This window comes from Ruegeria sp. HKCCD8929 (assembly GCF_013031405.1).
GTDB lineage: Bacteria > Pseudomonadota > Alphaproteobacteria > Rhodobacterales > Rhodobacteraceae > Ruegeria.
Window position 1 is genome coordinate 1 of record NZ_WPZY01000019.1, and the last position, 54,981, is coordinate 54,981.

The 54,981-nt window shown below is 63.3% G+C and carries 56 protein-coding genes and 1 tRNA gene (1 of these 57 only partly in view); 29 read left to right on the forward strand and 28 right to left on the reverse strand.

The window, feature by feature from the left end; all coding sequences use genetic code 11:
• Nucleotides 1-165 precede the first annotated feature (165 nt).
• On the forward strand, nucleotides 166-1,095 hold the full coding sequence (locus tag GOX53_RS21225) for an ABC transporter transmembrane domain-containing protein (RefSeq protein ID WP_171179938.1): 930 nt from the start codon (nucleotides 166-168) through the stop codon (nucleotides 1,093-1,095).
• Nucleotides 1,096-1,181: 86 nt separating this feature from the next.
• On the opposite strand, the gene efp is transcribed toward GOX53_RS21225, so the two are convergent.
• On the reverse strand, nucleotides 1,182-1,745 hold the full coding sequence (gene efp, locus GOX53_RS21230) for an elongation factor P (protein WP_171179940.1): 564 nt from the start codon (nucleotides 1,743-1,745) through the stop codon (nucleotides 1,182-1,184).
• Nucleotides 1,746-1,964: 219 nt separating this feature from the next.
• Between efp and GOX53_RS21235 the strand changes: the two genes are divergently transcribed.
• Complete coding sequence (locus GOX53_RS21235; RefSeq protein WP_037310273.1) at nucleotides 1,965-2,285, forward strand: DUF6280 family protein; 321 nt, start codon at nucleotides 1,965-1,967, stop codon at nucleotides 2,283-2,285.
• Nucleotides 2,286-2,347: 62 nt separating this feature from the next.
• Here the strand turns inward: GOX53_RS21235 and GOX53_RS21240 are convergent, their stop codons facing one another.
• Complete coding sequence (locus GOX53_RS21240; RefSeq protein ID WP_171179941.1) at nucleotides 2,348-2,917, reverse strand: cobalamin biosynthesis protein CobQ; 570 nt, start codon at nucleotides 2,915-2,917, stop codon at nucleotides 2,348-2,350.
• A 58-nt stretch (nucleotides 2,918-2,975) separates the two neighbouring features.
• Between GOX53_RS21240 and GOX53_RS21245 the strand changes: the two genes are divergently transcribed.
• A complete protein-coding gene (locus tag GOX53_RS21245; protein WP_171179943.1) occupies nucleotides 2,976-4,442 on the forward strand; it encodes a cobyric acid synthase in 1,467 nt (488 codons plus the stop codon).
• Between the two features lie 52 nt (nucleotides 4,443-4,494).
• On the opposite strand, the gene GOX53_RS21250 is transcribed toward GOX53_RS21245, so the two are convergent.
• The 3 genes from GOX53_RS21250 to GOX53_RS21260 all read right to left on the reverse strand — a co-directional run bounded on the left by GOX53_RS21250 (nucleotide 4,495) and on the right by GOX53_RS21260 (nucleotide 7,681).
• A complete protein-coding gene (locus GOX53_RS21250; protein WP_171179945.1) occupies nucleotides 4,495-5,442 on the reverse strand; it encodes a hypothetical protein in 948 nt (315 codons plus the stop codon).
• 75 nt (nucleotides 5,443-5,517) lie between these two features.
• Nucleotides 5,518-6,936, reverse strand: a complete 1,419-nt coding sequence (locus GOX53_RS21255) for a TolC family outer membrane protein (protein ID WP_171179947.1) — start codon at nucleotides 6,934-6,936, stop codon at nucleotides 5,518-5,520.
• A 91-nt stretch (nucleotides 6,937-7,027) separates the two neighbouring features.
• Nucleotides 7,028-7,681, reverse strand: coding sequence for a protein-L-isoaspartate O-methyltransferase (locus GOX53_RS21260; protein WP_171179950.1), 654 nt, complete (start codon nucleotides 7,679-7,681; stop codon nucleotides 7,028-7,030).
• Between the two features lie 213 nt (nucleotides 7,682-7,894).
• Here GOX53_RS21260 and GOX53_RS21265 point away from each other — a divergent pair.
• Nucleotides 7,895-7,968 (forward strand) — tRNA-Cys (locus tag GOX53_RS21265).
• A 106-nt stretch (nucleotides 7,969-8,074) separates the two neighbouring features.
• On the opposite strand, the gene GOX53_RS21270 is transcribed toward GOX53_RS21265, so the two are convergent.
• Nucleotides 8,075-8,269 carry a SlyX family protein gene (locus tag GOX53_RS21270; protein ID WP_171179952.1) on the reverse strand — a complete coding sequence of 65 codons (195 nt, stop codon included), beginning with the start codon at nucleotides 8,267-8,269 and terminating at the stop codon, nucleotides 8,075-8,077.
• Nucleotides 8,270-8,370: 101 nt separating this feature from the next.
• Here GOX53_RS21270 and GOX53_RS21275 point away from each other — a divergent pair, with 101 nt between their 5' ends.
• The 5 genes from GOX53_RS21275 to GOX53_RS21295 all read left to right on the forward strand — a co-directional run bounded on the left by GOX53_RS21275 (nucleotide 8,371) and on the right by GOX53_RS21295 (nucleotide 13,328).
• On the forward strand, nucleotides 8,371-9,174 hold the full coding sequence (locus GOX53_RS21275) for a crotonase/enoyl-CoA hydratase family protein (protein WP_171179954.1): 804 nt from the start codon (nucleotides 8,371-8,373) through the stop codon (nucleotides 9,172-9,174).
• Between the two features lie 198 nt (nucleotides 9,175-9,372).
• The gene (gene hisS, locus GOX53_RS21280) at nucleotides 9,373-10,869 is read left to right on the forward strand and encodes a histidine--tRNA ligase (RefSeq protein ID WP_171179955.1); all 1,497 of its coding nucleotides are present in this window, start codon (nucleotides 9,373-9,375) and stop codon (nucleotides 10,867-10,869) included.
• Complete coding sequence (locus GOX53_RS21285; RefSeq protein WP_171179957.1) at nucleotides 10,869-11,957, forward strand: ATP phosphoribosyltransferase regulatory subunit; 1,089 nt, start codon at nucleotides 10,869-10,871, stop codon at nucleotides 11,955-11,957. The genes hisS and GOX53_RS21285 overlap by 1 nt, the downstream gene beginning before the upstream one ends.
• A complete protein-coding gene (hisG, locus tag GOX53_RS21290) occupies nucleotides 11,954-12,652 on the forward strand; it encodes an ATP phosphoribosyltransferase (protein WP_171179959.1) in 699 nt (232 codons plus the stop codon). The genes GOX53_RS21285 and hisG overlap by 4 nt, the downstream gene beginning before the upstream one ends.
• A gap of 82 nt (nucleotides 12,653-12,734) precedes the next feature.
• Nucleotides 12,735-13,328, forward strand: a complete 594-nt coding sequence (locus GOX53_RS21295; RefSeq protein WP_171179961.1) for a hypothetical protein — start codon at nucleotides 12,735-12,737, stop codon at nucleotides 13,326-13,328.
• Nucleotides 13,329-13,350: 22 nt separating this feature from the next.
• Here GOX53_RS21295 and GOX53_RS21300 read toward each other — a convergent pair whose 3' ends face one another.
• The gene (locus tag GOX53_RS21300; RefSeq protein WP_171179963.1) at nucleotides 13,351-13,782 is read right to left on the reverse strand and encodes a DUF1489 domain-containing protein; all 432 of its coding nucleotides are present in this window, start codon (nucleotides 13,780-13,782) and stop codon (nucleotides 13,351-13,353) included.
• Nucleotides 13,783-13,912: 130 nt separating this feature from the next.
• On the opposite strand from GOX53_RS21300, the gene GOX53_RS21305 reads away from it, so the two are divergent.
• Nucleotides 13,913-16,195 carry an adenosylcobalamin-dependent ribonucleoside-diphosphate reductase gene (locus tag GOX53_RS21305; protein ID WP_171179965.1) on the forward strand — a complete coding sequence of 761 codons (2,283 nt, stop codon included), beginning with the start codon at nucleotides 13,913-13,915 and terminating at the stop codon, nucleotides 16,193-16,195.
• 7 nt (nucleotides 16,196-16,202) lie between these two features.
• Here GOX53_RS21305 and GOX53_RS21310 read toward each other — a convergent pair whose 3' ends face one another.
• The 6 genes from GOX53_RS21310 to GOX53_RS21330 form a co-directional block, all read right to left on the reverse strand.
• The gene (locus tag GOX53_RS21310) at nucleotides 16,203-17,768 is read right to left on the reverse strand and encodes a carbamoyltransferase C-terminal domain-containing protein (RefSeq protein WP_171179967.1); all 1,566 of its coding nucleotides are present in this window, start codon (nucleotides 17,766-17,768) and stop codon (nucleotides 16,203-16,205) included.
• Nucleotides 17,769-17,840: 72 nt separating this feature from the next.
• The gene (locus GOX53_RS21315) at nucleotides 17,841-19,163 is read right to left on the reverse strand and encodes a GDSL-type esterase/lipase family protein (protein ID WP_171179969.1); all 1,323 of its coding nucleotides are present in this window, start codon (nucleotides 19,161-19,163) and stop codon (nucleotides 17,841-17,843) included.
• Between the two features lie 102 nt (nucleotides 19,164-19,265).
• Nucleotides 19,266-21,101: a carbamoyltransferase gene (locus tag GOX53_RS21320; protein WP_171179971.1), complete on the reverse strand. Its 1,836-nt coding sequence runs from the start codon at nucleotides 21,099-21,101 to the stop codon at nucleotides 19,266-19,268.
• 4 nt (nucleotides 21,102-21,105) lie between these two features.
• Nucleotides 21,106-21,258, reverse strand: a complete 153-nt coding sequence (locus tag GOX53_RS29865) for a DUF5989 family protein (protein ID WP_256415894.1) — start codon at nucleotides 21,256-21,258, stop codon at nucleotides 21,106-21,108.
• An 18-nt stretch (nucleotides 21,259-21,276) separates the two neighbouring features.
• Nucleotides 21,277-21,684: an SxtJ family membrane protein gene (locus GOX53_RS21325; RefSeq protein WP_171179973.1), complete on the reverse strand. Its 408-nt coding sequence runs from the start codon at nucleotides 21,682-21,684 to the stop codon at nucleotides 21,277-21,279.
• A gap of 413 nt (nucleotides 21,685-22,097) precedes the next feature.
• Complete coding sequence (locus tag GOX53_RS21330) at nucleotides 22,098-22,661, reverse strand: TetR/AcrR family transcriptional regulator (RefSeq protein ID WP_171179975.1); 564 nt, start codon at nucleotides 22,659-22,661, stop codon at nucleotides 22,098-22,100.
• Between the two features lie 79 nt (nucleotides 22,662-22,740).
• Between GOX53_RS21330 and GOX53_RS21335 the strand changes: the two genes are divergently transcribed.
• From GOX53_RS21335 to GOX53_RS21350, 4 genes are read left to right on the forward strand one after another with little or no spacing between them, the layout of a single operon-like run.
• The gene (locus tag GOX53_RS21335) at nucleotides 22,741-23,622 is read left to right on the forward strand and encodes an oxidoreductase (RefSeq protein ID WP_171179978.1); all 882 of its coding nucleotides are present in this window, start codon (nucleotides 22,741-22,743) and stop codon (nucleotides 23,620-23,622) included.
• 53 nt (nucleotides 23,623-23,675) lie between these two features.
• Complete coding sequence (locus GOX53_RS21340; RefSeq protein ID WP_171179980.1) at nucleotides 23,676-24,131, forward strand: hypothetical protein; 456 nt, start codon at nucleotides 23,676-23,678, stop codon at nucleotides 24,129-24,131.
• 23 nt (nucleotides 24,132-24,154) lie between these two features.
• Nucleotides 24,155-24,634, forward strand: coding sequence for an SRPBCC domain-containing protein (locus tag GOX53_RS21345; protein WP_171179981.1), 480 nt, complete (start codon nucleotides 24,155-24,157; stop codon nucleotides 24,632-24,634).
• The gene (locus GOX53_RS21350; RefSeq protein WP_171179983.1) at nucleotides 24,624-25,298 is read left to right on the forward strand and encodes an NAD-dependent epimerase/dehydratase family protein; all 675 of its coding nucleotides are present in this window, start codon (nucleotides 24,624-24,626) and stop codon (nucleotides 25,296-25,298) included. Before GOX53_RS21345 ends, GOX53_RS21350 begins: the two co-directional genes overlap by 11 nt.
• A gap of 135 nt (nucleotides 25,299-25,433) precedes the next feature.
• On the opposite strand, the gene GOX53_RS21355 is transcribed toward GOX53_RS21350, so the two are convergent.
• On the reverse strand, nucleotides 25,434-27,317 hold the full coding sequence (locus GOX53_RS21355) for an SLC13 family permease (RefSeq protein ID WP_171179985.1): 1,884 nt from the start codon (nucleotides 27,315-27,317) through the stop codon (nucleotides 25,434-25,436).
• A 254-nt stretch (nucleotides 27,318-27,571) separates the two neighbouring features.
• Nucleotides 27,572-27,958 carry an OB-fold nucleic acid binding domain-containing protein gene (locus tag GOX53_RS21360; protein WP_171179987.1) on the reverse strand — a complete coding sequence of 129 codons (387 nt, stop codon included), beginning with the start codon at nucleotides 27,956-27,958 and terminating at the stop codon, nucleotides 27,572-27,574.
• A gap of 127 nt (nucleotides 27,959-28,085) precedes the next feature.
• Between GOX53_RS21360 and GOX53_RS21365 the strand changes: the two genes are divergently transcribed.
• Together GOX53_RS21365 and GOX53_RS21370 are read left to right on the forward strand one after the other, a co-directional pair.
• Entirely contained in the window at nucleotides 28,086-28,409 is a 324-nt protein-coding gene (locus tag GOX53_RS21365; protein ID WP_171179989.1) for a 2Fe-2S iron-sulfur cluster-binding protein, read from the forward strand.
• Complete coding sequence (locus GOX53_RS21370) at nucleotides 28,409-29,275, forward strand: VCBS repeat-containing protein (RefSeq protein WP_171179991.1); 867 nt, start codon at nucleotides 28,409-28,411, stop codon at nucleotides 29,273-29,275. Before GOX53_RS21365 ends, GOX53_RS21370 begins: the two co-directional genes overlap by 1 nt.
• Nucleotides 29,276-29,439: 164 nt before the next feature.
• Here GOX53_RS21370 and purD read toward each other — a convergent pair whose 3' ends face one another.
• A complete protein-coding gene (gene purD / locus GOX53_RS21375) occupies nucleotides 29,440-30,702 on the reverse strand; it encodes a phosphoribosylamine--glycine ligase (protein WP_171179993.1) in 1,263 nt (420 codons plus the stop codon).
• A 74-nt stretch (nucleotides 30,703-30,776) separates the two neighbouring features.
• On the opposite strand from purD, the gene xseA reads away from it, so the two are divergent.
• Both xseA and GOX53_RS21385 read left to right on the forward strand, forming a co-directional pair.
• Nucleotides 30,777-32,264, forward strand: a complete 1,488-nt coding sequence (gene xseA / locus GOX53_RS21380) for an exodeoxyribonuclease VII large subunit (RefSeq protein ID WP_171179994.1) — start codon at nucleotides 30,777-30,779, stop codon at nucleotides 32,262-32,264.
• A gap of 4 nt (nucleotides 32,265-32,268) precedes the next feature.
• Nucleotides 32,269-32,910, forward strand: coding sequence for a glutathione S-transferase family protein (locus GOX53_RS21385; RefSeq protein ID WP_171179996.1), 642 nt, complete (start codon nucleotides 32,269-32,271; stop codon nucleotides 32,908-32,910).
• Between the two features lie 61 nt (nucleotides 32,911-32,971).
• On the opposite strand, the gene GOX53_RS21390 is transcribed toward GOX53_RS21385, so the two are convergent.
• Together GOX53_RS21390 and GOX53_RS21395 are read right to left on the reverse strand one after the other, a co-directional pair.
• Complete coding sequence (locus GOX53_RS21390) at nucleotides 32,972-33,367, reverse strand: hypothetical protein (RefSeq protein ID WP_171179998.1); 396 nt, start codon at nucleotides 33,365-33,367, stop codon at nucleotides 32,972-32,974.
• Nucleotides 33,294-34,391, reverse strand: coding sequence for an alkane 1-monooxygenase (locus tag GOX53_RS21395; RefSeq protein ID WP_171180000.1), 1,098 nt, complete (start codon nucleotides 34,389-34,391; stop codon nucleotides 33,294-33,296). The genes GOX53_RS21390 and GOX53_RS21395 overlap by 74 nt, the downstream gene beginning before the upstream one ends.
• 129 nt (nucleotides 34,392-34,520) lie before the next feature.
• Here GOX53_RS21395 and GOX53_RS21400 point away from each other — a divergent pair, with 129 nt between their 5' ends.
• The 5 genes from GOX53_RS21400 (at nucleotide 34,521) to GOX53_RS21420 (ending at nucleotide 38,882) form a co-directional block, all read left to right on the forward strand.
• A complete protein-coding gene (locus GOX53_RS21400) occupies nucleotides 34,521-35,159 on the forward strand; it encodes a lysoplasmalogenase (RefSeq protein WP_171180002.1) in 639 nt (212 codons plus the stop codon).
• A gap of 59 nt (nucleotides 35,160-35,218) precedes the next feature.
• Entirely contained in the window at nucleotides 35,219-36,373 is a 1,155-nt protein-coding gene (gene ftsY / locus GOX53_RS21405) for a signal recognition particle-docking protein FtsY (protein ID WP_171180004.1), read from the forward strand.
• A gap of 87 nt (nucleotides 36,374-36,460) precedes the next feature.
• The gene (locus GOX53_RS21410) at nucleotides 36,461-37,363 is read left to right on the forward strand and encodes an EamA family transporter (protein WP_171180006.1); all 903 of its coding nucleotides are present in this window, start codon (nucleotides 36,461-36,463) and stop codon (nucleotides 37,361-37,363) included.
• 17 nt (nucleotides 37,364-37,380) lie between these two features.
• Nucleotides 37,381-37,986, forward strand: coding sequence for an inner membrane-spanning protein YciB (locus GOX53_RS21415; protein ID WP_171180008.1), 606 nt, complete (start codon nucleotides 37,381-37,383; stop codon nucleotides 37,984-37,986).
• Nucleotides 37,987-38,213: 227 nt separating this feature from the next.
• Nucleotides 38,214-38,882 carry a Crp/Fnr family transcriptional regulator gene (locus tag GOX53_RS21420; protein ID WP_171180009.1) on the forward strand — a complete coding sequence of 223 codons (669 nt, stop codon included), beginning with the start codon at nucleotides 38,214-38,216 and terminating at the stop codon, nucleotides 38,880-38,882.
• A gap of 325 nt (nucleotides 38,883-39,207) precedes the next feature.
• On the opposite strand, the gene GOX53_RS21425 is transcribed toward GOX53_RS21420, so the two are convergent.
• From GOX53_RS21425 to GOX53_RS21460, 8 genes are all read right to left on the reverse strand, one after another.
• Nucleotides 39,208-40,656 carry a DegQ family serine endoprotease gene (locus GOX53_RS21425; RefSeq protein ID WP_171180011.1) on the reverse strand — a complete coding sequence of 483 codons (1,449 nt, stop codon included), beginning with the start codon at nucleotides 40,654-40,656 and terminating at the stop codon, nucleotides 39,208-39,210.
• Between the two features lie 175 nt (nucleotides 40,657-40,831).
• On the reverse strand, nucleotides 40,832-41,593 hold the full coding sequence (locus GOX53_RS21430; protein ID WP_171180013.1) for a hypothetical protein: 762 nt from the start codon (nucleotides 41,591-41,593) through the stop codon (nucleotides 40,832-40,834).
• A gap of 149 nt (nucleotides 41,594-41,742) precedes the next feature.
• On the reverse strand, nucleotides 41,743-41,937 hold the full coding sequence (locus tag GOX53_RS21435) for a DUF2065 domain-containing protein (protein ID WP_171180015.1): 195 nt from the start codon (nucleotides 41,935-41,937) through the stop codon (nucleotides 41,743-41,745).
• Nucleotides 41,937-42,824 carry a protease modulator HflC gene (gene hflC / locus GOX53_RS21440; RefSeq protein WP_171180017.1) on the reverse strand — a complete coding sequence of 296 codons (888 nt, stop codon included), beginning with the start codon at nucleotides 42,822-42,824 and terminating at the stop codon, nucleotides 41,937-41,939. Before hflC ends, GOX53_RS21435 begins: the two co-directional genes overlap by 1 nt.
• A complete protein-coding gene (gene hflK, locus GOX53_RS21445) occupies nucleotides 42,824-43,972 on the reverse strand; it encodes an FtsH protease activity modulator HflK (RefSeq protein ID WP_171180019.1) in 1,149 nt (382 codons plus the stop codon). The genes hflC and hflK overlap by 1 nt, the downstream gene beginning before the upstream one ends.
• Before the next feature lie 73 nt (nucleotides 43,973-44,045).
• Nucleotides 44,046-45,404, reverse strand: coding sequence for a glutathione-disulfide reductase (gene gor / locus GOX53_RS21450; RefSeq protein WP_171180021.1), 1,359 nt, complete (start codon nucleotides 45,402-45,404; stop codon nucleotides 44,046-44,048).
• Between the two features lie 10 nt (nucleotides 45,405-45,414).
• Nucleotides 45,415-46,203 carry a ribose-5-phosphate isomerase RpiA gene (gene rpiA, locus GOX53_RS21455; RefSeq protein WP_171180023.1) on the reverse strand — a complete coding sequence of 263 codons (789 nt, stop codon included), beginning with the start codon at nucleotides 46,201-46,203 and terminating at the stop codon, nucleotides 45,415-45,417.
• Between the two features lie 170 nt (nucleotides 46,204-46,373).
• Nucleotides 46,374-46,805 carry a MarR family winged helix-turn-helix transcriptional regulator gene (locus GOX53_RS21460; protein ID WP_171180025.1) on the reverse strand — a complete coding sequence of 144 codons (432 nt, stop codon included), beginning with the start codon at nucleotides 46,803-46,805 and terminating at the stop codon, nucleotides 46,374-46,376.
• 79 nt (nucleotides 46,806-46,884) lie between these two features.
• Here GOX53_RS21460 and GOX53_RS21465 point away from each other — a divergent pair, with 79 nt between their 5' ends.
• The 4 genes from GOX53_RS21465 (at nucleotide 46,885) to GOX53_RS21480 (ending at nucleotide 50,863) form a co-directional block, all read left to right on the forward strand.
• Nucleotides 46,885-47,352 carry a hypothetical protein gene (locus GOX53_RS21465; RefSeq protein ID WP_171180026.1) on the forward strand — a complete coding sequence of 156 codons (468 nt, stop codon included), beginning with the start codon at nucleotides 46,885-46,887 and terminating at the stop codon, nucleotides 47,350-47,352.
• Between the two features lie 110 nt (nucleotides 47,353-47,462).
• Nucleotides 47,463-48,164, forward strand: a complete 702-nt coding sequence (locus tag GOX53_RS21470; protein WP_171180028.1) for a glutathione S-transferase family protein — start codon at nucleotides 47,463-47,465, stop codon at nucleotides 48,162-48,164.
• Between the two features lies 1 nt (nucleotide 48,165).
• Entirely contained in the window at nucleotides 48,166-49,539 is a 1,374-nt protein-coding gene (locus GOX53_RS21475; RefSeq protein WP_171180030.1) for an L-serine ammonia-lyase, read from the forward strand.
• A gap of 409 nt (nucleotides 49,540-49,948) precedes the next feature.
• Nucleotides 49,949-50,863, forward strand: coding sequence for a DMT family transporter (locus GOX53_RS21480; protein ID WP_171180032.1), 915 nt, complete (start codon nucleotides 49,949-49,951; stop codon nucleotides 50,861-50,863).
• On the opposite strand, the gene GOX53_RS21485 is transcribed toward GOX53_RS21480, so the two are convergent.
• Nucleotides 50,808-51,536 carry a thiamine diphosphokinase gene (locus GOX53_RS21485; RefSeq protein WP_171180034.1) on the reverse strand — a complete coding sequence of 243 codons (729 nt, stop codon included), beginning with the start codon at nucleotides 51,534-51,536 and terminating at the stop codon, nucleotides 50,808-50,810. The genes GOX53_RS21480 and GOX53_RS21485 overlap by 56 nt on opposite strands.
• A gap of 102 nt (nucleotides 51,537-51,638) precedes the next feature.
• Between GOX53_RS21485 and GOX53_RS21490 the strand changes: the two genes are divergently transcribed.
• A complete protein-coding gene (locus tag GOX53_RS21490) occupies nucleotides 51,639-53,447 on the forward strand; it encodes a hypothetical protein (RefSeq protein ID WP_171180036.1) in 1,809 nt (602 codons plus the stop codon).
• A gap of 290 nt (nucleotides 53,448-53,737) precedes the next feature.
• Complete coding sequence (locus GOX53_RS21495; protein ID WP_171180038.1) at nucleotides 53,738-54,538, forward strand: endonuclease/exonuclease/phosphatase family protein; 801 nt, start codon at nucleotides 53,738-53,740, stop codon at nucleotides 54,536-54,538.
• An 88-nt stretch (nucleotides 54,539-54,626) separates the two neighbouring features.
• Here GOX53_RS21495 and GOX53_RS21500 read toward each other — a convergent pair whose 3' ends face one another.
• Nucleotides 54,627-54,981, reverse strand: partial view of an ATP-dependent Clp protease proteolytic subunit gene (locus tag GOX53_RS21500; RefSeq protein WP_171180040.1) — the 3' portion only. 305 nt of this gene lie beyond the right edge of the window; only the last 355 of its 660 coding nucleotides appear in the window; the start codon falls outside the window, past its right edge; it ends in the stop codon at nucleotides 54,627-54,629.

Below are 54,981 nucleotides of genomic sequence, written 5' to 3' on the forward strand. Positions count from 1 at the left end.
CACACTGACAACCATTTGGGAATCCCCCGATTCAAGTTTTCGGCGGGATGCTTTAAACGGGCTGTGGCCATTGGGGCACGACGCGGCCCCGGCGCGGCCTGCACGGTTTGAACTCCGGGCGCCGCCGCCCCAGACTTGCGCCATCCACTGGACCGGGATGCGCTCATGTTTCAACTCTATGCCGCAATCTGGCGTGTCAGCGCCGGGCGTCAGGTCGTCCTGATTGTGCTCTCCATCGCCATCGCCGCGCTGGCCGCTGCCCCGCTGGAGTTTCAGCGCAATATCATCAACCTGCTGACCAAAGGCGGTCTGGACACCGCGCAGCTCTATCTGCTGGGCGCGGGCATGATGGCGGTGATCGGGCTGAGCCTGTTTCTGAAATGGCTGCTGGGCTTTCGCAGCGGCACGCTGGGCGAGGATGTGATCCGCCTGATCCGGCAGCGGCTGCTGACCCGCGCGGTGGATGCGGATGAAAGCGGAGAAGACGTGCGCCGGGGCACGCTGACCACCGCCATTTCCGCCGAGGCCGAAGAGCTTGGCAAATTCTCCGGTGCCGCCTTTTCCGAGCCGGTGGTGCAGATCGGTACGCTGATCAGCGTGATCGGCTATATCTCATCGACCCAGCCGGGGCTGGGCCTGATCGCGCTGTCGATGATCCTGCCGCAGATCGCCATCGTCCTGATCTCGCAGCGCAAGGTGAACGTTTTCGTGGCCGAGCGGGTGCGGGTTCTGAGAGCCGCCACCGACCGGCTGACGGCAGAACAGATCGAGGCGGTGACGCAGGAGGTGACCGACCGGTTCGACGCCATATTCGAGACGCGGCGGCAGATGTTTCTGTGGAAACTGTCGGCCAAATTCCTGCTCAGCATGATTAACGGCGCGGGCACGGTGGCGGTGCTGATGCTGGGCGGCTGGCTGGTTCTGAACGGGCGGACGGATGTGGGCACCGTGGTGGCCGCGACCAGCGGTCTGGCGCGTATTCAGGGGCCAACGGCGTTCCTGATCGCGTTCTACCGGCAGGTCAGCGCCAACCGGATCAAATATGAATTGCTGCTTGAGATTTTCGGGCCTGCCGACACCAGGCAGCGGGCATAGTTTCTACCCCGGTTTTCATGAAAAATGCCGCCCCGGTCGGAGCGGCCTCAGATCTCGGATCAAGCGCCCTGTTCCGGAACGCAACGTCACGCGCGCTCGGAATATTCCATGGTTTCGGTGTTCACCACGATCATCTCGTCCTGCCCGATGAAGGGCGGCACCATGACCTTGACGCCGTTGTCGAGGATCGCGGGCTTGAACGAGTTGGCCGCGGTCTGGCCTTTGACCACCGGTTCGGTCTCGACGATCTTGCAGGTGACTTTCTGGGGCAGCGTGGCGTTCAGCGCCTCGGCCTCGTAGAACTCGACCACGATGGTCATGCCGTCCTGCAGAAACGGGCGGCGATCACCCAAGAGATCGGCAGGCAGTTCGATCTGTTCGTAGGTCTCGGTGTCCATGAAGACCAGCATCCCGTCATTTTCATAGAGGAACTGCTGATCCTTCTGTTCCAGCCGCACCCGCTCGACCTTGTCCGCCGAGCGGAAACGTTCGTTCAGCTTGGACCCGTTGCGCAGGTTGCGCAGCTCGACCTGGGCAAAAGCGCCACCCTTTCCGGGTTTTACGTGGTCAACCTTAACTGCGGCCCACAGGCCATCGTTATGCTCCAGAACATTGCCTGGGCGAATCTCGTTCCCGTTGATCTTGGGCATGACATTATTCCTTCACACATGGTTGATGCACCATTCGTTGCCCCTATATCTGGCGTGACCGATGCTGGCAAGACAACGACACCTAGTGCTGCACTTGCAGCAAGCTATGCAAAATTTGCAACACAATTATGCATTTCTACTGTATCCGAATCGAGCCGGATCGGTCATAAGGATCGCCACGCCGAAAATTGCAAGAGCAAGAACAACAAGGAAGACGAGATGAGAGATTTCGTTGACGGCACCGCCTTTAACAACGAGCAGGGCAACCGCGCTCGCAAGCTGTTTGCGGCTGTTGTGCTGGCCGCATTGGATGATGCCATTGCGGACGACAAGAAATACGGCAACGGGCCCGAGCAGATCGCCCGTTGGGCACGTTCGCGTGATGGGCGCGAAGTGCTGAGCTGTGCCGGTATCGACCCCAATGAGCGGGTCGTGAGCGGCCTGATGGAATTCGTGGGCCGCGGGGTGCGGACCTCGGTCGCGCTGTCGCGCGAGGAAAGCGAACGGCGCAACGCCGCGCAACAGGCCGAAGCCGCCTGAACCAGCCCGCCCTAGATTGGAAAAAACGCGCTCCCAGAACGGGAGCGTGTTTTTTTGAGCCCTCAGAAATACAGGATCCACTGACGGGCCACCCATAGCTCGGCCGCCAGCAGCGCACCAAAGCCCAGCCTGCCCCAGAGGCCGATCCCCTTGCGCCAGAGAACAGTGTAGGCCGCCAGACAGGCCAGCGCCGCCACCGGCGCGATCCACAAGGCGTAATGCGTTCGGTCCCAATAACTGAGCGGGCTGTCAAATACCCAGTCCGACAGCGGCCAGAAATGCGGCCTGCCATCGCCCGCGTGCAGCACGAAATCCGTGGCCAGATGCAAGAGCCCCGCGCTTGCAAACGCCATCATCGGCGCCCAGCCCAGCCGGATCGCCACCAGCAGAACCGCCCCCCACAGCAGGAACGAGTTGTCGATGGCAAAGACGGTCTGCCAGGCGGATGAAAAGTACAACCTGTCGAACACCACGTGCTCGGGGATGTTCAGGACATACAGCGACGTGCCCGCCATCAGATAGAGCGACAGGTCCGGCAGCAGCGCCCCGGCCAGCGCGGCTGCCATGGTACGCCGCTCGCCGGGCGTGCCAAAGGCGGCGGCGCCGATCAAAAGATGCGCGGGCGTGTTCACGGGCCTTTTCCTTTGTCCCCAAATCGGGTCATCTGCGCCTCAGCATAGGAGGCAGGCCATGGTTCGGTCCATCATGATTCAGGGCACCGGCAGCAATGTCGGCAAGTCGGTTCTGGTCGCCGGTCTGGCGCGGGCCTACACCCGGCGCGGGTTGCGGGTGGCGCCGTTCAAGCCGCAGAACATGTCCAACAACGCCGCCGTGACCGAAAACGGCGGCGAGATCGGGCGGGCGCAGGCGCTTCAGGCGCGCGCCGCCATGCGGCCCACCCACACGGATATGAACCCGATCCTGCTCAAGCCCGAGACCGATACCGGCGCGCAGATCATCGTGCAGGGCCAGCGGGCGGGCACGATGAAGGCGGGCGACTACCGCAAGGACAAGTCCAAGCTTCTGGGGGCGGCGCTGGAAAGCTTTGACCGGCTGTGCGCCGATGCCGATCTGGTGCTGATCGAGGGCGCGGGCAGCCCGGCCGAGACCAATCTGCGCCAGGGCGACATCGCCAATATGGGCTTTGCCTGCGCGGCAGGTGTGCCGGTGGTGCTGGTGGGTGACATTCACCGGGGCGGCGTGATCGCACAGCTGGTGGGCACGCAGGCGGTGCTGGACCCGGATGACCTGGCGACGATCCGGGGCTTTGCGGTGAACCGGTTCAAGGGCGACGTGGCGCTGTTCGACGAGGGCCGCGACGATATCGCCGCGCGCACCGGCTGGCGCTGTCTGGGCGTGGTGCCGTGGTTCAACGATGCCTGGCGCCTGCCGGCCGAGGACATGATGGACATCCGCTCGCATACGGGCGGCGCCTGCAAGGTTGCAGTACCGCAGTTGGAGCGGATGGCGAATTTCGACGATCTCGACCCGCTGGCCGCCGAGCCCGGCCTGACGGTCGAGGTCATCCCCGCCGGCCGCCCCCTGCCCGGCGATGCCGATCTGGTGCTGCTGCCCGGCAGCAAATCCACCATCGGCGATCTGGCCTATTTCCGGGCGCAGGGCTGGGACATTGACCTTTATGCCCATGTGCGGCGTGGCGGGCATGTTCTGGGTCTCTGTGGCGGTTATCAGATGCTGGGCCGGACCATCGCGGACCCCGACGGGGTGGATGGCCGCCCCGGCACGGTCAACGGTCTGGGCCTGCTCGAGGTCGAGACAGTTATGGCGGGGCAAAAGCAGGTCACGCTGCGCGCGGCCAAGGCCCTGCCCGGTGGCGAGCCTGTTACGGGCTATGAGATCCATATGGGCCGGACCGAGGGGCCGGATTGCGCGCGGGCCTGGCTCGAGGTCGAGGGGCGGCCCGAAGGTGCGGCCAGCGCCGATGGCCGTATCAGGGGCAGCTACCTGCACGGGCTCTTCACCTCGGACGCCTTCCGCGCCAGTTATCTGGCCGGGTTGGGCGTCAGGTCATCGGTAGCCTATGAGGACGGTGTGGACCAGACACTGGACGCGCTGGCGGATCATCTTGAGCAGCATATGGATCTGGATCTGCTGCTGTCGCTGGCTGAAAAACCCAAAAGCGGCACCCGGATGTGACTCCGGCGTGCCGCTGTGATTTCTGAACTGCGCCTGGGGCGCGGCTAGTGTGCTATTCTAGTTCCTTCGCCGTCAGCGCGCGGTGAACCTCACGCCGGACCAGTTTGCGCACATTGCGGGTGATGCGCTCGCCTAGCGCCCCCTGCAATTCCTGACGGACGATATCGGCCACCATCAGGCGCAGAGTTTCCTCGTCCAGCACTGCCTCCTCTGCCGGTGTATGGCTGGCTGCAGGCTCGCTGGTGTCCTCAGCTTCCGCAGATTCAACAACGGGGTCGGCCTGCGCCTCGATCACCTCGGGCTCATCGCTCTGAACCTGCTCGGGCTCATCCGTCAGCTCGGGCATCAGGTCGGCCACCGGTTCTGCCATACTGGCCTCAAGCTCGGCGCGGATTTCAGCCTCAAGCTTGGCGGCCATGTCGCCGTCCTGCCAATTCAGGCTGCGGGTCCAGGTTCCGGAATAGTCATCGTCGCTTTCGCCATCTGGTTCCCACTGATCCTCGGTCTGGGCAATTGCCGCCTCAAGCGCCTCGATCTTGGCGCTGAGGCTGTCGGCCAGATGCTTCTGGCTGAGTTCGATCGCGGGTTCAGGTTGCCAGCCTGCGTCTTCGGCGGTCTCTTCCGCCTCCGCCGCGGGCTTGATTTCCAGCGGAGAATTGGCGGGCGTGACGTCCCGCCCTTCGATCCAGACCGCATCCACCGGGCGCAACAGCATCGGCTTGGACAGGTCCATGTCAAACGCCCGGCCCGTATCCTTGTCCTCGGCGTTTGCGACTGCCTTCCCCGGCACATCGCGGTCCGCTAGATTGGCGGCGCAATGCGGGTTGGCATCGGCTGGCGTAGCAATACGCAGTGCCGGGGTCAGGATCAGACGATCCGGCTTTTGCTGTGAGGTCCGGGGCGTGGGGCGCGGTTCCTTGCGGCCCTCTTCGCTGACCAGACGGCGAATCGAGGACAACACATCCTCGATCTCAACTTGTGCGACAGGTTCTGATATCATTTTTTTCTACCACTCTTGCCCTCGGGTTTGAGTGTAGCGAATGTCAGGCCACCTCACAACAGATAGTATGGCAATTCACTGTTTCCCCAATGCCTTGAGGACACGATCCAGATCGCGGCTCTGTTTGCTGACCTGCGCCGGGGCGCCCTTGACCAGGTTGTAATAGAGCGTGGGATCATAGATTTGCACCGCCAGACCCAGCCGTTCGGCGGTCAGCAGACCCTGTGCCTGCAGCACCTGATAGGCGGCAAGAGACCGCTCGGTCCGGGCGGAAACCTGCGCGAGCTGCGCATCCAGCAGGTCCTGCTCAGCCGTCAGAACATCCAGCGTTGTGCGTGCGCCCAGCGTCGCCTCTTCGCGGATGCCGTCAAAGGCCACCTGCGCCGCCCGGACACGCTCGTTCGAGGCGGTCAGGCTGGCGTTGGCGGTCTGGAACCGTACATAGGCGTCGTTGACGCCTTGCCGGATGTCCTTTTGCACATTCAGCAGGTTGGAGCGCGAGGCATCGCGGGTGGCCATCGCCCGGCGCACAACGGCGGCCAGACGGCCACCGGCATAGATCGGCTGGCTGTAGATCAGCGCCCCGCTGGCCGTGTTGCTATTGTCGTCGTTGCGGAAGTTTTCCGTGATACCGACGTCAGCCTGGAACCGGACGGTAGGGCCCAGTCCGGCGCGCTGTTGCTCGACAGTCAGATCCAGCGCCCGCACCTGATGCTGCGCGGATAGGATCGACGGGTGGTTGCGGTTGGCCAGGTTCACGGCGTCCCCCAGCGAGCGGGGCTGCTGCGGCAGGCGCGGCTGACCGGCGGTGCGGCCCGGCTGACGGCCCACTGCGTTGACGTATTCGGCCTGCGCGGTGCTCAGCGCGCCCTGCGCATCGGCCAGGTTGGCCCGCGCATTGGCGAGACGCGACTCCGACAGTGCCACGTCGGTACGGGTGACCTCACCCACCTCGAACCGATCCTGTGAGGCGCGCAGTTCCTCGCCCAGAAGGCGCACGTTGTTCTGACGGATGGCGACGGTTTCTTCCTGCAGCAGAACGCCGAGATAGGCCGTCACCGCCCGGAACAGCACCTGCTGTTCGATCTGTATCAGCGTCTGCCGGGTGGCCAGAACCGTCTCTTGCGCCGATTGCTTGCCCAGGAGCGAGGCGCCGCCATCGTAGATCAACTGCTGCAGGGTCAGCCCGGTGAAAAAGGTCGCAGGCTCGTTGTCGGTGACCAGAGCGCCGGTGCGGGTCCGGTTGTAGTCCTGCTGAATGCGCGCGGTCCAATCGATGATCGGGCGCAGCGCCGACAGCGCAATCGCCACATCCTCGTCCGCGGCGCGCAGCAGCGCCCGGTTTTGCTCCAGCAGCCCGCTGGTGTTATACGCCCCGATCAGGGCATCCGTCAGATTGTCCGCCCAGCCCTGGCGTGGCGCCAGCACGGCCAGCGAAACCCCGGCGGTGAGAACCAGCATTCTGGTCAGTTTTCCACGAACCACTCTGCGCATCGCGTGCCTCATAAAATTTTTTAATTGCTCTGCGCACAGTTTGCGCGTTTGCGCAGGTCATGGCAAGGCAACGGAAAGTTCTGGCTATGAACTATAGCGCAAATGCACGGGCACCGGTGAATCCGGGCAACACCGGGGCGCCTGCATTGAACGCATAGCGCCAGGTTACGCGCCCTGCGGCCTTATGGCCGATGCGCACGGTACCCAGGTCGCCTTCCATGAACACGCAGGCAATCCGGCCGTGATCCTTGAGCTGATCCAGCAGCGCCTGCGGCACCTCTTCGACCCCGCCCTGCACCATGATCACGTCATAGGGCCCGTGCTCAGCGGCGCCCTCGGCCAGCGGGCCGGTATGCACAACCGCATTGTCCGCACCCGCATCCATCAGCAGCGTCTGCGCCTCTTCGGCCAGTTGCTCATCCTCTTCCACGGCAACGACGAGCTGCGCCATACGCGCGGTCACGGCGGTCGAATAGCCCAGTGCCGGGGCCACATCCAGCACCATCTCATCCTTGGAAATGTTCAGCGCGTCCAGTATCTTGGCCAGCGTACGTGGCTCGAGCAGACAGCGCCCCTCGCCCAGATTCATCAGATCGCCGGCATAGGCCGCTTCGCGCTGCGCGTCGGGCACGAACTGTTCCCGCGCAACCGTCAGCATCGCGTCGATGATGGGAAACTTGGTCACGTCGGAAGGCCGGATCTGGGTGTCGACCATCATGCGGCGCCGGGCTGCGAAATCTGTCATCTCATCGCTCTTCATTTCCGTGTGTCACCCGGCTTTTGCCACATCCCCGTGACACCGGCAACGTCCCATCGCGCGAAAAGGCGTCGCGGGTCCGGACCGGACCAGCAATTCGCGCAATTCGCATGAATTTCGAGAGGTCCCCTCTGGACGCCACTCCGGAAAGTTGGTAGAACCCGATGCACACCACGGCAAGTGCTTGATTTCACTTGATAAGGCGAGTTGGCGGAGTGGTGACGCAGCGGATTGCAAATCCGTGTACACCGGTTCGATTCCGGTACTCGCCTCCATTTACAACCAAGTCAAAGACTTAGCGTGCAGGGCATGCAGGTGCGGCACAAAGCCCGTGGTGCTTTCGAATTACACAGGCCACTCCAGCACTTGGACTGCCGGTGCTCAGTAGTGCGGCGGGCGCTCGTCTCCGAGCACCACTCCGCCGGTACCTTCCTGTTCCCGAGCCGCCTCGCGCTGCATCAGCATCTCGACCTTCCGGGTGAGCCGGTCGATTTCGTCCTGCTGCCGTGCCGTTTCCGCGCTCAACTCGTCCACCGTTTTGGTCAGATGGGCGATCTGTTCCTCAAGATGCTGCATGGGCGCGACTCCTGATCTATGCGTGCCAGCGTCATACATGCGCAACGTCACGCTTGCCAGCCCTGCCTGCAGCGCCGAGGCTGGGCGCATGGGAGGAGACCATGACCGTCATCACCGAGAGCCAAGACGGCATCACCACCGTCACCATCAACCGCCCCGAAACCCGCAATGCGGTGGACCCGGCCACGGCGCGGGCGCTTTACGGGGCCTTTGTGGCCTTTGAGATGGATGAAACCCAGCGTGTTGCCATCCTGACCGGCGCGGACGGCTATTTCTGCGCGGGCTTCGACCTGAAGGCGGCGGGCTCGGGCGCGTCGGACAGCTGGCTGGCGGGGCTCAGCATCCCTGAGGGCTGGTCAGATCCGATCGCCGATCCGCGCCCCGGGCCGATGGGACCGACGCGTCTGATGCTGTCCAAGCCGGTGATCGCCGCAATTGAGGGGCCTGCGGTGGCGGGTGGGATGGAACTGGCGGCGTGGTGCGATCTGCGGGTGATGGCCGAGGGGGCGGTCACCGGCGTCTTCTGCCGCCGCTGGGGCGTGCCGCTGATCGATGGCGGCACCGGGCGGCTGCCGGGCATTCTGGGACGGGGCCGGGCCAATGATCTGATCCTCACCGGGCGCCCAGTCGAAACGGACGAGGCGTTGTCCCTGGGCTTTGCCAATCGCGTTTGTCCCAAGGGGGCGGCGCTGGCCACCGCAACCGCTCTGGCGCGCGATTTGACGCGGTTTCCGCAGGCATGCATGCTTGCCGATCACCTGTCGGCCCGCATGCCACCCGAGGCGCTGGCGGCCGCGCTGCGCCGCGAATGGCAATCGGCCGCCGCCTTTGTCGCCGAGGGCCGTGAAGGTGCGGCGCGGTTTGCGGCCGGGAAAGGACGCGGCGGGGATTTCTCGGATATCTGAGGCATCTCCGGGCCGCCCTGTCCGGCCATGCGTATTTTTGGCAAGAAGAAGCGAGGGGGTGCGCGTTCTTCTTCCCGTTCACAAATTTGGCGGCCGGAAGTGCGTGTATCTCAGGCGGTTGCGACCCTCGCAGCCTTGCCCCTACGCGGGCCTTCGGCTAGACCCCGCCCCGACTGCAATCCCCTGAGGACGCCCATCATGGCCAAGCCCAAGAAACAGCCCCGCCCCAAGGCGATCACGCCGAAAGGGTTCCGCGACTATTTCGGCTCGGAAGTCACGCAGCGCACCGAGATGCTGCGGACCATCGCTGGCGTCTATCATCGCTACGGCTTCGATGCGCTAGAGAGCAGCGCGGTCGAGACGGTCGAGGCGCTGGGGAAGTTCCTGCCGGATGTGGACCGCCCGAATGAGGGGGTCTTTGCCTGGCAGGAGTTCGACGAGGGCGGAAACGGCGACTGGATGGCGCTGCGCTATGACCTGACTGCGCCTCTGGCCCGGGTCTATGCGCAGCATCGGAATGACCTGCCCACGCCCTATCGCCGCTATGCGATGGGGCCGGTCTGGCGCAACGAAAAGCCGGGACCGGGGCGATATCGTCAGTTCTATCAGTGCGACGCGGATACGGTCGGCACGGCCTCGATGGCGGCTGATGCCGAGATTTGCGCAATGCTCAGCGACACGTTGGAGACCGTGGGTATCCCGCGCGGCGACTATCTGGTGCGCGTCAATAACCGCAAAGTGCTGAACGGTGTGCTTGAGGCGATGGGGCTGGGTGAGGACGCGAGCGCTCGCGACAACGTGCTGCGCACCATCGACAAATTCGACAAGGTGGGCGAGCAGGGCGTGCGTGAGCTGCTGACCAAGGGCCGTCTGGATGCCTCGGGCGCGTTTATCGACGGTGTAGGATTGAGCGACAATCAGGCCGAGCCGGTCATCGCTTTCCTGACCTCCAAGGCTGCCGATACTGCCGGAACGCTAGCCAATTTGCGCGCCGCTGCGGGCGACAACAAGACCGGTGCTGACGGCATTGCCGAGCTGGAACAGATCGGAGAACTGCTCGACGCAGGCGGCTACGGTGCGGATCGGATCGAGATCGACCCCTCGGTCGTGCGCGGTCTCGGGTACTACACCGGTCCGGTCTACGAGGCTGAACTGACCTTTGAAATCTTCGACGAAAAGGGGCGCAAGCGCCAGTTTGGCTCGGTTGCGGGCGGTGGACGCTATGACGATCTGGTCAAGCGCTTCACCGGACAGGAGGTGCCCGCGACCGGTATCTCCATCGGTGTCGACCGCCTGCTCGCCGCGCTGCGCGAGAAGGGCCGCGTTCAGGCCGTTGAACATGGCCCCGTCGTTGTCACCGTCATGGATCGCGACCGTATGGCCGATTATCAGGCGATGGTGGCCGAGCTGCGCAACGCGGGCATTCGGGCCGAGGTTTATCTGGGAAATCCCAAGAACTTCGGCAACCAGCTCAAATATGCCGACCGTCGCAACTCTCCGGTCGCGATCATCGAGGGCGGGGACGAAAAGGCCAAGGGGATCGTGCAGATCAAGGACCTGATCCTCGGTGCCAAGATTGCCGAAAGCGCCACGCTGGAAGAGTGGAAGGAACGCCCCAGCCAGTTCGAAGTGCCGCGCGACAATCTGGTGGCCAAGGTGCGGGAAATCCTCGCCTCGCAAAGCGGACAAGGCTGATGCCCAGCCGCGCCCAGACGCTGGAGCGGGCCGCGCGCCTGCGGAGCTATTTCGAGGCCGCCGGGGCCGAGCCGGTGGAAACGCCGGTCCTGCAACCGGCGGAAACCTTGCTGGACCTTTACGGCGAGGATATCCGGGGCCGCGCCTATGTGACCTCGGACGCGCTGAGGGGCGAGCAGATGCTGCGCCCGGACTACACGGTGCCGGTGGTGCAGAAACATATGGAGCACGGCGCCGAGCCCGCGCGCTATACCTATGCCGGTGAGGTGTTCCGGCGGCAGGAGCACGACCCGGACCGGGCCAACGAGTATATCCAGGTGGGGTATGAGGTCTTTGACCGCGAAAACCCCGCCGCCGCCGATGCCGAGGTGTTTGCGCTGATTGCCGAGGCACTGAACGGGCTGCATCTGCGCGCCGCGACCGGGGATATCGGCATTCTGATGGATGCGGTGCGGGGGCTGAAAACCACCGACCGCCGCAAGACTGCGCTGATGCGCCATATCTGGCGCCCGCGCCGGTTCCGGGCGTTACTCGACCGGTTTGCGGGGCGTGCGCCGGTGCCACCGACCCGGGCCGCGCTGCTTGAGGCCGCCGAGCCTTTGGCGGGCGATACGCCGAAGATCGGCAAGCGCACAGGTGCCGAGATTGCCGACCGCATCGACGCCCTGCGGGCCGATGCCCAGGCCGCGCCGATTTCCGACAACGAGTTGGTGGGGCTGGAGACATTGCTGGCCGTGCGCGAGACCATGCCTTTTGCGCTGGAGCAGCTTCGCGACGTGGCCGTGGATCTGCCGCAGATCACCCCGGCACTCGACCGGCTCGAGGCGCGGATCGAGGCACTGAAGGCGCGCGGGGTGGATGTTGCGGGGCTCGATTTTGAGGCCTCGTATGGCCGCACCTCGATGGAGTATTATGACGGCTTCGTCTTTGGGTTTTATGCCGAAACCCGTCCGGACCTGCCCCCCATCGCCACCGGCGGGCGTTATGACGCGCTGACCCGGCAGTTGGGCAATGGCGCCGAGATCCCGGCCATCGGCGGTGTGCTGCGCCCCGGCCTGATGCTCGAGCTTGAGGAGGGCGCGCAATGAGCCTGAAGCTGGGCGTGCCCTCGAAAGGGCGGCTGATGGAAAAGACCTTTGCCTGGTTCGAAAAGCGGGGCATCACGCTCAGCCGGACCGGGTCGGATCGGGAATATGCGGGCCGGGTGGACGGCATCGACGGCATGTCTCTGGTGCTGTTGTCGGCGGGAGAGATCCCGCGCGAGCTGGCCGCTGGGCGTATCCACCTGGGCGTGACCGGCACCGATCTGGTGCATGAGAAACTGCCGCGCTGGGAACAGCAGGCGGAACAGGTGGCGCCGCTGGGCTTCGGTCAGGCCGATCTGATCATCGCGGTGCCGGCCTGCTGGGTCGATGTTGACACGCTCGACGATCTGGACGCGGCCTCGGCAGCGTTCCGGGCGCGGCATGGCCACCGGCTGCGCATCGCGACCAAGTATCACCGGCTGGTGCGCGAGTTTCTGACCGACAGCGGGGTTGCCGATTATGCGCTGGTCGACAGCCAGGGCGCGACCGAAGGCACGGTCAAGAACGAAACCGCCGAGGCGATTGCCGACATCACTTCGACCGGGGAAACGCTCAGGGCCAATCACCTCAAGATACTCGAAGACGGGCTGATCCTGCGCTCGCAGGCGACGCTGTGGCGCAGCCGCGTGGCGCGCTGCGCGGACGCGGACAAAGCTGTTTTGGACGACCTGCTGGATCGGCTGCACCGGGTCGCCTGAGCCCCCTCATTTGTCATGATCGGGGCGCATCTGATAAGATGCGCCTTTGTTTACGTGTATTTCATGACGAATGGAGAGTGCTGTGGCCGACAAGACAAAGATCAGTATCGATGTGTCCTTTGACAAGAAGGTCAAACTGAGCCACGTGGCGAGCGGTAAGCTGCAGAAAGAGAAAGACGGTCTGAAAACCACCAAGACCCTCGGGGTGACCAAGCCATCGGCAGCCGTCGAATCCCCGGTGCTGCATTGGGATGAGGTCACGGACCCTATCAACAAAACCAAGACGCTGGCGATCAAGGAGGTCAGCGCCAAGGTCGTCTACAGCACGCGGGTCTGGATCGACAAGGCAATCGGCAAGAAACACGACTGCTACAAGCACGTGTTCGAACACGAGAAACGCCATGTCAAAGTGTGGCAGGCGGGCGTCAAGAAATACGCCAAGGACATCATCAAGGCGGTTGACGCGGTGACGACGCCCAAACTGGGCAAACCGGTCGAGGTCAAGGACAAGGCCGCTGCCAAGGTGCGGGAGGAAGCCTTCAAGCGGATCGACAAGGCGCTGGCGGATGCGGTGCAGAAATACGGCAAGAAGATCGGTGACGAGTCCAAGAAAAAGATCGACACCTCGTCGGAGCGCAAGAAAACCAACGCGATCTGCGCCGATTACCTGAAATAGGCTGATTGTTCGTTAGCTGCGACTAGAGAACGCCGATCTCGGCCAGCGCCCGGTTCAGATCGTCCGGCAGTGCGTCGTCCTGTACCCGGGTTTTGGGCAGATCGGGCGGGGTGTCCTCAGGTTTCAGATAGCGCCAGCCCTGGAAAGGCCGCTTTTGTGCGCTCTGAGTGCGGTGCAGTTCGGGGTCGAGCACGATGGCGCAGCGGCGGATGCCGTCCTGTCCGATCACCTCGTCCAGCCGCAGGATGCGCTGGCGGCATTGCACCAGCCCCTTGATCACCCAGTAGATCGAACCGCCACTCAGAATCTCGGCCTCGCGCTTGGGCCACATCCGGGTGACGTGGCGCGGCAGCCCGTCCTCGGCCTGGGCGGCACGGGTGCGCTGCCAGTCGGCCAGCGTATCGACGCTTTCCGAGCCGACCGAAAGTTTTATGAGGTTCACATACTTATCCACAACTCCCCCACAGAGTCGTCCAGAGGCCTGACTTGATATTGTAGCTCACAGACAGCTTTCATCAACCTATTGTGGCGAACATCACAATTGGTTTAATCTGGGCGCCTCTTTCTGGACAGGGAATCAACCGATGAGCCGCTTTGCCGCCCCCATTGCCGAGCAGATCTGGGACATGAAGTACCGCTTCAAACAGGCGGACGGCACACCCATCGACCAGACTGTCGAGGACACCTGGCGGCGCATTGCCCGCGATCTGGCGAAGGTTGAGGATGATCCGGCGCATTGGGAACAGAAATTCTACGAAGCACTTGAGGATTTCAGATACCTCCCCGCCGGGCGCATCACCGCAGGCGCGGGCACCGCGCGGCAGGTGACCCTGTTCAACTGTTTCGTCATGGGCACGATCCCCGACAGCATGGCCGGCATCTTCGACATGTTGAAAGAGGCGGCGCTGACCATGCAGCAGGGCGGCGGCATCGGCTATGATTTCTCGACCATCCGCCCGCGCGGCGCGGATGTGCATGGGGTGGCGGCGGATGCCTCGGGGCCGCTCAGCTTCATGGATGTGTGGGACGCGATGTGCCGCACGATCATGTCCGCAGGCTCGCGCCGGGGGGCGATGATGGCCACCATGCGCTGCGATCACCCGGATATCGAACAGTTCATCACCGCCAAATCCGACCCGGCCCGCCTGCGCATGTTCAACATGTCGGTGCTGGTGACGGATGCCTTCATGGAGGCGGTCAAGGCCGACGGCCCGTGGGAGTTGCAATTCGACGGCAAGGTCTATCATACGGTGCAGGCCCGCGATCTGTGGAACAAGATCATGCAGGCCACTTATGACTATGCCGAACCGGGTGTGATCTTCATCGACCGGATCAACGCGGCCAACAATCTGAGCTACGTGGAGACCATCGCAGCCACCAACCCCTGCGGCGAACAACCCCTGCCGCCTTATGGCGCCTGCCTGCTGGGTTCGGTCAATCTGGCGCGGCTGGTGTCGGAGCCGTTCGAAGAGGCAGCCCATCTCGATGAAGACGCGCTGCAGGAGCTTGTCGCCACCGCCATCCGGATGATGGATAACGTAGTCGACGCCTCGAAGTTCCCGCTGCCGGAACAGGCGGCAGAGGCGCAGAACAAACGCCGGATCGGCCTCGGCGTCACCGGTCTGGCCGATGCGCTGCTGATGCTGGGCCTGCGCTATGGCTCGGACGAGGCGGCGCGCCAAACCGAGCGCTGGTTGCACGCCATCGCCCGCGCCGCATATCTGGCGTCGGTGCAATTGGCGAAGGAGAAAGGGGCGTTCCCCCTGTTCGACGCCGACGCCTATCTGTCCAGCGGCACGATGCAGGCGATGGACGAGGATGTGCGCGATGCAATCCGCGAACATGGCATCCGAAATGCCTTGCTGACCTCGATCGCGCCAACCGGGACGATCTCGCTTTATGCTGGCAATGTCTCATCCGGGATCGAGCCGGTCTTTGCCTACGCCTACACCCGCAAGGTATTGCAAAAGGATGGCTCGCGTACCGAGGAGGAAGTGGTGGATTACGCCGTGCAGCTCTGGCGCGACAAATTCGGGGACACCGAGCTGCCAGAGTTTTTCGTCAACGCCCAGACGCTGACGCCACTGGATCACGTCAAGATGCAGGCGGCAGCACAGAAATGGATCGACAGCTCGATCTCGAAGACGATCAACTGCCCCGAAGATATCTCGTTCGACGAGTTCAAGGATGTCTACATGCAGGCTTGGGATCAGGGCTGCAAGGGCTGCACGACCTACCGCCCGAACGATGTCACGGGGTCGGTGCTGACGGTCTCGGAAAGCTCAGACAAGGTGCCGGGCGAAAGCGCCGATGCACCGCAGGAGGTCGAAGGCGGCGACGTGATCTACATGTCCGAACCGCTGGACCGCCCGCAGGCGCTCGAGGGCTCGACCTACAAGCTGAAATGGCCCGACAGCGAGCATGCGATCTATCTGACCATCAACGATATCGTCATCGCCGGCCGCCGCCGCCCATTCGAGGTGTTCATAAACTCCAAGAACATGGAGCACTACGCCTGGACGCTGGCACTGACCCGCATGATCTCGGCCGTGTTCCGGCGGGGGGGAGACGTGTCCTTTGTGGTCGAAGAGCTGAAAGCCGTGTTCGACCCACGCGGCGGCGCCTGGGTCAAGGGCAAGTACATCCCATCTATTCTGGCTGCCATCGGCGGCGTGATCGAGCACCACATGATCGCCATCGGGTTTCTGGAAGGCGAGGGAATGGGCCTCAAATCCGACCCGCAGGCGCAAGTGGTCAACACCGACGCCCCGCGCGGCAAGGCCTGTCCGTCCTGTGGCCAATACGACATGGTGATGATCGAGGGCTGCATGACCTGCCGCAGCTGCGGGCATTCGAAATGCGGGTGAGGGTCACTCAGACAAACCGGTAAAACGAGTTTCCGGCCACGAACCCATCCAGCCCTGCCGACCGCGCATAGTGGCAGAGGTCGCTGGTTTTGTTGATAAAGCCTGCCCCCCGGAAGTTCAGGGAGGTGTTGCACAGAACCCCGCTTCCGGAAATTGCCCGAAACTCGATCAGCAAGTCGTAGAACATCGGGTTCTGATTGCGCGCGACCGTCTGCACCCGCGCCGATCCGTCAACATGGGTGATCGCTTCGAGCGCTGGATCGGTGACCTTCTGAAAATACAGCATGTGCGGCGACGGGCGGGTGGAATCGAAATGCCGACCCACATCTTCCTCAAGGCAGGACGGCGCAACCGGGCTGATGTCAGCGCGGTTCTTGGCCCGGTTCAAACGCACCCGCGCCTCGGCTGAGAACGGGGAGGCCAGGATGGACCGGTTGCCCAAGGCGCGCGGTCCGATTTCGCAGTTACCGCGTGCCCACCCGATGATCTGACCCTCCATCAGCGCCTGAGCCACGTCGCGCGGATTCTGCTCGGACATGGTCAGCCCCTCATGGTCGATCCTGTCGTCGCAAAAGGACTGACCGGCATAAACGCTCCAGGTCAGTTTGGCTTGCCCGGTATAGTGGCGCATCGCGTCCACCGCGGTGCCTATCGCACAGCCCGAGTCGCTGGTGCAGGGCGGTACGAAGACATCGCTGAACAGACCGCTGCGCATCCACTTAGTGTTCCAGTCGCAATTCAGCCCGCACCCACCGGTGATGATCAGCGGATATCCCTTGGTCAGCTTTTGCTCTGCCGCGGCGTGAAACCGGTCGAAAATGGCATCCGACAGTTTGACCGCAACGTTGCACAGGCGCGGATCGTCGACCCCGATATTGTAGAAGGGCGATCCGGTCAGCTTGTCCTTGCACAAGAGCTCTGCCGTCGGTTCGGGCGACAGCAGATAGTCGATCAGCGACTGCTCATTCGGGTTGGTTGTTCCGTTTTCCCCGAACGCACAGGCCGCCATCAGGCGGCCGGGATCCTCGCGGCGCATCCTCCGGGCGGTATCGGGAAACTTTGGATCGGCCAGCGCGTAGAGAAACGAATAGCGTTGGCCCGGGGCCTCCATCACCCGCCCCAGATGATGCAGGTTCAGGTGCGCGTCGATCTCGTAAAAGTCGCCCAGAACGCCTTCCCAAACCAGAACATAGCACGGCTCACCCTGTTTGAATGGAGACATCGCGTAGGCGCCCCAGATATGCGCCCGTTCATGGGTGGACGAAAAATAGTCGACAACCTTGCCAAAGAACGTGCGTTTGCCGACATTCTGCGATCCGTCACCGATCCCGAAATACCCCGCCCCGGAGGTGGTGACATGCTGTGCCCCCGCGGTGGACCAACCGCTGAGCGCCAGCACATCCGGCAGGTCCCGGAACCAGAGGCCTGAATCGATGAACGTGTCCGGTGTCACCGAGGTATAGCGGGGAAAGCTGTCTTTTTCGGATTCATAGGAAAACAGCAGCTCACCCTTTGCCGCATCGACCCCTGCAACGCTGCCGTCATGTCCCGATTTGAATGACAGAATCTTCATGTCGCTATCCCCCGCCCGACACCCTGCAGCACCATCCGCAAGACCACAACGCTGCGAATGCGATACGGCAACTCAGTTCATCAGACCCTGGTTACGCAATCCCTTTGCAATGGTCGAAGCTGCCAGCTTTGCCCCCTCTTCATTGAAATGAGAATCCGCGGCAAACAGAGATTTGGGATCATCGGTCGCCTCAAACGCATCCGTCAGGTCAATCAGCCTCAGCCCCGCCTGATCCGCCGCCTCTTTCACCATGACCCGCAACGGATCATGAATGAAATCCTGCGACACGAGGCCCTGGAACCGGCGGGCAGGCGGTATGAAAACGACCACCAGTTCGCCGTCCCATTGTGTGACGATATCGGCCGCGCGCTCCAGTACCTGCGCATAGACCGGCGTCGGCTTGGTTGCCCGCGCATAGTGTATTCCGATGATCTCCGAGGTTTTTTGCAGCGCAAAGAAGTTGCGAATGATCCGCTGCTTGCGAAGGAAGTCCTTGTAGGACAACGTGGTGGTCTTCCACCAGTCCTGCACCACCTGCGACGCGATCTCGACCTGTTCGGGTGAGTGTTTGGCGGGACCGAATTTGGTTCCCGGGTCAAGCACGGGTGTCAGCCACGATATCTCTTTTTCCCGGTACAGGTTCCGCCAGTCGTTTCCCGCAAAAAACGCAAACACCGTCACGTCGGGTTTGAGCTCCGGGCCATAACGCCCCAACGTTGCCAGTTCCAGCATGGGCCCTGCCCCGCGATGTCCGGTGTTGACAAGCTGGGGAATTTCCGTGCGCAGATGGCTGGCCATGTCCCGGCCGTCATCCAGGCAAAACCCCTCGACAAAGGAATCGCCCAGCAACATGACCTCGATGTCGTCGTTGTAGACCGAATCCGGGTTTCTGAACCCGTAGCGGTCTGGCCGATACGTCACCGGATCGCCGTAGACCGAACACATCAACATCTCGCGCCCGGGGATCGGTGCAAGGATCGCATCCTCCAGATCGGTGATTTCCATGACGTTGTTCAGATGCTTGATGGTGAAGGCCGGCGGCAGGTTCTGCTGATATTGCGCGACGCTCACATCCTCGCCCACGACCCCGACCAGTCCCAGACGCCCGGGCAGCACCTTGATCGTGACATAGGCCTCGAACGCAAACAGCCCGATCCAAAGGGCGGTTGCGTATATGCCGACCATCAGCCGCGTTTCCCGCGAAAGGAAGAAGGCGGCGCACAGAAAAAACAGGCCGATCAGCGCCGGGGCCACGACATACCGGATCACCAACGGGGTGCCGTGCGCGTATTCGGCCGATTTGACAAGTGCGTAAACGACGGTGACGAAACAGTACAACGCCGGCAGCAAACACAGGATCAGGCCAATCCGATTGGCGCGCTTTGCTGTGGTCATCTCGTTGCTCCCTTTCAATTCGGTCGGTCTGCCGCCTGCCACCATCTTTCGGCAGCACCGGCTCACAATCAACAATACACTTTGGCCCCGACGATGGGGCGACTAGTCCAGCTCAAATTTGCTTTCGTAATTAATTCTAAGTTCGGGGTTCTGATCCTCTTTCCGCAGCAGGCAATTGCCGACGACCAGAACTTCGATCTCGGTGCCCATGAAACAACGAAACGCGTCCGTGGGGGTACACACAATCGGTTCTCCCCTGACGTTGAACGAGGTGTTCACTACGATCGGGCAGCCGGTCAGCTCTTTGAAGCGTGAGATCAGGGCGTGGTATTTCGGGTTGGTTTCCTTGTGAACCGTCTGCACCCGCGCCGAGTAATCCACATGGGTGACGGCCGGAATGTCCGAGCGCTTGATGTTCAGCTTGTCGATACCGAACAGCGCTTCTTCGTCTTCCGTCATCTGACGGCGCTTCTCGGGCTGCACATCCGCCACGATCAGCATATAGGGGCTGTCGCCGTCCAGTTCGAACCAGTCGGCGACGTCCTCACGCAGCACTGACGGTGCAAAGGGGCGAAAGCTCTCGCGGTATTTGACCTTGAGGTTCAGGGTCTTCTGCATGGTCTCCGAGCGCGGATCGCCCAGAATCGACCGCGCCCCCAAGGCCCGCGGGCCAAACTCCATCCGCCCCTGAAACCAGCCGACCGCCTTGCCATCGGCCAGTGCCTGCGCCGCCAGTTCGGTCACTTCGCCATCCTCATGCGCGCTAAAGACGGCGCCGGCATCGGTCAGTTCGGTCGTGATGGCGTCGGTTCCGAACTCAGGCCCCAGATAGGCCCCCGACATCTGATCGGTGCCGGTCGCCTGCCGGGGCTGGCCCATTTCCTGGTGCCAGGCGGCGTAGGCGGCCCCCAGTGCGCCGCCGGCGTCCCCGGCTGCGGGCTGAACCCACAGGTTTTTGAACGCGCCATCGCGCAGAATTTTTCCATTTGCGACACAATTCAGCGCCACACCCCCGGCCATGCACAAATTGGAAATACCGTTCTCCTCGGCCAGTGACCGCGTGATTCTCAGAATGATCTCTTCGGTCACCGCCTGCACCGATGCCGCCACATCCATATGGAACTGGGTCAGCGGATCGGTTTCCGGTTTGCGTACCTTTTGACCGAACAGCTGCTCCATCGCCTTGCTGGTCATGGTCAGACCGGAGACATAGTTGAAATATTTCTGGTTCAGGCGAAACGAGCCATCCGGTTTCAGATCGACCACATTGTCCAGGATCAGGTCGCGGTATTTCGGCATGCCATAGGGCGCCAGCCCCATCACCTTGTATTCGCCGGAATTCACCTTGAAGCCGGTGAAATAGGTGAAGGCGGAATAGAGCAGACCCAGCGAGTGCGGAAAGTGCAGTTCCTTCACCATCGTCAGCTCACTGCCACGCCCGATACCCACCGTCGTCGTCGCCCATTCGCCCACCCCGTCCACGGTCAGCACGATGGCCTCGTCAAACGGCGAGGGATAAAACGCACTGGCCGCGTGGCTCATGTGGTGTTCGGCAAACAACAGCTTGTCGCCGGAAAACTCCGGGGCGATCTGGCGGAGTTGCTTGGTCAGAAGATCCTTGAGAAACAGTTTCTCGCGCAGCCAGACCGGCATCGCCATGCGAAACGAGTTGAACCCGCGCGGGGCTGCGGCCAGATAGGTCTCCATCAGCCGTTCGAACTTGAGGAACGGCTTGTCGTAGAACACCACACCTTCCACGTCATCCAGGGTGATCCCGCCCGCCTCCAGGACATACTGGATGGCTTTGGCGGGAAATCCGGGGTCGTGTTTGCGGCGGGTAAACCTTTCCTCCTGCGCGGCGGCCACGATCTGGCCGTCACGCATCAGCGCTGCCGCACTGTCATGATAGAGTGCCGACACACCCAGAAGATACGCCATGGCTTTAGAATAGCGTGTAGACGAAAGGTGCGATGGCCGAGCCCTGGCTCGCCACGATCAGACCGCCGAACACGGCCAATACGATCAGGATCGGAAGCAACCAGTACTTCTTTCTCACCCTCATGAACATCCACATCTCGGAAACAAACGAAACCATCCGATACCCCCAAAAAACCTAAAACTGATACTTCATACTGCGCGGCTGTTCCTCGCGCTTGATCCAATAGCTTTCCGCATCCCTGTCTTGGCGCAAGGATAACAAATCCTTACCCAGCAGTCGCATAACTAGCCCGATCGGAACAAAAGTCGTGACAAAAACCAGCGCCATCACAATCGGCGCCACGATCGCCCCCAAAAGCATTCCGAACTTGAACCACAGCCGGTTGGGTTCGCGCAGCAGATGCGGCGCCACAAAGGCAATCCCCAGAATCACGCCAGCAATCAGCAGCGGCACAAGGCGCACCGACCCCGATCCGCTCCACAACGGCCATAGTCCGATGATGGTGAATACTAGGGCGAAAACAATGCCAAAGCTGCGTTCCGACCCAACTTCAACGGCGACATTCGCGCGATGATCATCCATGACACTCAATACATTTGCTTTATCAAAATTCGGTCTGTGTATAACACATGGCCGAAGAAAAGCAAACAAACCTGCGCCCCAAACACGTGGCACAGCCGCCGCCCACGATCTGTCAACAAGCCGGGATCTCGCCCCTCCCGGCGGGCCAGCGTTTTCCGCCTTTTTATCAGGCCCGAAATGGATGGCTTGACCCCAGCCGGGCCTATCAGATTGATGTTGCACGACCCGCTGTTGGCCCATGCGCTTGAGGATTTCAAAAGTTGGTGACCGGTGGCTCGGGACCAGCTTAACGCCCCCTCTTTCCGGGCAGCCTCTGTCTGTTGGATCAAGTGCAGCAGACGGCTGGTTAGAGGTCATACTTGCGGATGAAGCGGCGTGAGCAAAAGCAGCTTTCCCTCCAACGCCGGAACGGCTCACGTCCCACCGGTCACTTTCAACACAGAGACCCGCAGCGCCCCAAGCAGATCCAGCAGGTGTTTCCTGCTTTTGGCATTGTATTTTGCGGCCGTGGCCGAGCGTTGAACGAAGTCTGCAAACTGCGCGACCGTCAGACCGTTCTCTTCGATCTCGCTCGCATAAGGACCAATGACCCTTGAGATGACCTCAATGTTCCGCTGAGCCCCCTCCTCCAGCTCATTCTGGCTGGATGCATTGAACCCCGCGACGATGTCTTCGGCGTTGGGGGACGTGTGCATCAGATCGAAATGCTCGATCGCGATGTGCTTGAAGATGACGTCCAACTGATCGCCGAGACCATCCGCCTTTTTCAAACCGGCCTCGATATCGGCAATCACCTTGTCGGCCAGCAACCGAATTGTCGCCTGCAGCACCGCGTCCTTGTTTGCAAAGGCGTTGTACAGCGTTTGCCGCGATATGCCGGCCTCTGACGCAATGTCGTTCATACCGGTGCGCTTCACCCCGTAACGGATGAACAGCCGCATGGCGGCCTCGATGATGCGTATTTCGCGTTCGTTCATTTTTACATATTGACAAACGGGCGCCGTATGTCAATATTGACACTCATACGTAAAATGTCCAATCGTCAGGAAGCGAGCCATGAACACGCAGCCTCAGAAAATCGCCATCGTCACCGGGGCCAATAACGGCATCGGCTTCGAAACGGCCGCAGGCATGGCCGAGGCCGGGTATCACGTCGTCATGGCCTGCCGAAGCCTGGCGAAAGCGGAAGCCGCCCGTGATGAACTGATCGCAAAACTGCCCTCGGCATCGCTCGATATCATCCTGCTGGATCTGGGCGATTTCTCTTCTGTTCAGCGTTTTGCCGAAGACTTTCGTGCACGCTACGAAAAGCTCGACGTGCTGATCAACAATGCCGGCATCCTGCTTTACTCGGCCCAAACCAATGGCGGCGGCATTGAGCTTCAGTTTGCCACCAACCATCTGGGGCATTTCCTGCTGACCGCCCTTCTGATTGACCTGATGCCCGATGATCCCGCATCAAGGATCGTCGCGCTGTCGAGCCTTGGCCACAAGGGTGCCAGCATCCATTTCGATGACCTGACCTGTGGTGGGGACGGCGGTATCGCCTATGGGCAGTCGAAACTCGCCTGCCTCCTGTTTGGCGATGAATTGGACCGCCGCCTGCGGGCCTCGGGCAGGAAGATCAAGGCGCTCTCGGTCCATCCCGGCGGCTCTGACTCCGGGCTATTCACCGACATGAGCGACGCGCAACGAAGCAAGCTGAAGGCGCAGGTCGAACAGTTCCTTCACTCCAACGCGTCGGCAGCCAAACCCGCCTTGCACGCAGCATTGTCGCCGGACGTCAAGGGCGGAGACTATTACGGACCAACCGGCGCGCAGGAAATGAGCGGCGAAGTTGGTCACGCCACACGCGATCCGATCACTGGCGATCTTGACGTCGCAGGGCGGCTTTGGAGCGTGTCCGAGGAACTGACGGGCAAGACATTCTCGCTCTGAGCCCTTCCCTTGCAAAACCGATCGGAATGAAACGAACCATCTGGAGGAAGTGAATGACGGGATTTGTGAACATGTCGTCTCAGGCATTCAGCTATCTGATCGTCATCGCCGCAGCCGTAATGCTGGGATGGGGTCTTTTGGGCTTTCTGGAATATTTCACCGGGCTGGCCCCGCTGATGCCCTTGCAGAACCCGACATTCCCGGGCGGGACACAAACTGTCCATTGGGTGCTGATCACACTGTCCGGTGCCACTTTTCTGGCCGGGTTTTTTCTGCGCTGGCGCTACACGCCCGTGGCCATGCTGGTGCTGTTCGCATCGCTGGCTACGATGTGCGCCATCCAGACCTTCGACTTTCTCGAAAACCCGGACCGCTACAGGAATTTCGCTCATGAATGCATCAACTACGTCGTCATCTCGATCTACCTCTTCCGGTCGGAGCGGATGCGCGAGCGGTTCGGCCAAATCACGAGCGTAGGTGCTACGCAAACCTTGCCGCAAAGTGCTTAATGGGTGCCCCGGAAAGGAAAATCATGGAAACCGCAAGATCCGAAAAAGTCAGCCTGGCACATCACAAGATCTACACCGAGATCCTCATCGATGCCTCTCCGGATGTGGTCTGGTCGGTGTTGGCCGACACAGGCAGCTATGGCGACTGGGCGGCCTTTCTGGTCGATATCAAGGGCGAGATAAGGGACGGTGCCCAAATAACGACGGTGTTTCAGGTCGATCCGGCAAAAGAGAAGCTGACGACCATCGACCACAGAATAACGGTCGTGGACGGAGAGACGTTTTTCTGGGCTGAAAAGGGTCCAGGCGGCGTCCGCGACAATCACCATTTCAGGGTCGAACCCGCCGCCGAGGGGAAAACCCGGTTCATCCAATCTGACGAGATCATGGGCGGGATCACCTGGCTGATGGGTGGCCGATTGGCGAAGATATATGAGGACGGGTATCAGGCCTTCAATCGTGGCCTGAAAGCCGAAGCTGAACGCCGTGCTCATGCAAAATGAACCAACCCCCAAGGCGCTCGGACGCGTCCTGCTGACCGGGGGCACCGGCATGGTTGGCTCTTCCGTGCTGTCGGCGCTGCTGGATGCGGACAGCGTCTCTGAAGTCATTTCCCTGGGTCGCAGACCATCCGGGCGCCAACACCACAAGCTGACCGAAATCACCTTCGCGGCGTTTGGCGATGCCGAGGCCATCACGCCGCATGTCGCGGGCGTCGACACGGTGTTCCACTGCCTCGCCACCTATTCCAGCCGCGTCAGCCGCGAGGCTTACGAAGAGATAACGGTCGACTGGCTGGGCGCGCTTCTGCACGCCTGCGAGACGGTGTCGCCCTCGATGACGTTCTGCCTGTTTTCGGCTCAGGGCGCGCGACCGGATGGCGGCGGAATGTCTTTCGCGCTCAAGACCAAAGGCAAGGCAGAGACCGCCTTGTTCAAGTCAAACATCGCCCGGAAATTCGCGTTCCGGCCGGGTTACATCGCACCCTCCGGATCGCGGGGCGGCTGGAAGCTGGCCGATTACCTGTTTGTGCCCGTGCAACGGCTCATGCCGTCGATTGGTGTTACATCCAACGAACTGGCCATTTCGATGCTGAAAACGGCAACGAACGACCCTCGGCACTCCGCAGTGCTGGAAAACGGAGACATGCGGGCCCTGCTGGATTAGCTTCACGCCCGCGTTCAGGCGTTGAGACTGGGCCCGATGGACTCAAGCGCCCAAACGCGCCGGGCATCAACTCGACCTCACCGCACGCCTGCAAACAGGCAAGCAAATTTGCCCCAACGTCGGCTTCCGTAGCGCCTAGAACACCACGTTCAGCATCACCATCGACACGATGAGGAACAGCACCGTCATGATGCCGCCGCTCTTCAGGAAATCCGTGACCTTGTAGCCCGCCGGCCCCATGATCAGCGCGTTTACCTGGTGGGTCGGTATGATGAACGAGTTCGACGTCGAGATCGCGACCGTCAGCGCAAACAGCGCCGGGCTTGCGTCGGCGGCGACGGCGATCGAGACCGCCAGCGGCACCAGCAGCACGGTTGCACCCACATTCGACATCACCAGCGAGAACACGGTGGCCAGGACGGCGACACCCAGCTGCAGCGACCACACCGGCCAACCATCGAGTATCGCCAGAATTTGCTGAGCGATCCACTCCGCGGTTCCGGTATTCTGAACAGCCTGCCCCAGCGGGATCAGACTGGCCAGCAAAAAGACGGTGTTCCACCCCACGGCGCGATAGGCCTCGTCAATGCTCAGGACACGGCTGAGCAGCATCCCGACCGCGCCGGTCAGCAGGCAGAGCGACAGGCGCACGTCGGTGAACAGGATCAGCGACAGCGAGACGGCAAAGAACAAGAGCGCCCAGCCGACCTTGTGCGGGCGCAGCTCCTCTTGCGGAAAATCGGTGGTCACCACGATGAAATCCTGATCCCGCTTGATACGCATCAGGTTGTCCCAGCGGGTATGCGCAACCAGCATGTCCCCGGCCTGAAACGGAACCAGCCCGATCTGGGTCGGCTCATGCTCTTCGGTTTTCACATGGCTCAGGGTCTCTTCACCCCGGTGAATGGCCATCAGGCTCAGGCCATAGGTCTTGCGCAGCAGCAACTGGCGGGGGCTTTTGCCGATCAGCTTGGAATCCGGCGGGATCACCAGTTCGGCCACACCGGCATTTGTGGGGGCAAACTCCTCAACAAAGACATCCAGTTCGGGCCGAACGGTCAGCCCGTACTTCTTTGCAAAGTTCTGGACCACGTACCTGTTGCCGATAATGGCCAACCGGCACGGCGCCGCGATCTCGGCGGTCAGAATCTGGATCATAGACACTTTGCCGCGGTAGAAGGTGGAGATGATGTAGAGATTGTTCTCGTTGTTGATGTCGGCCAGGATCTGCCCCACCAGCGCGCTGTCGGCGGGCACGTCCACCTCGAAGACATCCGCATGCAGCCCGTAGATACGCTCCAGATATTCCGCGGTCCCGCCTCCGGCCGACACTTCGGCCGCGTCCGCCGTTCCCGGCAGCACCCAGCGTCCGAGAAGCAGGAAATACAGGATGCCGGTGCCGACAAGCGCGGCTCCGATGGGTGTCACGGAAAACAACCCGAAGGGCGGTATCTTGGCATCGTCGGGCAACCCGGCATTTGCTGTTAGGATCAGATCGTTCAGCAGGATCAGCGGCGACGATCCCACCATCGTCATGGTGCCGCCAAGGATCGCGCAAAAGCCCATCGGCATCAGCAGGCGGCTGATCGCTATTCCCGAGCGCACCGAGATCCGGCTGACAACCGGCAGAAACAGTGCCGCCGCACCCACATTCTGCAGAAAGCTCGAGATGAAGCCCACCGTCCCCGACACGATCGGAAGAATCCGCGCCTCGGTGGTGCCGCCATGTTTGAGGATGGACGAAGCCACCTTGTTCATGATCCCGGTCCGGTCCAGCCCTGCCCCGACGATCATCACGGCGATAATGGATATGACCGCGTTGGATGCAAAGCCATCGAACAGATGCGTCACATCGGCCAGGTTTTCCAGCCCCGGCAGATAGCTCAGGATGCCGACAATCACGAGAACGAGCAGCGCGGCCAGGTCAATTCGGATAATCTCGGAGACGAACAGGAAGACCGTAAATCCCAAAAGGCCCAGGACGACCGCCATTTCATTCGTGAATTGCAGAGCTTCCATTATGCCCCCCGGAACAGTTCAGACGTTTGTGACCCACAAAACAATTGGCCCGCGCATGGTTTGGCCGCACGGAGTCTTTAGTCCCTATCACACTTCCGGCAGTTTGTCAGATTTCGCATTCCACTTATTGAATTTGATACGGAAAACTGCGCACGCCAAGCCTCGGTAACACGCATGCGTGTGATGGGGCTTGTCCACCTTTCCCAGTGGCTGCGTTCTATGAAGATTGGCAAAGGATGGGTGAAATCACCCATCTACACTGCGCTCCGAACCTCTTCCCCCTGCACCAGCAGATCCAGCATGCCCGAGATATCCTCGACCTCCTCGGCGATCACATGGGTCACCGAATCCGCCCGCTGCATCTGCCCGGTGATGCGCAAGAGCCGCCCCGCGATCACCGCGCGGCGGAAGCGTTCGAACACCTTGCGCCAGACGATCACGTTGACCACGCCGGTCTCGTCCTCGAGCGTGACAAAGATCACGCCCTTGGCCGTTCCCGGCCGCTGCCGCAGGATGACCAACCCCGCCACGGCCACCCGCGCGCCCTCGGGCGGGTCGCCCAGCCGGGCGGCGGGCAGGCAGGCGGGCGGGCGCGGCCAGTCGCGGCCCGGGGCCGGGGTGGGAACGGGGATCACATGCATGAGAACAAATATAGAACATGTGTAACGAATGTCCAGACGCGGCCCGGTGCGTCGCAATTGAGGCTAGAATCGTTCCAACAGCTTGACTAAGGAAGATGCGGAACATCGCAGAAGGAAGACGCGAGCAATGGCAAAGATTACCTATATCGAGCATGGCGGGACCGAGCACACTGTCGATGTCGCCAACGGCCTGACCGTGATGGAAGGTGCCCGCGACAACAATATCCCCGGCATCGAGGCCGATTGCGGCGGCGCCTGCGCCTGCTCAACCTGCCACGTCTATGTGCATCCCGACTGGGTTGAGAAGCTGCCCACCAAGGACGACATGGAAGAGGACATGCTCGACTTTGCCTACGAGCCCGACCCCTCGCGCTCGCGCCTGACCTGCCAGATCAAGGTCACCGACGCGCTGGACGGTCTGGTCGTGCAGATGCCGGAAAAGCAGATCTGATGCCAAGGCAGGCGCCGCGCCTGCCTGCCCGCCCGTGGCACGCATATGCCCGCGGCGCAGGGCTGGCGTTGAGCCTGTGGCTGGGTTTGTCGAGCGCAGCCGAGGCCTGCCGAACCTCCCCCCGTCATTGGGGGATTTCCAACGGCTCATATGTTGCCGCACCGGGTTGCAAAGGCGGTCAGTTCACAACCTGTCCGGGGCAAACCATCTCCTCGGCTTGGTATAGCCACGAAACCAGCCGCTATGCGCATGGCGTTCTCGGAGATGCCATCGAATACACTCAGCTCACTGTCCACTCCAGCGACCCCCTCGCGGACACGTGCGGAACAAAATCCGCACAGCTGGACGATCTTCACGTGTTCGAAGACATCGCCCCGCGGCTCGTGGATCTGGACCGGGATCAAAGCGCGGAAATCATCACCGTGCGCAGCCACGCCGAGAAAGGCGCACAGCTCGCAATCTACGCCGACCGGGGCGGGTATGACCTTCAACTTGTCGCCGCAACTCCTTATATCGGAAGAAAGAACCGCTGGCTGGCCCCCGCGGGAGCCGCCGATCTGGATGGGGATGGATATGTCGAGATCGCCTATGTCGACCGCCCGCACCTCGCCAAAACGCTCCGCATCTGGCGGTACCGGGACGGGGAACTGACCGAAATCGCCGCTCTGCCCGGCCTCACCAATCACCGCATCGGCGAGGATTTCATCTCAGGCGGCCTGCGCGACTGCGGCACCGGCCCCGAACTTATCCTGGCCAGCGGCGATTGGCGCCGTCTCGTATCAGTCCGGTTCGACGAGGGCTGGGTGACACAAGACCTCGGAGCATATGGCCGAGACCGCATGGTCCAGACGATGGAGTGCGGTTAGCACGTTCACATCATCTCAACAGAAAACTCTCTTGATCTGATCCCCGGTGGAACCACCCCGCCGCGCGCCTAGCGCGCGGCGCCGGGCCCAACGGGAGGCAATGCCGCAGGCGTAGCCGACGGGCGGGAGCCTCCCGGTTCCCGATCCTCAGCCGACACGATGTCCTACAGCGCCCGCCAGCCGATATCGCGGCGGAAGAACCCGCCGGGCCAGTCCACCGCCCCGACCATCGCATAAGCCCGGTCGCGCGCCTCCTGCAACGTATCGCCCCGCGCGGTCACGTTCAGAACCCGGCCTCCGGACGCCAGCACAGCCCCGCCTTCGGCCTTGGTTCCGGCATGAAACACCATGTTGCGGCTGTCCTCGGGCAGCGCGTCCAGCCCCTTGATCTCGGTCCCCTTCTCATATGATCCGGGATAGCCATTGGCCGCCATCACCACCGTCATCGCATGATCGTCGGCCCAGTTCACCCGGGCCTCGGCCAGGCGTCCCTCGGCCGCCGCATGCATCAGGTCCATCGCCTGCGCGCCCAGCCGCATCATCAGCACCTGACATTCCGGATCGCCAAAGCGCACGTTGTATTCCACCAGACGCGGCTGGCCATCCTGAATCATCAGCCCGGCATATAGCACACCCTGAAACGGCACCCCGCGCCGGGCCATCTCGGCCATGGTCGGACGCACGATCTGATCCATCGCACGCGCCTCGACCTCGACGCTCAGTACCGGTGCGGGAGAATAAGCCCCCATGCCGCCAGTGTTCAGCCCGGTATCGCCCTCGCCCACCCGCTTGTGGTCCTGCGCAGTGCCGATCGACAGGATGTCGGTGCCGTCGCACAGCACGAAAAGCGAGGCCTCTTCTCCCTCCATGAACTCCTCGATCACCACTTCGGCGCCGGCGCCACCAAAGGCGCCGCCGAACATGTCATCGACGGCCTCCAGCGCGGTGGCCTCGTCCATCGCCACGATCACGCCCTTGCCCGCGGCCAGCCCGTCCGCCTTGACCACGATCGGCGCACCATGCGCCCGGACATAGGCCTTGGCTGGTTCGGCTTCGGTGAACCGCGCATAAGCCGCCGTCGGCGCCCTCGCCGCATCGCAGATCTCCTTGGTGAAGCTCTTCGACGCCTCCAGCCGCGCCGCGCCCTCGGAGGGGCCAAAGACGAGTATCCCCGCCTCACGCAGCCGGTCCGCGACCCCGGCGGCCAAAGGCGCCTCGGGCCCCACGATCACGAAGTCGATGGCGTTTTCCTCGGCAAAACTGACCACTGCGCCACCGTTCTCGATGTCAAACGACGCACAATCGGCGATCTGCGCGATCCCGGCATTTCCCGGCGCCACGATCAGACGGTCGCATTTGGGGTTCTGCATCACCGCCCAGGCCAGCGCATGTTCGCGCCCGCCGCTGCCGAGAATGAGGATGTTCATGAAGGTCTCCGATCTGCTTGGCCTCGCCTGCGCGGCGTTCTAAGCTGCGCGGGCAGTCTAAACAAGGCGATGAAATGTCCGACCTCCTCGACGATCCCGTTCCCGGGCAGAACATGCCCGAATACACCGTCTCGGAACTCTCCGGTGAGGTGAAGCGCACGCTGGAAGGCTCCTTTGGCCGCATCCGCGTGCGCGGCGAGGTGGGGCGGGTGTTCAAGGCCCGTTCGGGCCATCTCTACTATGACGTCAAGGACGACCGGAACGTGCTGGCCTGCACCACTTGGAAGGGTCAGGTCGCCGGGCTGTCGGTCGTGCCGGAAGAAGGGTTGGAGGTCGTCGTCACGGGCCGCCTCACCGCATTCGGCGCGCAGTCCAAGTACAACATGAACGTGGATGAGGTCGCGGTTGCGGGCCAGGGCGCGCTGATGGCACTCTTGGAAAAACGCAAGAAACAGCTCGAAGCCGAAGGGCTGTTCGCGCCCGAGCGCAAGCGCCCCCTGCCCTACCTGCCGCAGATCATCGGCGTGGTGACCTCGCCCTCGGGCGCGGTGATCCGCGATATCCTGCACCGCCTGCGCGACCGGTTCCCACGCAAGGTGCTGATCTGGCCGGTGGCCGTGCAGGGCAGCAATTGCGCCCCCGAGGTCGCCCGCGCCATCGAAGGATTCAACAAGCTCACCCCCGGCGGCGCCCTGCCCCGGCCCGACCTGATCATCGTCGCGCGCGGCGGCGGCTCCATCGAAGATCTCTGGGGCTTCAACGAGGAAATCGTCGCCCGCGCGGCGGCAGCCTCGCAAATCCCGCTGATCTCGGCAGTGGGGCACGAGACCGATACCACGCTGATCGACTACGTCTCCGACCGCCGCGCCCCCACGCCCACCGCTGCCGCCGAACTGGCCGTCCCGGTGCGGATGGAACTGCTGGCCTGGACCGGCGAACAGGGCGCCCGCCTCGCCCGCGCCGCCACCGACACGGTGCAGCGCCGCGCCCAGCGTCTCAGCGATCTCAGCCGCGCCCTGCCGCGCGCCGAAACCCTGCTGGACACTCCGCGCCAGAGGCTCGATCAGGTGGCCGAGCGCCTGCCCAACGCCCTGATCCGGGGCGTGCAGAACCGGCGGGTGAAACTGCTCGACATCTCGGCGCATCTGCGCCCGTCCACCCTGCGCGGTCTGGTCGAAACCCGCCGTGACCGCTGCCGCAACCTCGCCTCACGCCTGTCGCTGCGCCCGATCCAGCGCGAGATGCAGGCCCAGCGCGACGCGCTCACCCGTCTATCCGAACGTCTCGACGCCGCCCAAACCGCCCGTATCGACCGACTGCGCCAGCAACTCGACGCCACCGACCGGCTGCGCGAAACCCTCAGCTACAAGGCCACGCTCGAGCGCGGTTATGCCGTGGTCCGCGCCGAGGGAGAGGTCGTCACCACCAAGTCTCAGGCCGCCAAACACGGCACGCTGGAAATCGAATTCGCCGATGGCCGCCTGAGCACCGGTGGCGCCACGCCGAAACCAACCCCTAAGAAACCCAAGCCCCAACCGCCCAGCCAGGGCTCGCTGTTCTAAGCGCATGCTGACGATCTGGGGCCGCAAGACATCCTCGAACGTGCAGGCCCTGATGTGGTGCGTCGGCGAGCTGCGCCTGCCCTACCGGCGCCACGACGCCGGCCACCGTTTCGGCGGCCTCGACACCGACGCCTTCGCCGCCCTGAATCCCAACCGCACCATTCCGGTGCTGCGGGACGGCGATAACCCACCGCTTTGGGAAACCGGCGCCATCCTGCGCTATCTGGCGGCGCGGTACGGCGATGACCAATTCTGGCCGCGCGATCCCCTGCGCCGCGCTGAAACCGACAAATGGGCCGAATGGGCCAAGCTCAACGTCGCGATGGCCTTTACCGTTCCGGTGTTCTGGCGCGTGGTCCGCACCACCCCTGCGGACCGCGACCCAGCCGCCATTCGCGCGGCAATCGACGCGTTGGAAACCAAGCTCACCATCGCCGACACCCGGCTTGGCCTACACCCATACCTCGCCGGAGACACCTTCACGCTGGCCGACATCCAGCTTGGCCACGTGCTCTACCGCTATTACAACATAGACATCGACCGCGCGCCGCTGCCCAACCTCGCCCGCTACCACCAAAACCTGACAGACCGCCCCACCTATCGCGAACACGTCATGCTATCCTACGACGAACTGAAAGCAGACTGACTCCAGCCCGCTTCTTCTTGCCCAAAATACGCAAATCCCGCAGATGCCACCGGGTGCCGCGTCAGACCCCGACCTCGGGCCCGTAACACAGCATCTCTTCCCCGATATCCTCAGCCTCATACAACTCGGTCGCTTCCGGGTCCCCCTGAAACCGCGCGATCAGCCCGCCGGGCGTGCGGTTGAACACCCAGCATTGAGGGTCCAGCCGGTCCTCGTAGATAAAACAGATCTGCTCTTCCCGCTCATACCAGATCCCCTCCTTGCAGTCCCCGTCCAGAAAGGACCACAGCACCCGGCGGTTCGGCATATAGCGCTCGACCCCGTAGGCCACGCCATCGAAGCCATAAAACAGGGTCTTGCCGCGGGTATAGCTGTCGAACTCGTCAGCCGACATCGGGCCCTGGGCCCACGCCGCCTGAACCGACAGCAGCAGCAGAATCACGGATCGCTTCAGCATGGCCCGATTGTGGCAGATCGCTGCCCGCGCGGCCACTCACGATGGCGACACGGTGGTCCATCACCCGGCGCCAGAGCGGCGGGATCAGGGCCAGCAACGCCATCACCGGCATCGAGCGTGGCCAGACCGGCATCCCGTCCTCCAGCCGCAGCGCCGGATAAATCCGGCTCGGGTTCATGTGATGATCCGAATGACGCGGCGCGTTCAGCATCATCGCCCCGCTATACCAGTGCGGTGCGTTCCACGCGTGCTGAGGCCCCGCCGGTTCCGCCCGTCCCTGCGCATCCACGCGCCGCCGCAACCCGTAATGCTGCACATAATCGGCCAACAGCAGCTGCGCCTGCGCATATCCCGCAAGCGCCAGCAGTGCCAGCGCGCCGCCAGACCCCGCCAAGGCCCAAGCCATCCAGAGCGCAACCACCGCCCCGCCGACATAGATCACGTAAGGATGTCCCGGCCCCACACCCCGCCGCAACGCGGTCTCCGCCCGGAACCCGGCCACAAACGAGCCCACCCAGGCACGCGGCAGGAAATGCCAGTAACTCTCCCCCAGCCGGGCCGAGTTCGGATCCCGCCCGGTCGCCACATGCACATGATGCACCCGCCGATGGGCCGAGGCATGGTGCCCGAACAGCAACGAGACATAGACCGCCACCCCCAGCGCCCGCTCCCAACGGGCAGCGCGGTGGATCAGCTCATGCGCGTTCGAGTTCGACACCTGCCCCAGAAACAACCCAGCAGCCAGCCCAAGGCCCAGCCCCTGCGCCACCGTCAGCTCTCCCTGACCCAGAACCGCGACCGACAGAACCAGAACCGCGAAATGCCCGAGCCCCAGCACGACCGACAGCCACCGCGCCCAGGCGCTCCCATCCTGCACCGGCAGCACACCGTCCCAAAGCCGGTCCATCACCCAGACATGCGCCGTCATGACCAGCAGCGACAGCCAGATCCAGACGCCGCCCAACAGGCAGGCCATCAGAATCAGACCTGCGGGCAACAAGCTCGCAATCGCGTACCAGAGCATCTAATCCAACCTTCGGGGCACCAAAACCGGTGCATAACATCGCGTCACCCCGAGGCCCTGTCAAACCTTGCCGGTTGAAAAGCGGCCGGATTTTTGCCCCTCTGGACAGGCTGACGAAAGGACAACCCGATGATGCCGTTTCTGTTTTTCGGCGCCGCCGCCTGCGCATTGGCCTACCTGCCGCGCACCGCGCGTCCGGCAAGCCTGCTGCGCACCGTGCTCAAGACCGGATCGGTGGCCCTGCTCGCCCTGATCGCGTGGCAGAGTGGCGCGCCGTTGCTGCTGACCGGCGCGCTTGGCCTCTGCGCGCTGGGCGACGCTCTGCTCTCGCGTGAAACCGACAGCACCTTCATGGCAGGCATCGGCGCGTTTGCCGCCGGGCACATCGCCTATATCGCCCTGTTCCTCAGCCACCCGGCCAGCGATCCCGCCCGCATCGCCACACAACCGGGTGTGGTCGTGGCACTGGTGCTTCTGGGCGTCGTCATGGCCATCCTGCTCGCCCCCCGCGCCGGAGAGCTCAGAGGCCCGGTTCTGGCCTATATCCCGATCATCCTCGGCATGGGGATCACCGTGCTGGCGCTGCCCAAGGACTCGCCGCTCGATTGGGCCTTTCCCGCCGCGCTGGCCTTCATCGCCTCTGACCTGATCCTGGCCGCCGAGAAGTTCCTACTGCCGTATGGCCACCCGGCCCTGCGCCTGACCCCCTATCTGATCTGGACGCTCTACTGGGGGGCACAGGCCGGGCTGCTCCTTGCGTTCTCCTGACCCTTTGCAACCGGCGTCAATCCGCATTAGGTGAGGGGAAGACCTCGCGGAGACCGATTATGGCGTTTTTCTCAAAGCTCAAGGACCGGCTGTTCAAATCCTCTTCCCGGCTCGAACAGGGGCTGGACGCGATCGTTGAGGATGGCGGCGAGGAAACCCCCGCCGCACAGGACCCGTTCATCCCCGAGCCCGACCCCGAGCCGCAACCGGTCCCGGAAATCCCCGAACCGGTGCCCGCGCCGCAGCCGGTCGAGGTGCCCGAACCGATCCCGGCCGATCCGGTCCCTGCACCCACACCGCCGGAAGAACCTGAAACCCCGGCGCAAAAGGGCCTGCTGGGCCGCCTGTTCTCGCGCGCCGACGCCGCGCCCGTCATCCGCCGCACGCTGGATGACGACATGCTGGAACAGCTCGAAGAGTTGCTGATCGCCGCCGATATGGGCGTCGACACCGCCCTGCGGGTCACCGCCAACATGGCCGAGGGGCGCTATGGCAAGAAGCTCTCGACCGACGAGATCAAGCAGGTGCTGGCTCAGGAGGTCGCCCGCATCATGGACCCGGTCGCCAAACCATTGCCGATCTATCCCAAACGCCCGCAGGTGGTGCTGGTGGTAGGGGTGAACGGCTCGGGCAAGACCACCACCATCGGCAAGCTTGCCAGCCAGTTCAAATCGGCAGGCAAGAAAGTGGTCATCGCCGCTGGCGACACCTTCCGCGCCGCCGCCGTGGAACAGCTTCAGGTCTGGGGTGAGCGCGCCGGCGTGCCGGTGCTGACCGCGCCCGAAGGCTCGGACCCCGCTTCGCTGGCCTTCGATGCCATGACCCGCGCGCAGGAGGACGGTGCCGACCTCTTGATGATCGACACCGCGGGCCGTCTGCAGAACCGCGCCGACCTGATGGAGGAACTGGCCAAGATCGTCCGCGTCATCCGCAAGAAGGACGACACCGCCCCGCACAACACGCTGCTCGTGCTCGACGCCACCACCGGCCAGAACGCACTGAGCCAGGTGGATACCTTCCAGAAGCTCGCCGATGTCTCCGGCCTGGTGATGACCAAGCTCGACGGCACCGCCAAGGGCGGCGTGCTGGTGGCGCTGGCCGACAAGTTCGGTCTGCCGATTCACGCCATCGGTGTGGGTGAGCAGATCGACGACCTCGCCCCCTTCGACCCCGAAGAATTCGCCGCCGCCCTGACCGGCCTGGAGACCCGCTAATCCCTCCTTCTTCTGTTCACAAATATCCTCGGGGGGTCTGGGGGGCAGACAGCCCCTCAGCCTCTCCACCAAGCGCAAGGTCCGGATTTGAGCGACTGGCTGATCTCCCTAGAAGGCACCGAATCCGGCCACCACCTCGCCCTGGGACTGGCGCTGATGGCCGCCTTCCTGCACGCGGTGTTCGGTGCACTGCAAAAGGGACGCCATGACCCGTGGCTGTCGCGTGGGGCGATCGACGCCTCCTACGGGCTGATGGCCGCACCCTTTGCACTGTTCGTGGTGCCTTGGCCCGAGGCGCATATGTGGCCGATCTTCGCCACGGTCTGGCTCATCCACATCCTCTACAAATGCCTGCAGGCGCTGGCCTATACCAAGGGCTCCTACACCGTCGTCTACCCGGTGGTGCGCGGAACGGGGCCGCTGTTCACGGTGATCGGCGCCTACCTGCTGTTTGCCGAGACCTTCTCGCCCACCCAATGGTTTGGCGTAGCCGTGCTGCTGGCGGGCATCTATGGGCTCGCGGCCTACAATCTCCGCCACCTGACCGCCGAGCGCGACACGCTGGGCGTGGCCCTGACACTGGCGGTGATCACCGGGCTCTTCGTGGCGCTCTACACCACCTATGACGCCTATGGCATCCGCGCCACCGCCGACCCGTTCACCTTTCTGGCCTGGTTCTTCATGATCGACGGGGCCACCATGCCGATCTACGCCTTCCTGCGCTGGCGGGCCATGGTGAACCGCCCCGCGCCCGGGCCGCTAATGCTGCGCGGGTTCGTGGGCGGGATCGTGGCCTTCCTGTCCTTTGGCTCCATCATGCTGGCCACCCGGCTCGACAAGGTGGGCGAGGCCGCCGTGCTGCGCGAAACCTCGACGGTCTTTGCCGCACTGATCGGCTGGCTGGTATTGAAGGAAACCGTCGGGCCGCGCCGGATTGCCCTGATGGCATTGATTGCACTCGGCGCCGTAATAGTTGAAATGGGCGGGTAAGTACTCAGGACACGCGCATGACGAACAAGAAAGAGATCAACCCGCTGCTGAAACAGGTATTGGAGCTTGGGCCCCCGCTGGCCTTCTTCTTCATCTACCTGCGCCTGCGCGATCAGGATTTCACCATCGCCGGAACCGAATATTCCGGCTTCATCATCGCCACCATCCTGTTCGTGCCGATCATGCTGGCGGCGATGGGCATCCTGTGGTGGCTTACGGGTAAGCTCAGCCGGATGCAGATCTTCACCGCCATCATGGTGATCTTCTTCGGCGGCCTGACCGCCTGGTTCAACGACGAGCGGTTCTTCAAGATGAAGACGACGCTGGTCTATGGGTTCTTCTCGGCCATGCTGGGGATCGGGCTGTTGCAGGGCAAATCCTATCTGGCCTATGTGCTCGACGACATGCTGCCCATGCGGATGGAGGGCTGGATGATCCTGACCCGCCGCCTGTGCGCCGGATTCGCCATTCTGGCGGCGGCCAATGAGCTGGTGTGGCGGACGATGTCCACCGACCTCTGGGTCAAGATCGAAACCTTTGGGTTTCCGCTGGCACTGATGGCGTTCCTGATGATGCAATTCAGCTTGCTGCAACGCTACATGGACGACCCCGACGGCAACTGAGGCCGCGCAACAAACCCAGGGGCGCTCCCGCCCGTCATCGGGCCGCGCTGCGCGCAGCCCTCTTCCCGTTGCGCCCGGCGCCGTGCGGCAAGGCCGCCCGGCGCTCCAACCTGCCGCGCCAGCGCCGCAATGGCCTCACGATTCTGACCATTTCTCTTGGAATAATGGTCAAGCTGTGAAAAACAGGTAAGTACCACTCAAGTCCACATAGGAGCGCCGCTCGATCCATGACGGCCTTTCCCGACACCGAATTCCTGTCCGAAGCGTCGGACCGGCTCAAGGCCATGCTGTCCGCCCAAGCCTCGGAGGTTGAGCTTGAGCGCGGCGAGGTTCTGTTCGAACAGGGCGATGCCGGCGATGCGCTCTATGCCCTGCTGGACGGATCGCTCGAGGTATCCGTGCTGGCAATGAGCGGGCGCAAGCTGTCGCTCAACCTCATGCGTCCGGGCGAAGTGTTTGGCGAGATCGCGCTGTTCGACGCCGGCCCCCGCACCGCCACTGTATCCGCTGCGGAACCCTCGCGCGTGATGCGGGTGCGCAGCCGGGACGTGATGGCCCAGATCAAGCAGCATCCCGATCTTGCCGCGGACATGATCCGGCTGGCCGGGCTGCGGATGCGCTGGATGGGCACCCAGCTCAACGAACAGGTCTTTCTGCCGATGCCCGCGCGGCTGGCCCGCTGGCTGCTGCATCTTGTGCGCGCGCGCGACGAAGGCGATGGCAAGATCACCCTGTCGCAAAGCGAACTGGCGGAATTCGTCGGCGCCACGCGCGAGGCGGTCTCGAAAACCCTGTCCGGCTGGCGCCGCGAAGGCGTGATCGAAGTGTCGCGCGGCGGGCTGGTGATCCTCGATTTCGACGCCCTCGGGACGCTGGCCGAAACCGACATGATCTGAGCCATACCGGGGTGTGACCCGCTTCACAGACACGGGGCCGCCTGCCGGGTTAATGTGTCCTTGGTTACCGCGAGAGACCGGATGTTTCTCCCCAAGGTCTGTCCGAAGGTCTCTTCTAAGTGACAGAGCCATATGCCCCCCTCGGCATATGGCTCTTTACTTTTGCAGCCGTACCAGCGCGCGCTGACACCGATCCCACCCGAACCGACAAAGCGATAATGTGACGGTTCCCAAAGGCTTGCAGCCGGGAACGGATCTGACATCCTGTCAAAGCAAACGGCCGGGCATGTGGCCCGGCCGCAGCATCCATATCCAAAGGGCGTTCTTACTTCGCCAGGCTCAGCGCGACGAATCGCGGCTCGCCACCCCGGCGCACCAGCAGCAGCAGCGACTTGCGCCCGGCTTCCTGTGCCTCGGCGATCCGCGCGTCCAGATCGGCCAGCGAGGTGACCTTTTGCTGGCCCGCCTCGGTGATCACGTCCCCGGTGCGCAGGCCCTTCTCGAACGCCTCTGAGGATTCATCGACGCTTTTCACCACCAGACCGGCCACATCCTCGTCCAGTCCAAGCTCGGTCCGCTCGGCATCCGTCAGCGGTGAGACGACCAGGCCCATCAGCTCTTTTTCAGCCGTTTCGGGCTTCGCGGTCGAGGAACTCTCGCCATTCTCGGCCCGCTCGGCATCCTCGCGGCGGCCCAACGTGACAAGAACGGTCTGGGTGCTGCCGTCCCTGAACACCACCACACGTACCGATTTTCCAACCGTGGTCTCACCCACCTGCCGCACCAGCGTGCGGGTGTCCTTGACCTCGACCCCGTCGAAATTGATGATCACGTCACCGGCCAGCAACCCGGCCTCCTTGGCGGGGCCGTCCGGCACATCGCTGATCAGCGCGCCGCCCGGCTTGTCCAGACCCATCGCCTCGGCCATGTCCTCGGTCACGTCCTGAATACGCACGCCCAGCCAGCCGCGGCGGGTCTCGCCAAACTCGCGCAGCTGATCGACCACCTTGATGACCACGTTCGACGCCATCGAGAACCCGATCCCGATCGAGCCGCCATTGGGCGACAGGATCGCGGTGTTCACGCCGACCACCTCACCTTCCATGTTGAAGAGCGGCCCGCCCGAGTTGCCACGGTTGATCGCCGCATCGGTCTGAATGTAGTCGTCATAAGATCCGCTCAGCGCCCGGTTGCGGGCCGAGACGATCCCTGCACTGACCGAAAAACCCTGCCCAAGCGGGTTGCCCATGGCAATGACCCAATCGCCCACACGGGCAGTATCGCTGTCACCGAATTTGACATATTTCAGAGGACCTTGCGCCTCGACCTTAAGAAGCGCGATATCGGTTTTCTCATCCGTACCGATCACCTTGGCGGGCAGCTCCTTTTTGGGCTGGCCGTCGCCGGGAAAGAACTCAATCAGGATCTCGTCGGCCTCGGCAATCACGTGGTTGTTGGTGACGATGAACCCGTCCTCCGAGATCACGAACCCCGAGCCCAGCGCGTTGCTGCGGCGCGGACGGTTTTCATTGTCCCCGTTGCGATCCTGAAATTCGCGAAAGAAATCCTCGAACGGAGAGCCCTCGGGCACGATCCCCTGCGGACCGGTACGGCCCTCGATCAGGGTCGAGGTGGTGATGTTGACGACCGCCGGGCTGATCTGTTCGGCCAGCGGCGCCAGGCTTTCGGGGCGCGCCTGCGCCATGACGGCCTGAGCAAGGGCGAACAGCACGGTCAGGAATGCCAGCCACATCAGCCGCACATTCGTGATCATACCGTCCTGCCTGAGGGGAATACTGCGTGCCTTTGCCTGCACTGGACGTCTCCTTGTCACCAACCTGTTTCGCCCGGTCCCATGGCGGAAACCGGTCTGTCAGGGATCAATGTAGTCAGTTTGGCCAAGCCCGCAACTCGGGATCGCGGGGAATTCACCGGCAATTGAGGCGCAATCACACGCCAGGCGCAAGCGCATGGGCGCTGAGATGGCGGTAATGCGGCTCGTGCCGGTCCAGCAGGGACCGCACATGCGGGGCACGCGCGCAGAGCGCATCGAACCGCTCGGCCTCGCGCGTCTCGGCCTGCGGATCGGGCGGTGCGATGCCCGCGCTTTGCAGCACGCGGCCATGCCAGCCTTCGACCTGCTGCCAGTCCTGCGGCACCTCGTTCTGCCAGTCAAAGGCATGATCCGCCGGGGCCAGCCCCACCGCCCGCCACAGCGCGCCGATCATGCCGCGCGGATCGGCCCGCACATCCTCGGCCCGGATCACCACGGCGCGCGCGCCGCGCGCCTCCAGCGCCCGAAACTGCGCCGCCTGCGCCGTGATGCCGATCTCTTCGTCGGTCACCTCCGGATCCAGCTTGTGGTAGGACACGATCGCCGCGCGCGGGCGGCGGATCAGGAACATGTTGCGCAGCCGGGCCAAAAACACCGCATCCTCCAGGATATGCGGCATCACGTAATAGCTCATGTCCTTGATGAAGACCGGCTGCACCGCAGCACGATCCAGCAGCATGTCACGGATCTCGCCATAGCTGCGGGGATGACCGGGCGCGACCTCGAAATGCGGCATCTCGCGCACGCGCCGATGCACGTAATAGTCATACATGAAGGGCTCATGCGCACAGTCCAGATCGCCACGCTCGCGCATGATCCGCTCGATGGCGGTGGACATGGAACGGGGATGCGACCAGAGCGCATAGATCGGATGCATGGCAGTGCCTCATGCCAGTTATAGCGAAATCGAATTATTCTGTACGATTGAGCATCAAAATTCGCGTTCGAAAGCAGCAGTATGCTGATTGAGAGGCGGAGAATTTTGATTCAGATTTTTCGATTTCTGCTTTGGACAGGGTCAGGCTGTCAAAAGCCGAACCGATGCGCAATCCACAGCAGGATCAGACCGGTGACGACGCAAATCAGCCCGACCTGACGCCGGGCGCTTTCGGGCAACGCCCGCAACACTTCCAGCATGCGTTCAACAAGCGAAGGGGCCAGCGCATAGGCCAGCCCCTCGACGATCAGCACCAGCCCGAAGGCCAGAAAGATCATGCCCATTATTCGGCCCCGCTCGCGGGTTTTCCGTTGGGCGATTTGAGATAGTTGAAGAACTCGGAATCCGGGCTCATCACCATCGAGCTGTTATTGCCCTGAAGCGCGCGGCCATAGGCGGTCAGCGAGCGGTAGAACTCGAAGAATTCCGGGTCCTTGCCAAAGGCCTGGGCAAAGATCGCGTTGCGCTCGGCATCGGCCTCACCACGGATGATCTCAGCCTCGCGCTTGGCCTCCGACACCAGCTCGACCACGGTCCGGTCGGCCTGCGCGCGCACGCGTTGCGCCGCCTCGTTACCGCGGGCGCGTTCGTCGGTCGCTTCACGTTCCCGCTCAGCCTTCATCCGATCGAACGTGGCTTCCAGGTTGGCCTGCGGCAAGTCGGTCGCTTTCAGGCGCACGTCGATCACGCTGACCCCCAGCGCCAACGCCTCGGCAATGGCGCTGTTGCGGATGCGCAGCATCAGCGCCGCCCGGTCCGAGCTCAGGATGTCCTTGGAGCTGACCGAACCCAACACCTCGCGCGTCTCGGCGCGCAGGATGCGGTCCAGCCGGTCCTCGGCGACGGCAAGACCGCCGACACCGACGGCCTGACGGAACCGCTCCACATCCGCGATGCGGTACCGGGCAAAGGCATCGACCACCAGACGGCGGTCATCCAGCGGGGTCACTTCCAACGGCTGCACGTCGATGGACAGGATGCGGTCGTCATAGCGCACCACTTCCTGAATGAGCGGGATCTTGAAGGCCAGCCCCGGCTCTTCCTTCACCGCCACCACGCGCCCGAACTGCAGCACCAGCGCCTTTTCGCGCTCGTCCACGATGAAGATCGCCGACAGCACGCCGACCACGGCGAGAACCAAAACCGGCAGAATGAAATTGGTTTTCCGCATCACTGATTCTCCCCACCGGAATTGCGGCGCAGCTCGTTAAGCGGCAGGTAAGGCACGACGCCCTGCCCCGTTCCGCCGGAACTTTCATCCAGAATGACCTTGTCCAGATCTCCCAGCACCTGCTCCATCCGTTCCAGATAGAGGCGTTTGCGGGTCACGTCGGGCGCCTTGGCGTATTCCTCCAGAACCGCGCTGAACCGGCTCGCCTCACCCTGGGCCTCGTTTACCTGCTGGGCGCGATAGCCTTCGGCCTCTTCCAGGATCTGCGCCGCTTCACCGCGCGCCTCGGCCAGCACCTTGTTGGCATAGGCGTCGGCCACATTCTGCAAGCGGTCCCGCTCCTGTGCGGCCGCCTGAACGTCGCGGAAGGCGGCGATCACGTCCTGCGGCGGGTCGGCCTTGTCAAAGTTCACGCGGATGATGTTCACACCCGAATCGTAGCTGTCGAGCGTCAGCTGGATCAGCTCCTGCAGCCGGTCGGCGATGATGCCGCGATCCCGGTTCAGGATCGGCGCCAGCTCCGACTGCGCGATGATCTCGCGCATCGCCGATTCGGACACCGCCCGGATGGTCGGGCGCGGATCGCGCAGGTTGAACAGGAACTTGGCCGGGTCGTTGATGTTCCACACCACCTGATAATCGATATCGACCACGTTCTCGTCACCGGTCAGCATCAGCCCGTCTTCGCTGCCCCGCGTGCCGCCCATATCCTCGGTCTGTTCGCGGGTGACTGGGATCACCTCGGCGGTGACCAGCGGCCAGGGGGCAAAGTTCAGGCCCGGATTGCCGACGGCCGAGAACTCGCCCAGAAACAGCTCGACCGACTGTTCTTCGGGTTTGACGGTGTAGAAACTGGCCGCCGCCCACAGACCGGCGGCGATCAGCACGCCCAGCCCCACGGTGCCGCGGGTAAAGACCGGACCGCCGCCGCCCGGGCCACGGCCATCGCCGCCCCGGCCACCGCCGCCGCCGCGCCCGCCCATCAGCACGCGCAGCTGCTCCTGACCCTTTTTCATCAATTCATCAATCTCGGGGATCTGCGGGCCGTCGCCTTCGGGCGGCCGCCGCCCGTCACCGTTGTTTCCCCGATTTCCGCCGCCGCCGGAAGAGCCTCCGCCCCCCCAGGGGCCACCGCTGTTGCCCGCCATGTGTTTTTCATCCCTTGTGTGGTGCCGTCTTGATCACGGCGTCAGTTCTAACCTGTATGCGCCCGCGTGCAAATCAAGCGCTGCGGACCGGATGCCGCATCGTCACCAGTTCCTCGGCCATCACCGGGTGTACGGCCACGGTGCGGTCGAAATCTTCCTTGGTCGCGCCCATCTTGACGGCGATGCCCGCCATCTGGATCATCTCGCCCGCACCTGGCGCCACGATATGACAGCCCAGCACCTTGCGGGTGGCCCTGGACACGATCAGCTTCATCAGCACCCGCTGCGAGCGGCCCGCAAAGGCCTGCTGCATCGGCTTGAACGAGGTCGCATAAACCTCGATCGGCTCCTGCGCCGCCGCCTGTTCCTCGCTCAAGCCCACGGTGCCCATTTCGGGCTGGGTAAAGATGGCGGTCGGAATCAGTTCATGATCCACCGGCGTCGGGTTGGCCTTGAACACGGTCTCGACAAAGGCCATTCCCTCGCGGATCGCCACCGGGGTCAGGTTCACCCGATCGGTCACATCGCCGATGGCATAGATCGAGGGCACGCCGGTCTGGCTGTACTCATCCACCACGATCTCGCCCTTGCGGCCCCGCTCGACGCCCAGATCTTCCAGCCCCATGTCGCCGGCATTGGGCGCGCGGCCCGTGGCATACATCACCACGTCGAACAGGCGCTCGGTTCCATTGGTCGCCTTGACCCGGATCTTATCGCCATCCTTGGCCATCTCGATCACATTGGTGCCCAGATGCACATCGACGCCGTTCTGGCACATCTCCTCGCAGATCAGCCCGCGCGCCTCTTCGTCGAAGCCCCGCAGGATCTGCGCACCACGATAGAACTGCGTGGTCTTCACGCCCATCCCGTTCATGATCCCGGCAAACTCGCAGGCGATATATCCACCGCCAACGATCAGCATGGTCTCGGGCAGCTTTTCCAGATGGAATATCTCGTTCGAGGTGATCGCCAGTTCCGAGCCCGGAAACTCCGGCACCACCGGACGCCCGCCGGTGGCGATCAGGATATGCTTGGCGGATTTGCGGGTGCCATCGGCCAGCTCGACCGTATGTGGATCGACGACGCGGGCGCGCTGGTCAAAGCTCTCGACCCCGTTGTTTTTCAGAATGCCGCGATAGACGCCTTCCAGCCGGTCCAGCTCGGCATGCAGCTTGGCCTTAAAAGCGTCCCAGTCAAACGCGCCCGGCTTGACGTCCCAGCCATAGGCCTGCGCGTCCTCGACCATGTCGGCATATTCACTGGCAAACACCATCAGCTTCTTGGGCACGCAGCCCCGGATCACGCAGGTCCCGCCATAGCGGTCCTCTTCGGCCAGCGCCACCTTGGCTCCGGTCTCACCTGCCGCAACGCGCGCTGCCCGCACACCGCCAGAGCCGCCGCCGATGACGAACAGATCATAGTCAAAGCTCATGGAATATTCCTCAATCCGTCAGATCGGAGAACAGGTTGTCGCTTTCTGCGAACTCCATCCGATCCTGCTCAATCGTGCCCTCATTGATGTCGCGCGTCTCGACCCGGCCATCGCCAAAGCCGATCACGACCCTGTCACAGATATCGATGAACAAACCGTTTTCAACCACGCCCGGGATCTGGTTCAGCACCAGCGCCAGTTGCCTCGGGTTGCCGATACGCTGCAGATGCAGGTCCAGAATGTGATTGCCCTCGTCGGTGATCGCAGGCGCCTCGCCCTTCATCCGCAGCGTGACCGAACGGCCCAGCACATCCATCGCCACCAGCGTTTCCTCGATCAGCGAACGCGTAGTCTGCCAGCCGAACGGAATGACCTCGACCGGCAACGGAAACGCCCCCAGCGTCTCGACCTCCTTGCCCGCGTCCGCAATCACCACCATCTGGTCACTCGCCGTGGCCACGATCTTTTCCTGCAACAAAGCGGCCCCGCCGCCCTTGATCAGGTTCAGATCGCCGTCGAACTCGTCCGCGCCATCAATGGTCAGGTCCAGCCAGCCCGCCTGATCCAACGAGACCACCTCGATCCCCACTTCCCGCGCCAGCTCGGCGGTCCGGGTCGAGGTCGGCACGCCCTTGATCCGCAGGCCATTGTCCCGCACCATCTCGCCCAGGCACCGCACCAGCCAGGCCGCGGTCGAGCCGGTTCCCAGCCCCACCCGCATCCCGTCTTCCACCATATCGGCGGCGCGTCTTGCAGCAACGAATTTGGCCTTGTCGATGGGCGACAACTCTCCGGTCATGGCAGCATCCCTTGTTTGCGTTGCCGGACTTATACGGAATGCCCTGCCCGACTGCGAGGCCAAATTGCCCGCCCAACAATCGGGACGGCCCGGACAAGCGCGCAACCCCGCCATGAGGCGCGCATCAAAACACCCGAGCGCGTGCGCAGCACGCTCAATTTGGTAACCGCTCAGCCGCGCTGCATGTTGGCGATGGCGCGCCGCATGAGCGCCAGAAACCGCGCGCGATCCGCCTCGTCGATCCCGGCCAGCGCCTGCGCGTTCTGTGCCCGGGCCGCCGCCTTAGCTTCTGCCTCCAGCCCCCGCGCTCGGTCCGTCAGAAACACCAGCCGCGAGCGCCTGTCGGTGTCCGAGGCGCGCCGCTCGATCAGCCCGTCCCGCTGCATCCGGTTCAGCGTGTTGGCCATGGTCGCCTGTTCCACATCCAGCGCCCCCACCAGATCGGCCTGGGTGCGTCCGTCCCGCGTCCACAGTTCCAGCAGCACCATGAACTGCGCCGGCGCCACGCCCAGGGGCTGTATCCGCTTCTGCAACCCCGCCGCGAACAGCCGCGCCATGTGATTGGCCAGATACCCGGCCGAGTTTTCCTGAAAATCCGACATGGCCGCAAAAAACACTTGAATAGCACGCTATGCAACTCTATTTACATAGCATGCTATGTTAAATCGAAACGTGACCGCCATGAAGAATGCCATCCACGCCATCGCCGGAACCCTCGCCCTCGCCACGATCTCGACCTTCTGGGTCTCGACCCTGATCTCGGAACTCTTCGCCTCGCACGCGGCCATTGCCACCGTCAAAACCGCCATCCTCTACGGCATGGCGCTGCTGATCCCGGCCATGGCCACGGCGGGCGCCACCGGGGCCAGCCTCGGCAAGGGATGGAAACTGCCGCAGGTGGCGGCCAAATCGCGCCGGATGAAGATCATCGCCACCAACGGCCTACTGATCCTGCTGCCCTCCGCCGTCTTCCTCGCAATGCGCGCGCAGGCCGGGCAGTTCGACACTACCTTCTACGCGGTGCAAGCGCTTGAATTGATCGCGGGCGCCACCAACATCACCCTGCTCTCGCTCAACCTGCGCGACGGGCTGGCACTGAACCGCCGCCGCAAGGCCCGCGCAAAAGCCAGCGCGCAGACCAGCTCATAGGCGCGGTGAGGCGCGGCAATCCGCCAAAGATACCCTCAAAATACGCGTTTCCGATAGGAAACGTCGGAATCAAGGCTTTCTGAATTCTCCACAGCCTCTAAACAGGCGGCATGGAATCGCCGTACCGCCTGCACTACGCCCCCGACAATGCCTCGCTGGTGATCCGGCTGGCGCTGGAAGAGATGGGCCTGCCCTACGACACGACCCTGGTCGACCGCCCGGGCAAGGCGCAGGACAGCGCAGCCTACCGGGCGCTCAATCCAAACGGGCTGATCCCGGTTCTGGAGACCCCGCAGGGCCCGATCTTCGAGACCGCCGCCATCCTGCTCTGGCTGGCCGACACCCACGGGCAACTCGTCCCGGCACCGGACAGCGCCGAGCGCGCGCCCTTCCTCAAATGGCTGTTCTTCGCCTCGAACACGCTGCATGCCGATCTGCGCATCCTGTTCTACGCCGGAAAATACATCGACGCCGCCCAGACCGAGACCCTGCGCGCCGGGATCCGCCCGCGCCTGCGCCAGCATCTGCAAATACTGGAGGCCGAGGCGGCACAGGCCCCCACTTGGCTCAGCCCGCAGCAGCCCTCGGTTCTCAGCTACTATCTCGCCTGCATGATGCGCTGGATGGCGCTTTATCCGGCCGGCACCGACCGCAGCTGGTATCAACTGGCCGATACCCCATATCTGCAGAAGGTCCTGATGCAGCTCGAACTCCGCCCCGCCACCCGCGCCGCCATCAGGGCCGAGGGGCTGGGGGTCACCCCGTTTACCTCGCCCACCTACGCCAACCCTCCAGAAGGCTCAGCAACCTAAGATGTTTCTCTCCGTCTTCGATATGTTCAAAGTGGGCGTCGGCCCATCGTCTTCGCACACCATGGGGCCGATGGTGGCCGCCGCACGGTTCCTCGACCTGATGCGCGCCTCGCCGTTCGAGTTTTCGGGCCTGCGCGGCTCGCTGCACGGTTCGCTGGCCTTTACCGGCGTTGGCCACGCCACCGACCGCGCCACCATCCTCGGCCTCGCTGGCTTTACCCCCGACAGCTACGACCACGACAAGGCCGAGGCCGCGCTGGCCGCCATCGCCGACACCCACACGGTCACGCCCGAGGGCCTGCCGACGTTGAAATTCGACCCCAAGGCCGACCTGCTCTTCGACTACGACAACACCCTGCCCGGTCACGCTAACGGCATGATCCTGATGGCCACCGACGCGCAGGGCGACGTGATCCTGCGGCAGGTCTACTACTCCATCGGCGGCGGCTTCGTGCTGACCGAAGAGGAACTGGCCGAGGGCAAGGACTCCAACGATGGCGCGCCCGTGCCCTACCCGTTCCACACAGCCGCCGAAATGCTGGAAATGGCCAACGCCAGCGGCAAGACCATCGCCGACATGAAACGCGCCAACGAGGTCGCGCGCGGCTGCGCCGACAGTTTCACCAAGGGCACCGCCCGGATCTGGGAGGTAATGAACAACTGTATCGAGCGCGGGCTGGCCACCGATGGCATCCTGCCCGGCGGTCTCAAGGTCCGCCGCCGCGCCAAGGGCATCCACGACGCGCTCATGGCCGAGCGCGGCATGAACCTGAACGCGCCGCACACGATCAACGACTGGATGAGCGTCTATGCCATGGCGGTAAATGAGGAAAACGCTGCCGGAGGCCAGGTCGTCACCGCCCCCACCAACGGCGCGGCGGGCACCATGCCGGCGGTGCTGCGCTACTATCTCGATCACGTCCCCGGCGCCTCGGAAAGCCATATCGAGGATTTCCTGCTGACCGCCGCCGCCATCGGCGGGCTGATCAAGTACAACGCCTCGATCTCGGGCGCCGAAGCGGGCTGTCAGGCCGAGGTCGGCTCCGCCTCGGCCATGGCCGCCGCTGGTCTCTGCGCGGTGATGGGCGGCACGCCGGAACAGGTGGAAAACGCCGCCGAGATCGCGCTGGAGCACCATCTGGGCATGACCTGCGACCCGGTCGCCGGGCTGGTGCAGGTGCCCTGCATCGAACGCAACGGTCTGGCCGCAATCAAGGCGGTGTCGGCCGCCTCGCTGGCCCTGCGCGGTGACGGCCAGCACTTCGTGCCGCTCGATTCGGCCATCGAGACCATGCGCCAGACCGGCCACGACATGCATGAGCGCTACAAGGAGACCTCGCTGGGCGGTCTGGCGGTCAACGTCCCCAACTGCTGAGGTCATCCCTCGGCACCCCCGATGGACCAAGCCGCTTGCAAGCGGCTTTCGGAGCGTTGACGGGCCCAAGCTCCTGTAAACCGTCCTCAATACCCGGGATGCTATTCCGCAACACTATTTCCCATCCGTTTGGCACGGGCGTCAGCCCGGGCCGCGCCCGACCCTCCCCCCGGGAGGGCGCATTTGTGACGTCGTACAAATCTCTGACGAGGTTTTGTGTTTCAAGCGGTCCGCACTCTTCCTGCGTTGCGCAAGCGCCCACCCAGGGTCGGGCGCGGCCCTTGCCACACCCATTCAACCCGCGCGCGAAACAACTTCGCTGCCCCTCCCGCTTCGTGAGGTTTGCAAGCCGCCTGCAGGCAGCTTTTCCGCCTTTTGCAACTGCGCGCCATGCCCTAGCGTGGCGCGCATGACCCATGACCGCCCCGTCCTCGGCATCCTCCTGATGCTCGGCTTCTGCGTGCTCGCCCCGATGGGCGATGCGCTGGCCAAGCTGCTGGGACAAACCGCGCCCATCGGCCTGCTCCTGCTGGGCCGCTTTGCGGTGCAGGCCGCCGTGCTGATCCCGCTGATCGCGCTGACCGGCAGGCCGTGGCGGATGCGCGGGCGTGTCCTGCGGCTGACCATGATCCGCACCGGGCTGCACATCGTGGGCATCGGCGCGATGTTCACCGGGCTGCAATACCTGCCGCTCGCCGACGCCGTCGCCATCGCCTTCGTCATGCCCTTCATCATGCTGCTTCTGGGCAAATACATCCTCGGCGAAGAGGTCGGCCATCGCCGCCTCGGCGCCTGCATCGTCGGCTTCATCGGCACCCTGATGGTGATCCAGCCCAGCTTTGCCGAGGTCGGCCTGCCCGCCCTCTGGCCGCTGCTGGTCGCGGTGATCTTCGCGCTCTTCATGCTGGTCACCCGCCAGATCGCCAAGGAAACCGATCCGGTCGGCTTGCAGGCGGTCTCCGGCGTGATGGCCTCGGCAGTGCTGCTCCCCGCCCTGCTGCTGGGCAACCGCGCCGGTCTGGACCAGCTTACGCTGATCCTCCCCGACGCCCGCACCACCTGGCTGCTACTGGCCATCGGCCTTCTGGGCACCGGCGCGCATCTACTGATGACCTGGGCGCTGCGCTATGCGCCCTCGGCCACGCTGGCGCCCATGCAATATCTGGAGATTCCCATCGCCACGCTGATCGGCTGGATCATCTTCAGCGACCTGCCCAACGGTCTGGCCGCATTGGGCATCTGCATCACCATCGCCGCCGGGCTCTACGTCATCCTGCGCGAACGGGCCAGCGCCCGATCCGGCCCGACAGAAACGCCCGCATGACCTGATCCAACGCCCCGCGCGGCACCATCACCAGCAGCCCCGGCGCGTCGACCTCGAGCCTAACCGCACCCGTCGCCCGGTTCGAGGTCCCGACCTGCCCGTCGGGCTCGAACACCAGCCCCTCGATCGGCCACTCCAACCCCTCGCTGCGCCCGGTCACCCGCGCCAACGGGAACAACGACACCACGCTGCCGGGCTCCAGCTCCAGCCGGATCCGTGGCGGCGCGTGAAAGATCACCTCACGCTCGCCCAGCAGCAGGCAGGGCCGGTCCGCATGCCGGACCAGCGCGTTGAACACCGCCAGCTGATGATCCACCCGCGCGCCCAGAAACCCCAGCCCCAGCACCAGCGGCGCCTCTATGTTCCGCAAAGCCTTGTCAAAATCGGTGCTGTCCTGCTCGCGAATCGGGAACAGCCGTTCGGGGGGAATCAGCTCCCGCGATACCCGCTCAAGTGAGTCGAAATCGCCGATAACGGCGTCCGGAACCCGTCCTTCGGCCAGAATGGCCGCCCCACCGCTATCCGCCGCAACCAGCGTTTTGACGCGATTCAGCGCCAGATTCATGTCGTCTGGGCCGATTTGCCCCCCTCCAACCAGTAAAATTGGGGTTTCCGAGCAAACAATTGCGCCACTTTTAGACGTATTGGCCACTTTTTCTAGGTTTCGACACATTCTGACCACAAAATGATACGTTGATTTACACAGATTCGCGCCGAATTTGACGCCCGGCGTTTGTTAGCTTGGTGTCATAAGTTTGTAGAGGACGAGCGTCGTATGGTACACAACAACAAGGTATTGACCGTCTCCTATGGGACGTTTTCATGCACCCTCGAAGGGTTCGATGACTCCTTTGAGACCATGAAATCCATCGCCGAGTATTTTCGGGACCTGGCAGCGGACGACCGCTATTTCGGATCGGAACCGCCGCAACCTGATGCAGAAATGCTGACCCGGATCGCCCAGCGCGACATCGCCCGTCAGGTCGAGGCCCGCCAGAGCGAGACCGGAATCGTTTTGCGCGCAACCGAGGCCGAGGCCCCGGCCATCGCCGCCCAGCCGCAGCCCGCAGCCGATCCGACGCCGGCCGCGCCGCAGCAACCCGTCCAGGCGGACCCCGCCCCCAGCATCGCACCAGTCCCGGCCGAACCCGTCCAGCCCGCCGCAACCACGCCCGAACCTGCAAACTCCGAACCGCCCGCCCCCGTCCAGGCCGAGGCGCCGCAACCCGCGCCCGAGCCGGTTGCCGAGCGCAAGCCGGTCGTGCTGGAAGCGGTCAAGACGGATGTACCCGAACCGACGCCCGCCCCGGCACCCGAAGCCGCAGAACCGGAAATGGAAGCGGAAGAGGCCCCGATCCTCGAGGCCGAGCCGGTCGACCCCGAAACCGTGCCCGCCGCAAACAGCATCGCCGCGAAACTGCAGCGCATCCGCGCCGTGGTGTCGCGTTCCGAGGACGAGGTTGGCTCCTACTCGGAAGATGAGCATGCCGATCTCATGGCCGGCGGAGCCGAGGAAGATCAGGACGCGATCTCGTCGGCCTTTGACGCAGAAACCGAAACGGCAGCCGACCTGCCCCCGGTTGTCCAGACCCTCGAAACCATCATCGCCGGTGCCGAACCCGCTCAGGAAGACGAGAGCGACGACATCCTGTTCGCCAATCTCGATGACGACGCCGATGAGCCCGAAGAGGATGGCGATTTCCGCAATATCCTCGACGACGACACCGATACCGCGCCCGAGCAGATCGCACCGGCAGCCGAGTCCGTTATCGAGATGCCGACCCCGGCTGCGGCAGAGGATCAGCAGACGCCCGATGGCGCCCTGACCGCCGAGGACGAGGCCGACCTGATGCGCGAGCTTGCCGGGGTCGAGGCCGAACTGACCTCGCGCCGCGAAGATCGCCCGGACATGAGCGGCGGCATCGACGATGACGCCGACGTGTCCCGCCTGATGGACGCGGCCGACGAAAAGCTGGGCGAGCCCGGCGCATCGCATAACCGCGAGGCCTACACCCACCTTCGCGCTGCCGTTGCGGCGACCGAGGCGGATCGGACTGTCGGTGCCGAAGCCAAGACCGGCGCGGATGCCGAGGACTATCGCGAGGACCTGGCCTCGGTCGTGAACCCGCGCCGCCCCACCGCCGAAGGCGCAACACCCCGGCCCGAGGTCGACAAGCCCGGCCCGCTGAAACTGGTTGCCGAGCAGCGCATCGACGAATCCTCGCCCACGAATGCCGGCCCCGTCCGCCCGCGCCGGGTGGCCAGCGTGGTCAAGGCGGATGTCACCGCACCCGACAGCGGATTTGCCAGCTTTGCCGAGGAAAAAGGCGCCCAGTCGCTGGCCGAACTGCTGGAGGCCGCTGCCGCCTACCTGTCCTTCGTCGAAGGGCAGGAGCAATTTTCGCGCCCGCAGCTGATGAACAAGGTCCGCGCGCTGAACCTGGACGAGTTCAACCGCGAAGACAGCCTGCGCTTTTTCGGCCAGCTTCTGCGCGAAGGGAAAATCGAAAAAGCCGGTGGCGGTCGTTTCGCCGCCTCCAGCCAGATCGGCTATCGTCCCAACGGAGAACGCGCCGTGGGCTGAACCCCTCGTCATCTCACGGAAAAACGCCCTGCCGGACATCCCGGCGGGGCGTTTTCTTTTTTTGAGCCTCGTCCTGCCGCAACGACAGCGCCGTTGGCGATCCCGCTATTTTAGTCCCCGGCCAGGAGGCCAACGGGTTTCATTCGCCCCAAAACTGCGCGAACACTTACCTGTTTGCGGGCGCAGCTTCCTTCTCCACGTTCCAACTGACGAAGAGAGGCAGAGGGGCCGGCTCTGCGCAAGCAGAAAACACTTTAAGAAACCACCGTAACCTATTTTCGGATATGACAATGCGACTGATGTGCCTGAACGGATGGGGTGGAAAACTCCACGATGATCTGCTGCCTTACCTGGCAGCGGACCGCCCCGACATCCTGTGCCTGCAAGAGGTGGTGCACAGCCCGCAAACCGGCAAGGACTGGCTCACCTACCGGGACGGCGACCATGTTCTGCCGCAACGGGCCAATTTCTTCCGCGATGTTTGTCAGGCGCTGCCGGACCACGTCGCCACCTTCTGCCCGGCCGCACAAGGCGTGCTGTGGGATGGCGAGAAAACAGTGCCGTCGCAATGGGGGCTCGCCACCTTTGTGCACAAATCCCTGCCCGTCATCGCGCAGGCACAGGATTTCGTCCACAAAAACTACTCACCGCACGGCTACGGCCCCCACCCCAGATCCCGCAGCGCCCACGGCATCCGGGTCTACGATCATCAGCGCGACCGCCCGGTGAGCGTCACCCACATGCACGGTCTGCGCGATCTGAATGGAAAGTTGGACACGCCCGACCGGCTGGCACAGGCGCAGCGGCTTCTGGACCTGTCGAACCGGGTCTCCGACCCCGATGGCGTTGTGGTCATATGCGGGGATTTCAATGTCAAACCGGATAGCGAGACGCTGGGGCTGCTACAAGACGCCGGACTGACCGAGCTTGTCACGCGCCGGGGCTTCGACGGCACCCGCACCTCGCATTACACCAAACCGGGCCGGTTCGCGGATTACATGCTGGTGAACCACGAAAGCGAGGTTACCCGCTTTGATGTGGTCCACCAGCCCGAGGTATCCGATCACTGCCCGCTTGTGCTCGAAATCTGAGCGGTGCCGCGCCGCACAGGGGCGCGACCACAAAACGAAAAACCCGAACCCGAACTGGGGCCGTATGACTGACAGCCCCAGCCCCCGGTCAGCTCCCCAGATCGCAGCCGATGATCTCGGTTGCGATCCCGTGCCCCAGCGCTTCGTCGGACGACAGCAGCCGGTGCCCCAGCTTCAGCTCGCGCACTTCGTCGCGGGTCAGCTTCGAGCGCTGGGCCAGAATGCTGATCGACCGTTCCTCGGTCTTTTCCCAGCGCTGCGGAAAGCTGTTGAGTTCGGTCCGGTCGTTCGAACTGGCCACCACCGTCAGCGTGACGGGATGGATCTGCATCGTGCTGCTGCAGCTGATCCGCCGCTCGGAACCCGCCAGGAACACATAGACCGCCGCCGAATGGCTGTTGCCATAGATGGTCGTGGTCAGCCGGTTCTCGGTATCCGCGATC

Excerpts from the sequence above, each read along its gene's own strand:
- GOX53_RS21225 (WP_171179938.1), top strand. The coding sequence starts at position 166 with ATGTTTCAACTCTATGCCGCAATCTGGCGTGTCAGCGCCGGGCGTCAG.
- efp (WP_171179940.1), bottom strand. The coding sequence starts at position 1,745 with ATGCCCAAGATCAACGGGAACGAGATTCGCCCAGGCAATGTTCTGGAG.
- GOX53_RS21235 (WP_037310273.1), top strand. The coding sequence starts at position 1,965 with ATGAGAGATTTCGTTGACGGCACCGCCTTTAACAACGAGCAGGGCAAC.
- GOX53_RS21245 (WP_171179943.1), top strand. The coding sequence starts at position 2,976 with ATGGTTCGGTCCATCATGATTCAGGGCACCGGCAGCAATGTCGGCAAG.
- GOX53_RS21250 (WP_171179945.1), bottom strand. The coding sequence starts at position 5,442 with ATGATATCAGAACCTGTCGCACAAGTTGAGATCGAGGATGTGTTGTCC.
- GOX53_RS21255 (WP_171179947.1), bottom strand. The coding sequence starts at position 6,936 with ATGCGCAGAGTGGTTCGTGGAAAACTGACCAGAATGCTGGTTCTCACC.
- GOX53_RS21260 (WP_171179950.1), bottom strand. The coding sequence starts at position 7,681 with ATGACAGATTTCGCAGCCCGGCGCCGCATGATGGTCGACACCCAGATC.
- GOX53_RS21270 (WP_171179952.1), bottom strand. The coding sequence starts at position 8,269 with ATGCAGCATCTTGAGGAACAGATCGCCCATCTGACCAAAACGGTGGAC.
- GOX53_RS21275 (WP_171179954.1), top strand. The coding sequence starts at position 8,371 with ATGACCGTCATCACCGAGAGCCAAGACGGCATCACCACCGTCACCATC.
- hisS (WP_171179955.1), top strand. The coding sequence starts at position 9,373 with ATGGCCAAGCCCAAGAAACAGCCCCGCCCCAAGGCGATCACGCCGAAA.
- GOX53_RS21285 (WP_171179957.1), top strand. The coding sequence starts at position 10,869 with ATGCCCAGCCGCGCCCAGACGCTGGAGCGGGCCGCGCGCCTGCGGAGC.
- hisG (WP_171179959.1), top strand. The coding sequence starts at position 11,954 with ATGAGCCTGAAGCTGGGCGTGCCCTCGAAAGGGCGGCTGATGGAAAAG.
- GOX53_RS21305 (WP_171179965.1), top strand. The coding sequence starts at position 13,913 with ATGAGCCGCTTTGCCGCCCCCATTGCCGAGCAGATCTGGGACATGAAG.
- GOX53_RS21310 (WP_171179967.1), bottom strand. The coding sequence starts at position 17,768 with ATGAAGATTCTGTCATTCAAATCGGGACATGACGGCAGCGTTGCAGGG.
- GOX53_RS21315 (WP_171179969.1), bottom strand. The coding sequence starts at position 19,163 with ATGACCACAGCAAAGCGCGCCAATCGGATTGGCCTGATCCTGTGTTTG.
- GOX53_RS21320 (WP_171179971.1), bottom strand. The coding sequence starts at position 21,101 with ATGGCGTATCTTCTGGGTGTGTCGGCACTCTATCATGACAGTGCGGCA.
- GOX53_RS29865 (WP_256415894.1), bottom strand. The coding sequence starts at position 21,258 with ATGGTTTCGTTTGTTTCCGAGATGTGGATGTTCATGAGGGTGAGAAAG.
- GOX53_RS21325 (WP_171179973.1), bottom strand. The coding sequence starts at position 21,684 with ATGGATGATCATCGCGCGAATGTCGCCGTTGAAGTTGGGTCGGAACGC.
- GOX53_RS21330 (WP_171179975.1), bottom strand. The coding sequence starts at position 22,661 with ATGAACGAACGCGAAATACGCATCATCGAGGCCGCCATGCGGCTGTTC.
- GOX53_RS21335 (WP_171179978.1), top strand. The coding sequence starts at position 22,741 with ATGAACACGCAGCCTCAGAAAATCGCCATCGTCACCGGGGCCAATAAC.
- GOX53_RS21340 (WP_171179980.1), top strand. The coding sequence starts at position 23,676 with ATGACGGGATTTGTGAACATGTCGTCTCAGGCATTCAGCTATCTGATC.
- GOX53_RS21345 (WP_171179981.1), top strand. The coding sequence starts at position 24,155 with ATGGAAACCGCAAGATCCGAAAAAGTCAGCCTGGCACATCACAAGATC.
- GOX53_RS21350 (WP_171179983.1), top strand. The coding sequence starts at position 24,624 with ATGCAAAATGAACCAACCCCCAAGGCGCTCGGACGCGTCCTGCTGACC.
- GOX53_RS21355 (WP_171179985.1), bottom strand. The coding sequence starts at position 27,317 with ATGGAAGCTCTGCAATTCACGAATGAAATGGCGGTCGTCCTGGGCCTT.
- GOX53_RS21360 (WP_171179987.1), bottom strand. The coding sequence starts at position 27,958 with ATGCATGTGATCCCCGTTCCCACCCCGGCCCCGGGCCGCGACTGGCCG.
- GOX53_RS21365 (WP_171179989.1), top strand. The coding sequence starts at position 28,086 with ATGGCAAAGATTACCTATATCGAGCATGGCGGGACCGAGCACACTGTC.
- GOX53_RS21370 (WP_171179991.1), top strand. The coding sequence starts at position 28,409 with ATGCCAAGGCAGGCGCCGCGCCTGCCTGCCCGCCCGTGGCACGCATAT.
- purD (WP_171179993.1), bottom strand. The coding sequence starts at position 30,702 with ATGAACATCCTCATTCTCGGCAGCGGCGGGCGCGAACATGCGCTGGCC.
- xseA (WP_171179994.1), top strand. The coding sequence starts at position 30,777 with ATGTCCGACCTCCTCGACGATCCCGTTCCCGGGCAGAACATGCCCGAA.
- GOX53_RS21385 (WP_171179996.1), top strand. The coding sequence starts at position 32,269 with ATGCTGACGATCTGGGGCCGCAAGACATCCTCGAACGTGCAGGCCCTG.
- GOX53_RS21390 (WP_171179998.1), bottom strand. The coding sequence starts at position 33,367 with ATGCTGAAGCGATCCGTGATTCTGCTGCTGCTGTCGGTTCAGGCGGCG.
- GOX53_RS21395 (WP_171180000.1), bottom strand. The coding sequence starts at position 34,391 with ATGCTCTGGTACGCGATTGCGAGCTTGTTGCCCGCAGGTCTGATTCTG.
- GOX53_RS21400 (WP_171180002.1), top strand. The coding sequence starts at position 34,521 with ATGATGCCGTTTCTGTTTTTCGGCGCCGCCGCCTGCGCATTGGCCTAC.
- ftsY (WP_171180004.1), top strand. The coding sequence starts at position 35,219 with ATGGCGTTTTTCTCAAAGCTCAAGGACCGGCTGTTCAAATCCTCTTCC.
- GOX53_RS21415 (WP_171180008.1), top strand. The coding sequence starts at position 37,381 with ATGACGAACAAGAAAGAGATCAACCCGCTGCTGAAACAGGTATTGGAG.
- GOX53_RS21420 (WP_171180009.1), top strand. The coding sequence starts at position 38,214 with ATGACGGCCTTTCCCGACACCGAATTCCTGTCCGAAGCGTCGGACCGG.
- GOX53_RS21425 (WP_171180011.1), bottom strand. The coding sequence starts at position 40,656 with ATGATCACGAATGTGCGGCTGATGTGGCTGGCATTCCTGACCGTGCTG.
- GOX53_RS21430 (WP_171180013.1), bottom strand. The coding sequence starts at position 41,593 with ATGCATCCGATCTATGCGCTCTGGTCGCATCCCCGTTCCATGTCCACC.
- GOX53_RS21435 (WP_171180015.1), bottom strand. The coding sequence starts at position 41,937 with ATGGGCATGATCTTTCTGGCCTTCGGGCTGGTGCTGATCGTCGAGGGG.
- hflC (WP_171180017.1), bottom strand. The coding sequence starts at position 42,824 with ATGCGGAAAACCAATTTCATTCTGCCGGTTTTGGTTCTCGCCGTGGTC.
- hflK (WP_171180019.1), bottom strand. The coding sequence starts at position 43,972 with ATGGCGGGCAACAGCGGTGGCCCCTGGGGGGGCGGAGGCTCTTCCGGC.
- gor (WP_171180021.1), bottom strand. The coding sequence starts at position 45,404 with ATGAGCTTTGACTATGATCTGTTCGTCATCGGCGGCGGCTCTGGCGGT.
- rpiA (WP_171180023.1), bottom strand. The coding sequence starts at position 46,203 with ATGACCGGAGAGTTGTCGCCCATCGACAAGGCCAAATTCGTTGCTGCA.
- GOX53_RS21460 (WP_171180025.1), bottom strand. The coding sequence starts at position 46,805 with ATGTCGGATTTTCAGGAAAACTCGGCCGGGTATCTGGCCAATCACATG.
- GOX53_RS21465 (WP_171180026.1), top strand. The coding sequence starts at position 46,885 with ATGAAGAATGCCATCCACGCCATCGCCGGAACCCTCGCCCTCGCCACG.
- GOX53_RS21470 (WP_171180028.1), top strand. The coding sequence starts at position 47,463 with ATGGAATCGCCGTACCGCCTGCACTACGCCCCCGACAATGCCTCGCTG.
- GOX53_RS21475 (WP_171180030.1), top strand. The coding sequence starts at position 48,166 with ATGTTTCTCTCCGTCTTCGATATGTTCAAAGTGGGCGTCGGCCCATCG.
- GOX53_RS21480 (WP_171180032.1), top strand. The coding sequence starts at position 49,949 with ATGACCCATGACCGCCCCGTCCTCGGCATCCTCCTGATGCTCGGCTTC.
- GOX53_RS21485 (WP_171180034.1), bottom strand. The coding sequence starts at position 51,536 with ATGTGTCGAAACCTAGAAAAAGTGGCCAATACGTCTAAAAGTGGCGCA.
- GOX53_RS21490 (WP_171180036.1), top strand. The coding sequence starts at position 51,639 with ATGGTACACAACAACAAGGTATTGACCGTCTCCTATGGGACGTTTTCA.
- GOX53_RS21495 (WP_171180038.1), top strand. The coding sequence starts at position 53,738 with ATGCGACTGATGTGCCTGAACGGATGGGGTGGAAAACTCCACGATGAT.